This is a genomic window from Mesorhizobium sp. M0960 (assembly GCF_040319055.1).
Lineage (GTDB): Bacteria > Pseudomonadota > Alphaproteobacteria > Rhizobiales > Rhizobiaceae > Mesorhizobium.
The window spans coordinates 54,642-109,279 of record NZ_JAMYNN010000003.1 but is presented as its reverse complement, the minus strand read 5'-3'; the positions used below and the strand labels follow the sequence as shown (position 1 = coordinate 109,279).

General features: G+C 62.7%; 60 protein-coding genes (2 of these 60 cut by a window edge). 31 read left to right on the top strand and 29 right to left on the bottom strand.

Going from position 1 to position 54,638, the window contains the following annotated elements:
• Both NKH63_RS08800 and NKH63_RS08795 read right to left on the bottom strand, forming a co-directional pair.
• Positions 1–84: the start of a M23 family metallopeptidase gene (locus NKH63_RS08800; protein ID WP_352481185.1), read on the bottom strand. The gene continues 1,197 nt to the left of window position 1, outside the view; the window shows 84 of its 1,281 coding nt (coding positions 1–84); the start codon lies at positions 82–84; the stop codon falls past the left edge of the window.
• Between the two features lie 138 nt (positions 85–222).
• Positions 223–690, bottom strand: a complete 468-nt coding sequence (locus tag NKH63_RS08795) for a peroxiredoxin (protein WP_352481184.1) — start codon at positions 688–690, stop codon at positions 223–225.
• Positions 691–786: 96 nt separating this feature from the next.
• On the opposite strand from NKH63_RS08795, the gene NKH63_RS08790 reads away from it, so the two are divergent.
• Entirely contained in the window at positions 787–4,164 is a 3,378-nt protein-coding gene (locus tag NKH63_RS08790; RefSeq protein ID WP_352548179.1) for a hypothetical protein, read from the top strand.
• 247 nt (positions 4,165–4,411) lie between these two features.
• Here the strand turns inward: NKH63_RS08790 and tyrS are convergent, their stop codons facing one another.
• Positions 4,412–5,665, bottom strand: a complete 1,254-nt coding sequence (gene tyrS, locus NKH63_RS08785) for a tyrosine--tRNA ligase (RefSeq protein WP_352481182.1) — start codon at positions 5,663–5,665, stop codon at positions 4,412–4,414.
• Positions 5,666–5,934: 269 nt separating this feature from the next.
• On the opposite strand from tyrS, the gene NKH63_RS08780 reads away from it, so the two are divergent.
• Both NKH63_RS08780 and NKH63_RS08775 read left to right on the top strand, forming a co-directional pair.
• Positions 5,935–6,663, top strand: coding sequence for a glycosyltransferase family 2 protein (locus tag NKH63_RS08780; protein WP_031193510.1), 729 nt, complete (start codon positions 5,935–5,937; stop codon positions 6,661–6,663).
• Positions 6,656–6,988 carry a lipid-A-disaccharide synthase N-terminal domain-containing protein gene (locus NKH63_RS08775; protein ID WP_023717355.1) on the top strand — a complete coding sequence of 111 codons (333 nt, stop codon included), beginning with the start codon at positions 6,656–6,658 and terminating at the stop codon, positions 6,986–6,988. The genes NKH63_RS08780 and NKH63_RS08775 overlap by 8 nt, the downstream gene beginning before the upstream one ends.
• Before the next feature lie 41 nt (positions 6,989–7,029).
• Here the strand turns inward: NKH63_RS08775 and NKH63_RS08770 are convergent, their stop codons facing one another.
• Both NKH63_RS08770 and NKH63_RS08765 read right to left on the bottom strand, forming a co-directional pair.
• Entirely contained in the window at positions 7,030–7,698 is a 669-nt protein-coding gene (locus NKH63_RS08770; protein ID WP_352481181.1) for an FMN-binding negative transcriptional regulator, read from the bottom strand.
• Between the two features lie 12 nt (positions 7,699–7,710).
• Positions 7,711–8,385, bottom strand: a complete 675-nt coding sequence (locus NKH63_RS08765; RefSeq protein WP_023717356.1) for an alpha/beta hydrolase — start codon at positions 8,383–8,385, stop codon at positions 7,711–7,713.
• A gap of 238 nt (positions 8,386–8,623) precedes the next feature.
• Between NKH63_RS08765 and NKH63_RS08760 the strand changes: the two genes are divergently transcribed.
• The 7 genes from NKH63_RS08760 to sufA all read left to right on the top strand — a co-directional run bounded on the left by NKH63_RS08760 (position 8,624) and on the right by sufA (position 15,774).
• On the top strand, positions 8,624–9,787 hold the full coding sequence (locus NKH63_RS08760; RefSeq protein ID WP_352917826.1) for a cysteine desulfurase family protein: 1,164 nt from the start codon (positions 8,624–8,626) through the stop codon (positions 9,785–9,787).
• 187 nt (positions 9,788–9,974) lie between these two features.
• Entirely contained in the window at positions 9,975–11,492 is a 1,518-nt protein-coding gene (gene sufB / locus NKH63_RS08755) for a Fe-S cluster assembly protein SufB (protein ID WP_023717358.1), read from the top strand.
• Between the two features lie 30 nt (positions 11,493–11,522).
• On the top strand, positions 11,523–12,278 hold the full coding sequence (gene sufC, locus NKH63_RS08750; RefSeq protein ID WP_352481179.1) for a Fe-S cluster assembly ATPase SufC: 756 nt from the start codon (positions 11,523–11,525) through the stop codon (positions 12,276–12,278).
• A 43-nt stretch (positions 12,279–12,321) separates the two neighbouring features.
• Positions 12,322–13,590, top strand: coding sequence for a Fe-S cluster assembly protein SufD (sufD, locus tag NKH63_RS08745; protein ID WP_352481178.1), 1,269 nt, complete (start codon positions 12,322–12,324; stop codon positions 13,588–13,590).
• 53 nt (positions 13,591–13,643) lie between these two features.
• Complete coding sequence (locus NKH63_RS08740; RefSeq protein ID WP_352481177.1) at positions 13,644–14,885, top strand: cysteine desulfurase; 1,242 nt, start codon at positions 13,644–13,646, stop codon at positions 14,883–14,885.
• 5 nt (positions 14,886–14,890) lie between these two features.
• Entirely contained in the window at positions 14,891–15,283 is a 393-nt protein-coding gene (locus tag NKH63_RS08735) for an SUF system Fe-S cluster assembly protein (RefSeq protein ID WP_023717362.1), read from the top strand.
• A gap of 110 nt (positions 15,284–15,393) precedes the next feature.
• Entirely contained in the window at positions 15,394–15,774 is a 381-nt protein-coding gene (gene sufA / locus NKH63_RS08730) for a Fe-S cluster assembly scaffold SufA (protein WP_006206001.1), read from the top strand.
• A gap of 229 nt (positions 15,775–16,003) precedes the next feature.
• On the opposite strand, the gene NKH63_RS08725 is transcribed toward sufA, so the two are convergent.
• The gene (locus tag NKH63_RS08725; protein ID WP_023717363.1) at positions 16,004–16,501 is read right to left on the bottom strand and encodes a GFA family protein; all 498 of its coding nucleotides are present in this window, start codon (positions 16,499–16,501) and stop codon (positions 16,004–16,006) included.
• A gap of 90 nt (positions 16,502–16,591) precedes the next feature.
• On the opposite strand from NKH63_RS08725, the gene NKH63_RS08720 reads away from it, so the two are divergent.
• On the top strand, positions 16,592–16,915 hold the full coding sequence (locus NKH63_RS08720; RefSeq protein WP_352481176.1) for a TfoX/Sxy family protein: 324 nt from the start codon (positions 16,592–16,594) through the stop codon (positions 16,913–16,915).
• A 6-nt stretch (positions 16,916–16,921) separates the two neighbouring features.
• Here NKH63_RS08720 and NKH63_RS08715 read toward each other — a convergent pair whose 3' ends face one another.
• A complete protein-coding gene (locus NKH63_RS08715) occupies positions 16,922–17,881 on the bottom strand; it encodes a PfkB family carbohydrate kinase (RefSeq protein WP_352481175.1) in 960 nt (319 codons plus the stop codon).
• A gap of 277 nt (positions 17,882–18,158) precedes the next feature.
• Here NKH63_RS08715 and recA point away from each other — a divergent pair, with 277 nt between their 5' ends.
• From recA to NKH63_RS08700, 3 genes are all read left to right on the top strand, one after another.
• Positions 18,159–19,256 (top strand): recombinase RecA, encoded by a 1,098-nt coding sequence (recA, locus tag NKH63_RS08710; RefSeq protein ID WP_023717366.1) that lies wholly within the window; start codon positions 18,159–18,161, stop codon positions 19,254–19,256.
• Positions 19,257–19,515: 259 nt separating this feature from the next.
• The gene (alaS, locus tag NKH63_RS08705; RefSeq protein ID WP_352917825.1) at positions 19,516–22,182 is read left to right on the top strand and encodes an alanine--tRNA ligase; all 2,667 of its coding nucleotides are present in this window, start codon (positions 19,516–19,518) and stop codon (positions 22,180–22,182) included.
• 66 nt (positions 22,183–22,248) lie between these two features.
• A complete protein-coding gene (locus tag NKH63_RS08700; protein WP_023717368.1) occupies positions 22,249–23,043 on the top strand; it encodes a PhzF family phenazine biosynthesis protein in 795 nt (264 codons plus the stop codon).
• A 277-nt stretch (positions 23,044–23,320) separates the two neighbouring features.
• Here the strand turns inward: NKH63_RS08700 and NKH63_RS08695 are convergent, their stop codons facing one another.
• Positions 23,321–23,947, bottom strand: a complete 627-nt coding sequence (locus NKH63_RS08695) for a glutathione S-transferase family protein (RefSeq protein WP_352917824.1) — start codon at positions 23,945–23,947, stop codon at positions 23,321–23,323.
• Positions 23,948–23,958: 11 nt separating this feature from the next.
• The gene (locus NKH63_RS08690) at positions 23,959–25,170 is read right to left on the bottom strand and encodes an NADP-dependent isocitrate dehydrogenase (RefSeq protein WP_023717370.1); all 1,212 of its coding nucleotides are present in this window, start codon (positions 25,168–25,170) and stop codon (positions 23,959–23,961) included.
• Between the two features lie 205 nt (positions 25,171–25,375).
• Between NKH63_RS08690 and NKH63_RS08685 the strand changes: the two genes are divergently transcribed.
• The 4 genes from NKH63_RS08685 (at position 25,376) to NKH63_RS08670 (ending at position 28,187) form a co-directional block, all read left to right on the top strand.
• Complete coding sequence (locus NKH63_RS08685; protein ID WP_352855832.1) at positions 25,376–26,242, top strand: RNA methyltransferase; 867 nt, start codon at positions 25,376–25,378, stop codon at positions 26,240–26,242.
• A gap of 79 nt (positions 26,243–26,321) precedes the next feature.
• Positions 26,322–26,966 (top strand): DUF805 domain-containing protein, encoded by a 645-nt coding sequence (locus NKH63_RS08680; RefSeq protein ID WP_023717372.1) that lies wholly within the window; start codon positions 26,322–26,324, stop codon positions 26,964–26,966.
• A 140-nt stretch (positions 26,967–27,106) separates the two neighbouring features.
• Positions 27,107–27,919 (top strand): glutamate racemase, encoded by an 813-nt coding sequence (murI, locus tag NKH63_RS08675; protein WP_352481172.1) that lies wholly within the window; start codon positions 27,107–27,109, stop codon positions 27,917–27,919.
• A gap of 79 nt (positions 27,920–27,998) precedes the next feature.
• Positions 27,999–28,187 (top strand): DUF3008 family protein, encoded by a 189-nt coding sequence (locus tag NKH63_RS08670; RefSeq protein ID WP_023717374.1) that lies wholly within the window; start codon positions 27,999–28,001, stop codon positions 28,185–28,187.
• A 90-nt stretch (positions 28,188–28,277) separates the two neighbouring features.
• Here the strand turns inward: NKH63_RS08670 and NKH63_RS08665 are convergent, their stop codons facing one another.
• Complete coding sequence (locus NKH63_RS08665) at positions 28,278–28,490, bottom strand: hypothetical protein (RefSeq protein WP_023674706.1); 213 nt, start codon at positions 28,488–28,490, stop codon at positions 28,278–28,280.
• A gap of 379 nt (positions 28,491–28,869) precedes the next feature.
• Here NKH63_RS08665 and rpsD point away from each other — a divergent pair, with 379 nt between their 5' ends.
• The 3 genes from rpsD (at position 28,870) to NKH63_RS08650 (ending at position 31,352) form a co-directional block, all read left to right on the top strand.
• Complete coding sequence (gene rpsD / locus NKH63_RS08660) at positions 28,870–29,487, top strand: 30S ribosomal protein S4 (protein WP_023717376.1); 618 nt, start codon at positions 28,870–28,872, stop codon at positions 29,485–29,487.
• Between the two features lie 160 nt (positions 29,488–29,647).
• Positions 29,648–30,535, top strand: coding sequence for a tRNA 2-thiocytidine(32) synthetase TtcA (ttcA, locus tag NKH63_RS08655; RefSeq protein ID WP_352481309.1), 888 nt, complete (start codon positions 29,648–29,650; stop codon positions 30,533–30,535).
• Positions 30,525–31,352: an inositol monophosphatase family protein gene (locus tag NKH63_RS08650; RefSeq protein ID WP_352481171.1), complete on the top strand. Its 828-nt coding sequence runs from the start codon at positions 30,525–30,527 to the stop codon at positions 31,350–31,352. The genes ttcA and NKH63_RS08650 overlap by 11 nt, the downstream gene beginning before the upstream one ends.
• 22 nt (positions 31,353–31,374) lie before the next feature.
• On the opposite strand, the gene NKH63_RS08645 is transcribed toward NKH63_RS08650, so the two are convergent.
• Positions 31,375–32,574, bottom strand: coding sequence for a multidrug effflux MFS transporter (locus NKH63_RS08645; protein ID WP_031193515.1), 1,200 nt, complete (start codon positions 32,572–32,574; stop codon positions 31,375–31,377).
• A 206-nt stretch (positions 32,575–32,780) separates the two neighbouring features.
• Positions 32,781–33,116 carry a Grx4 family monothiol glutaredoxin gene (gene grxD, locus NKH63_RS08640; protein ID WP_023674712.1) on the bottom strand — a complete coding sequence of 112 codons (336 nt, stop codon included), beginning with the start codon at positions 33,114–33,116 and terminating at the stop codon, positions 32,781–32,783.
• 162 nt (positions 33,117–33,278) lie between these two features.
• Here grxD and NKH63_RS08635 point away from each other — a divergent pair, with 162 nt between their 5' ends.
• Positions 33,279–34,085, top strand: a complete 807-nt coding sequence (locus tag NKH63_RS08635) for a phosphodiester glycosidase family protein (protein WP_352481170.1) — start codon at positions 33,279–33,281, stop codon at positions 34,083–34,085.
• A 12-nt stretch (positions 34,086–34,097) separates the two neighbouring features.
• Here the strand turns inward: NKH63_RS08635 and NKH63_RS08630 are convergent, their stop codons facing one another.
• The 3 genes from NKH63_RS08630 to NKH63_RS08620 all read right to left on the bottom strand — a co-directional run bounded on the left by NKH63_RS08630 (position 34,098) and on the right by NKH63_RS08620 (position 38,220).
• Positions 34,098–34,331, bottom strand: a complete 234-nt coding sequence (locus NKH63_RS08630) for a BolA/IbaG family iron-sulfur metabolism protein (RefSeq protein WP_023674714.1) — start codon at positions 34,329–34,331, stop codon at positions 34,098–34,100.
• 86 nt (positions 34,332–34,417) lie between these two features.
• Positions 34,418–36,658, bottom strand: coding sequence for a phosphoribosylformylglycinamidine synthase subunit PurL (gene purL, locus NKH63_RS08625; RefSeq protein ID WP_023717381.1), 2,241 nt, complete (start codon positions 36,656–36,658; stop codon positions 34,418–34,420).
• A gap of 149 nt (positions 36,659–36,807) precedes the next feature.
• Positions 36,808–38,220 carry an aminotransferase-like domain-containing protein gene (locus NKH63_RS08620; protein WP_023717382.1) on the bottom strand — a complete coding sequence of 471 codons (1,413 nt, stop codon included), beginning with the start codon at positions 38,218–38,220 and terminating at the stop codon, positions 36,808–36,810.
• A 93-nt stretch (positions 38,221–38,313) separates the two neighbouring features.
• Here NKH63_RS08620 and NKH63_RS08615 point away from each other — a divergent pair, with 93 nt between their 5' ends.
• Positions 38,314–38,565: a DUF1127 domain-containing protein gene (locus NKH63_RS08615; protein ID WP_023717383.1), complete on the top strand. Its 252-nt coding sequence runs from the start codon at positions 38,314–38,316 to the stop codon at positions 38,563–38,565.
• A gap of 18 nt (positions 38,566–38,583) precedes the next feature.
• Here NKH63_RS08615 and NKH63_RS08610 read toward each other — a convergent pair whose 3' ends face one another.
• Genes NKH63_RS08610 through purC form a run of 7 tightly spaced genes read right to left on the bottom strand, consistent with a single transcriptional unit; the run spans position 38,584 to position 42,636 of the window.
• Positions 38,584–39,225 carry a Pr6Pr family membrane protein gene (locus tag NKH63_RS08610; protein ID WP_023717384.1) on the bottom strand — a complete coding sequence of 214 codons (642 nt, stop codon included), beginning with the start codon at positions 39,223–39,225 and terminating at the stop codon, positions 38,584–38,586.
• 4 nt (positions 39,226–39,229) lie between these two features.
• Positions 39,230–39,640, bottom strand: a complete 411-nt coding sequence (locus tag NKH63_RS08605; protein ID WP_023717385.1) for a hypothetical protein — start codon at positions 39,638–39,640, stop codon at positions 39,230–39,232.
• A gap of 2 nt (positions 39,641–39,642) precedes the next feature.
• On the bottom strand, positions 39,643–40,308 hold the full coding sequence (locus tag NKH63_RS08600; RefSeq protein WP_023717386.1) for a glutathione S-transferase family protein: 666 nt from the start codon (positions 40,306–40,308) through the stop codon (positions 39,643–39,645).
• A gap of 31 nt (positions 40,309–40,339) precedes the next feature.
• Positions 40,340–41,008 (bottom strand): phosphoribosylformylglycinamidine synthase subunit PurQ, encoded by a 669-nt coding sequence (gene purQ / locus NKH63_RS08595; RefSeq protein ID WP_352481169.1) that lies wholly within the window; start codon positions 41,006–41,008, stop codon positions 40,340–40,342.
• Positions 41,005–41,562 carry an RNA 2'-phosphotransferase gene (locus NKH63_RS08590; RefSeq protein WP_352481308.1) on the bottom strand — a complete coding sequence of 186 codons (558 nt, stop codon included), beginning with the start codon at positions 41,560–41,562 and terminating at the stop codon, positions 41,005–41,007. The genes purQ and NKH63_RS08590 overlap by 4 nt, the downstream gene beginning before the upstream one ends.
• The gene (gene purS / locus NKH63_RS08585; RefSeq protein ID WP_023717389.1) at positions 41,559–41,801 is read right to left on the bottom strand and encodes a phosphoribosylformylglycinamidine synthase subunit PurS; all 243 of its coding nucleotides are present in this window, start codon (positions 41,799–41,801) and stop codon (positions 41,559–41,561) included. Before purS ends, NKH63_RS08590 begins: the two co-directional genes overlap by 4 nt.
• Positions 41,802–41,841: 40 nt before the next feature.
• A complete protein-coding gene (gene purC / locus NKH63_RS08580; protein ID WP_023674725.1) occupies positions 41,842–42,636 on the bottom strand; it encodes a phosphoribosylaminoimidazolesuccinocarboxamide synthase in 795 nt (264 codons plus the stop codon).
• 270 nt (positions 42,637–42,906) lie between these two features.
• Here purC and NKH63_RS08575 point away from each other — a divergent pair, with 270 nt between their 5' ends.
• Positions 42,907–43,227, top strand: a complete 321-nt coding sequence (locus tag NKH63_RS08575; RefSeq protein ID WP_023717390.1) for a DUF1476 domain-containing protein — start codon at positions 42,907–42,909, stop codon at positions 43,225–43,227.
• 120 nt (positions 43,228–43,347) lie between these two features.
• On the top strand, positions 43,348–44,121 hold the full coding sequence (locus NKH63_RS08570) for an HpcH/HpaI aldolase family protein (RefSeq protein WP_023717391.1): 774 nt from the start codon (positions 43,348–43,350) through the stop codon (positions 44,119–44,121).
• Here the strand turns inward: NKH63_RS08570 and NKH63_RS08565 are convergent.
• Positions 44,118–44,666, bottom strand: coding sequence for an RBBP9/YdeN family alpha/beta hydrolase (locus NKH63_RS08565; RefSeq protein ID WP_023717392.1), 549 nt, complete (start codon positions 44,664–44,666; stop codon positions 44,118–44,120). The genes NKH63_RS08570 and NKH63_RS08565 overlap by 4 nt on opposite strands.
• Positions 44,667–44,937: 271 nt before the next feature.
• Here NKH63_RS08565 and NKH63_RS08560 point away from each other — a divergent pair, with 271 nt between their 5' ends.
• Positions 44,938–45,750 (top strand): VOC family protein, encoded by an 813-nt coding sequence (locus NKH63_RS08560; RefSeq protein ID WP_023717393.1) that lies wholly within the window; start codon positions 44,938–44,940, stop codon positions 45,748–45,750.
• A gap of 1 nt (position 45,751) precedes the next feature.
• Here NKH63_RS08560 and NKH63_RS08555 read toward each other — a convergent pair whose 3' ends face one another.
• From NKH63_RS08555 to NKH63_RS08540, 4 genes are read right to left on the bottom strand one after another with little or no spacing between them, the layout of a single operon-like run.
• The gene (locus NKH63_RS08555; protein WP_023717394.1) at positions 45,752–46,324 is read right to left on the bottom strand and encodes an RBBP9/YdeN family alpha/beta hydrolase; all 573 of its coding nucleotides are present in this window, start codon (positions 46,322–46,324) and stop codon (positions 45,752–45,754) included.
• The gene (gene purB, locus NKH63_RS08550; protein WP_023717395.1) at positions 46,324–47,631 is read right to left on the bottom strand and encodes an adenylosuccinate lyase; all 1,308 of its coding nucleotides are present in this window, start codon (positions 47,629–47,631) and stop codon (positions 46,324–46,326) included. Before purB ends, NKH63_RS08555 begins: the two co-directional genes overlap by 1 nt.
• A gap of 59 nt (positions 47,632–47,690) precedes the next feature.
• Positions 47,691–48,191, bottom strand: coding sequence for a hypothetical protein (locus NKH63_RS08545; protein WP_031193518.1), 501 nt, complete (start codon positions 48,189–48,191; stop codon positions 47,691–47,693).
• A gap of 11 nt (positions 48,192–48,202) precedes the next feature.
• The gene (locus NKH63_RS08540; RefSeq protein WP_352481168.1) at positions 48,203–48,928 is read right to left on the bottom strand and encodes a DUF2259 domain-containing protein; all 726 of its coding nucleotides are present in this window, start codon (positions 48,926–48,928) and stop codon (positions 48,203–48,205) included.
• Positions 48,929–49,176: 248 nt separating this feature from the next.
• Between NKH63_RS08540 and NKH63_RS08535 the strand changes: the two genes are divergently transcribed.
• On the top strand, positions 49,177–49,431 hold the full coding sequence (locus tag NKH63_RS08535; RefSeq protein ID WP_254817658.1) for a DUF2171 domain-containing protein: 255 nt from the start codon (positions 49,177–49,179) through the stop codon (positions 49,429–49,431).
• Between the two features lie 46 nt (positions 49,432–49,477).
• On the opposite strand, the gene NKH63_RS08530 is transcribed toward NKH63_RS08535, so the two are convergent.
• Together NKH63_RS08530 and NKH63_RS08525 are read right to left on the bottom strand one after the other, a co-directional pair.
• Positions 49,478–50,497, bottom strand: coding sequence for a P1 family peptidase (locus NKH63_RS08530; protein WP_352481167.1), 1,020 nt, complete (start codon positions 50,495–50,497; stop codon positions 49,478–49,480).
• Positions 50,497–51,570 carry a branched-chain amino acid ABC transporter substrate-binding protein gene (locus NKH63_RS08525; RefSeq protein WP_023717401.1) on the bottom strand — a complete coding sequence of 358 codons (1,074 nt, stop codon included), beginning with the start codon at positions 51,568–51,570 and terminating at the stop codon, positions 50,497–50,499. Before NKH63_RS08525 ends, NKH63_RS08530 begins: the two co-directional genes overlap by 1 nt.
• 180 nt (positions 51,571–51,750) lie before the next feature.
• On the opposite strand from NKH63_RS08525, the gene NKH63_RS08520 reads away from it, so the two are divergent.
• The 4 genes in view from NKH63_RS08520 to NKH63_RS08505 are tightly spaced (at most 31 nt apart) and all read left to right on the top strand, a layout consistent with a single transcriptional unit that may run on beyond the window.
• The gene (locus NKH63_RS08520) at positions 51,751–52,245 is read left to right on the top strand and encodes a flavin reductase (RefSeq protein WP_352587690.1); all 495 of its coding nucleotides are present in this window, start codon (positions 51,751–51,753) and stop codon (positions 52,243–52,245) included.
• Positions 52,246–52,276: 31 nt separating this feature from the next.
• Positions 52,277–53,206 carry an AAA family ATPase gene (locus NKH63_RS08515; protein ID WP_352481165.1) on the top strand — a complete coding sequence of 310 codons (930 nt, stop codon included), beginning with the start codon at positions 52,277–52,279 and terminating at the stop codon, positions 53,204–53,206.
• A gap of 4 nt (positions 53,207–53,210) precedes the next feature.
• Positions 53,211–54,455, top strand: a complete 1,245-nt coding sequence (locus tag NKH63_RS08510) for a vWA domain-containing protein (RefSeq protein ID WP_352481164.1) — start codon at positions 53,211–53,213, stop codon at positions 54,453–54,455.
• A 25-nt stretch (positions 54,456–54,480) separates the two neighbouring features.
• Positions 54,481–54,638: the beginning of an XdhC family protein gene (locus NKH63_RS08505; RefSeq protein WP_352481163.1), read on the top strand. The gene runs 181 nt beyond the window's last position; 158 of the gene's 339 nt are visible here — the first part of the coding sequence; its start codon is at positions 54,481–54,483; its stop codon lies beyond the right edge, outside the window.

Sequence of the window (54,638 nt, the reverse complement as noted above, 5' to 3'; positions counted from 1 at the left end):
CCTTATCTGGTCGCCCCGGGCGATGATGACGGTGTGGGGCTCTCTGCGTCTGCCGAAGACCGCTGACTGACTGGCTACGTTCACGGGACCAAGCTTTCGTTACGACACCAACGACGAGCCTGATTACACATTATTAGGGTTAACAAAGTTTTGCCGGACCGAACGACGGGCAAAGGTATTCGCGCAAAACGGGCATCGAATTGCAGCGGCGTGCCGCAGCTCTCAAAGGGCGCGAACCGCCTCCAGCACCGCTTCGGCGTGGCCTTTGACGCGGACGTTACGCCAGATCCTGGCGATGCGTCCGTCCCGGCCGACCAGGAACGTCGCCCGCTCGACGCCCATATAAATGCGGCCGTAGAGCTTCTTTTCGACCCACAAATGGTAGGCCTCGATCACCTTGCGCTCTTCGTCGGCGACCAGGTCGATGCTCAGATCGTATTTCGCCTTGAACTTGTCGTGCTTCTTGACGCTGTCCGGCGACAGCCCGATGACGACAGCGCCGGCCTTTTCGAATTCCGGCTTCAACTGCGAAAAGCCGATCGCCTCGCTGGTGCAGCTTGTGGTGTCGTCCTGTGGGTAGAAATAGAGTACGATGGGTTTTCCCAGCAATGCGGCGAGGCTGAGTGAACCGCCGCCGTCGCGCGGAAGATCGAATTGCGGCGCAACATCGCCCACGTTGAGGTCAGCCATACCGATGCCCTTGTTTGAGGTTACGCGCCAGGCTGCATCGATATAATGTCGAGCGGGGATTCGTCCACGATCGAATTCGTTTCAACGGAAGATTGCGTGGATCAGGAGCTACCGCAGCACGAGAAGATCAGGTTCAGGCGTGACGAGATCACCGACCTGGGAACCTTTCCGTCCGCGTGCCGCGTCCCGCCGCTCGGCCAGGCGTCGATCGGTCGCGGCGTTCGTTTGATGGCGCGGCTGTTTGCCGGCCTCGTCGCCCTTGTGCTGCTGGCTGCGGCCGGTGTCTATGCGATCGGCGTGTCCGGTTTCGGCTCGGAGCGGCTTCGCGCGGAAGCCGAGACGGCAATCGAGAAATTGGCCGGCTTCGATGTCGATGTTGCCGTCGGGCCGGCCCGGCTGACGCTTGACGGGTCGAGCTTCATTGCGCTGCAGGTCAGCGACGTCAGCCTCAAGACCGCCGACGGCAAACCGATGGCCGATGCCGGCCGGGTCCGCTTCGGCATCCGGCTCATCCCGCTGCTTTCGGGCGAGGTGCGGCTCACCAGCGCCCGGATTTCCGACGCGCACATCGTCATGGCGGCAATGCCGTCCGGCGGCGACTGGACGGCCGGGCTGCGCAACCAGGACGGTCTCATCGATCCGGAAAAACTTTCCGTCGCCGTCTTCGCCAACGTCAACCGCGCGCTCGATGCGGTGCGCGAGGATTCGGTGCGCCAGATCGATCTGCGCAACGTCGAGCTGGCACTGCCCGAGACCGGATCGGTCAAGTCGGTCACCATCGCCGACGCCTCCGTGTCGCAGTCGGGACCGGGAAGCATGGAGTTTTCATCCGACGCGGATGTCGACGGCAGGGCGCTCACCATCGCCGCTTCCGCCACCCGCGATCCGGCGACGCGACGCATCACCACGCTGGACGCCAGCATCCAGGCGGCCGACGCCGACACTGCGGCTGCAGGTGGCAAATTGGGCGCAATCGCCTTGAAGCTGGCGGGGTCGGAAGCGGCCGGCGACAACGGCTCGCGGCTGACCGCTGCCCTGTCGCTGACCGGATCGGTGCTCGATCTCGGTTCGCGCGGCCTGCTTCCGGCCGACGTCGATCTCGATGCAACGCTCGTCGCCGGTTCGAACAAGATCCAGGTCGACGGATTGCTGGTGAAGACCGGCCGCTCGACCTTCGATTTTGCCGGTTCGATCGGGCCGAAGCCGGCGACCGGCACAGCGGGCGAGGAGCCATCCTATCGCTACGACCTGACCAGCGACGGTTCGACCTTGGCGCCGTCGGATTCGCCGGAACCGGCGCTCAGCTTCATTGCCCGTATTGCCGGCATCTACCAGCCGACGAGCCAAAAGCTGGTCGCCGAGCAGATCGGCGTCCGGTCCGGACCGGGCAGGGAAGTGCTGGGCACGGCTTCGGTTTCATTCGTCGCCAACCAGGCGCCGGGCATTTCGGTGGCGCTCAATGTCCACGACATGCCGGTCTCGCACGTCAAGCAATTATGGCCGTGGTTTTCGGCGCGCAATGCCAGGCTGTGGGTGCTTAAGAACCTGTTCGGCGGCCGCGTCGTCGATGGCAGCCTGCAATTCCAGGTCGTACCCGGACGGCTCGGCAACGGCGTGCCGCTTTCCGCCGATGAAGTCTTCGGCCGATTCCAGGTTGAAGGATCGCGCTTCGACACGGCCGGCCGTATTCCGCCGATCCGCGATGCCGTCGGCGTCGTCGGCTTCCACGGCAACGACGTCGACGTCGCGCTGTCCTCGGGCAGCGTCTATATGCCGAGCGGCCGTACCGTGGCGGCAAGCAACGGCACGCTCACCGTCAAGGCGGCGAACCATCCGCCGGTGATCGGCGCGCTCGACATCGATGTCGCCGGCGAGGCGCCGGCGATCGCCGAACTGGCATCTTATGACCCGATCAACGCCATGCGCCATGTCGGCCTGCTGCCGGACGACCTGTCCGGCACGGTGACCGGCCACGTCAAGGCCGATATTCCGCTGCAGTCCGGCGTCGACTCCTCCAAACTCGATTGGCTGGTGGCGCTGGACTACAAGGACCTGTCGCTGGCCAAGCCGTTCGAGGGCCAGACGGTCAGCCATGCCGACGGCTCGATCACCGTCGCACCCGACCGGGCGGTGATCTCGGCCAAGGCGCTGCTCAACGGCATTCCGGCCGAGCTCGACCTGATCGAGCCGCTCAGGGATGGCGGCCCGCCGCGCAGTCGTAAAGTAGCGCTGGTGCTCGACGACAAGACCCGCGCCACCGCCATGCCTGGCCTGTCGACGCTGCTTTCCGGAACCATCAAGGTGGCGATCGACAAGAGCGGCACCGGCAACCAGAACGTGTCGGCCGACCTGACCAATGCCAGGCTGGACATTCCCTGGGCCGGCTGGAGCAAGGGCCCCGGCATCCCCGCCAAGGTCACCTTCGCCATGGCGAAGACCGGCGACACCACGACGCTGTCCAATTTCGAACTCGACGGCAAGACCTTCTCCATCGACGGCAGCGCGGTGCTGGTCAACGGCGCCTTGTCCTCGGCCCGGTTCAGCAAGGTCACGTTGAACAGGGGCGACGACGTCGCCGTCTCGGTGAAGCGGTCGGGCAAGGCCTATGCGGTCGAGGTTAGCGGCAGCGCGCTGGACGCACGCTCGCTGATCAAGCAATTCACGTCCGACGTCGACACCGCCACCAAGACCACCGGCGTCGATACGATCTCGGTCAGCGCCGACGTCAGTTCCCTGACCGGCTTCCATGACGAGGTGCTATCGAATCTGAAGCTCGACTACAGCGCCGCCGGCTCCAGGGTGAACGGGCTCAAGGTGAGCGCCACGGCAGATTCGGGAGCCGCTATCACCATCAGCAATACGACCGGCGGCGGCCTGCGCGCGCTCAACATGAAGTCGGCCGATGCCGGTGCCATACTGCGCTTCCTCAACATCTACGAGCACATGGAAGGCGGCTCGATCACGCTGGCACTCACCGGGGCCGGCGACGGGCCGATGAAAGGCCAGGTCGACGCCAAGAACTTCTTTATCGTCAACGAGCCGAAGCTCGCCTCGATCGTGTCGACGACGCCGGCTGGCGACAGCCGTAGCCTCAACGAGGCGGTCAAAGGCAATCTCGACACGTCGAGGGTGAAGTTCGAGCGCGGTTTCAGCGAAATCGAGAAGGGCAGCGGCTATCTGAAGCTGCGCAACGGCGTGCTGCGCGGCTCGCGCATCGGCACCACCTTCCAGGGCACGCTCTACGACCAGAACAACAATATGGACATCACCGGCACGTTCATGCCGGCCTACGGCGTAAACCGCATCTTCGGCGAACTGCCGCTGATCGGCGCGCTGCTCGGCAACGGCCGCGACCGCGGCCTGATCGGCGTCACCTACAGGCTCAAGGGCAACGCCAACAAGCCCAACCTGGAGGTAAATCCGCTATCCGTGATCGCGCCCGGGATATTCCGGTCGATCTTCGAGTATCGTTGAGGCGGCCAGGGTAGGCGGGCAGGGTAGGCGGGTGGACACCGACGCTCTGTAGTGATCCTTCGCGCCCCCCTCTGTCCTGCCGGACATCTCCCCCACAAGTGGGGAGATTGGCAGCTTCCACGCTGCGCTCTTCCTGCAACGTTGTAGATTGGCGAAAGCCGGCGCGAAAGCCGATCTCCCCCCTTGTGGGGGAGATGTCCGGCAGGACAGAGGGGGGCGCTGTCCCGCCGGCACCAACGGTTGCGCGTCAAACCGGCCGCACCAGAACGTGCTTCTTCTTGCCGAGCGACAGCTTTGCGACATTTTCCAGGCCCATATCCTGCAGCGTCACCATCCTGCGATCGTCGGCAACGAGCTGGTCGTTGAGGCGCACGGCGCCGCCCTGGATATGCCGCCGTGCCTCGCCGTTGGACGCAGCCAGCCCGGCGGTGACGAACAGCGACAATATGCCGACGCCGGCTTCAAGATCGGCCCTGCCCACCTCGACTGTTGGCAGTGTTTCGGCGAGCGCCCCTTCTTCGAACGTCTTACGCGCCGTTTCGCTGGCCTCCTCTGCCGCCCCGCGGCCATGCAGCATGGCGGTGATTTCGGTGGCGAGGATCTTCTTGGCTTCGTTGATCGCCGAGCCGCCGAGCCGTTCGAGGCGCGCGACCTCGGCGAGCGGCAAGGTCGTGTAGAGCTTGAGGAAACGGCCGACATCGGCATCCTCGGTGTTGCGCCAATATTGCCAGAACGCGTAGGGGCTCAACATCTCCGCATCGAGCCAGACCGCGCCCGAGGCCGACTTGCCCATCTTGGCGCCGGACGAGGTGGTGAGCAGCGGCGTCGTCAGCGCATAAAGCTGCGCGCCTTCCATGCGATGGCCGAGATCGATGCCGTTGACGATGTTGCCCCACTGGTCGGAGCCGCCCATCTGCAGCCGGCAGCCGAGACGCTTGTAGAGCTCGACGAAGTCATAGGCCTGCAGGATCATGTAGTTGAATTCGAGGAACGACAGCGACTGCTCGCGGTCCAGCCGGAGCTTGACCGAATCGAAGGCCAGCATGCGGTTGACCGAAAAATGCCGGCCGACATCGCGCAGGAAATTGACGTAGTTGATGTCCATCAGCCAGTCGGCATTGTTGATCATGACGGCGTCGTTGGGGCCGCTGCCGAATTTGAGGTAGGGCGTGAAGTTGCGGCGGATGCCGGCGAGATTGTCCTCGATGTCCTGCGGCGTCAAAAGCTTGCGCGCCTCGTCCTTGAACGACGGATCGCCGATCATCGAGGTGCCGCCGCCCATCAGCGCGATCGGCCGGTGGCCGGTCTGCTGCAGCCAGTAAAGCATCATGATCTGGATCAGCGACCCGGCATGCAGGCTCCTGGCGGTTGCGTCGAAGCCGATATAGGCGCTCACCGTCTCCGTGGCGAAAAGCTGGTCGAGGGCGGCATCATCCGAGGTCTGGTGGATGAAACCGCGCTCGCTCATCGTGCGCAGGAAATCGGATTTGAAGGCGGACATTTTTCTTTCCTGAAAGGCTTCCGGCCGAACGTGGCTCGGCTATGCATGAAGGCGGGCGTTTAGCACTCAAGCGCGATCAGCAAAAGTGGAATCCGGTTATAGCGCGCCCTCTTCCCTTCTCGCCAAGCTGGAGCACCCCTCATCCTTCACTTCCGGCGCGCCTGCTTGCGTCCTCGTTTCGGCTGGCGTAATGAGGCGCCGCACCAGCGGGCCTCATCCGCTGGACCGCGCGGCATCGATCGAATGCCATATCCTGTGACAGAGTCGAGATGCCGGAGATATCCATCGTCATTCCTTGCCGGAACGAGGCGGCGAACCTGCCGCTTCTGCTCGACGAGATCGGCGCTGCCATGGCTGGGCGCGACTTCGAGGTCATCGTCGTCGACGATGGCTCGACCGACGACACGCCTTCGGTCCTTGCCGCTCAGGCAGCGCTTCGCGCGTTTCCGCTGCGCCACCTCAGGCATGCGAAATCCGCCGGCCAGTCGCTCTCGGTACGCTCGGGCGCCTGGGCAGCGCGCGGCGATATCGTCGCCACCATCGACGGCGACGGCCAGAACGACCCCGGCTATATCCCAGTGTTGATCGACGCGCTCCGGCAGGCTGGTCCCGACGTCGGAGCTGCGCAGGGACAGCGTCTGAAGCGCCGCGACAGTAAGATCAAGCAGCTGGCGTCGCGTTTCGCCAACGGGCTGAGAAAGGCCATCCTGCACGATGAGACGCGGGATACCGGCTGCGGCCTCAAGGCGATCCACACCGACATTTTGAGGAAATTGCCGTTCTTCGACGGCACCCACCGCTTTGTTCCGGCGCTGGTCATCCAGGAGGGCTACCGCGTCGTTCATTGCGACGTCGTCGACCGCTCCCGCCGTCACGGCAAATCGAACTACGGCATCTTCGATCGCGGCCTGCAGGGCGTGCTCGATCTTGCCGGTGTCTGGTGGCTGCGCCGCAGGCGCCGCAGAATGCCCAAAGTAGAGGAAATCACGCATGGGTAACGTGCTTCAGGAATTGGCGACCTGGCTTCACGATGTTTTCGTCAAGCAATTCGATGCCTGGGTACTGCTCGGCTTCGTCGCCCAGTTCTTCTTCACCATGCGGTTTCTGGTGCAGTGGGTGGCGTCGGAAAAGGCGAAGCGCAGTGTCGTGCCGATCGCCTTCTGGTTCTTTTCGCTGTTCGGCGGCGGCCTGCTGCTGGTCTATGCCATCCAGCGTCAGGATCCGGTGTTCATCGCCGGCCAGGCCATGGGCCTGTTGATCTATATCCGCAATCTCTGGCTGATCGCCAACGAGCGCAAGGCGGCGATGACGAAGGTCGATTGAGCCCGCTTCCGGCCCTAAACCGGTCGAGCAAGCAATCCAGATTACTTGCTGTCCAGCCCGCCGTAGGATCTTACCAGCCGGACCATGTCGGCCGAACTGGCAGCTTCGCTCTCGAGCCCCTCGGCGACACCGATGCGGTCGGCGGCCGGCCGGTTCTGGCTGACTTTCCATTTGCCGTTGATTTCGGTGATCGCGATTTCCAGGCCGACAATGCCCTTGATCTGCGACTGGATGAAGGGTGCTGGCGCGTCGGTCACCGCCCACGGCGTCGCGCGATCGCCCTCCTGCGACATTGTCAGATCGGAAATCTGCTCAGCCAGCCAATCCTGGTCCTCGACCACCGTAACGATGCCGCGCACCTGGACGATGGCGTAGTTCCAGGTCGGTACCACCTTGCCGGTTTCGCGCTTGGTCTCGTACCAGGACGGCGTCACATAGGCGTCCGCGCCCTGGAAGACGACCAGCACGGGCGACAGGGGATTGTCGGCCAAAAGCCGCCATTGCGGATTGGCCCTGGCTAGATGGGCGCGTAGCCTGCCGTTCGGCGGCACTTCCTCGTTGAGCAGGGAGGGGGCGTCGAGCAGGAAGGGAATCGCGTTGGCGACCGGCCCCTCGGCGCCATTCGAGACCAGCAGGCCAAGCGGATGCGCCCGGATTAGCCCGTGCAGGACATCCTGCCGGGTTTCCTGGAAATGAGGCGGCTGGTACATCGTCGTTCCCGATTATCTCAGCCGCTTCGGCCGTGGGTCGGACAGTTCCCCGGCCAGCCGGCGATCGAGATAGTCCGCGCATTCCTCGATCAGAAGCTCGGCATGGTTGGCAAAGAAATGGTTGGCGCCGGGCAAGGTCTTCTGGGTGATGGTGATGCCCTTTTGCGTGTGCAGTTTGTCGACCAGGCCCTGTACGTCCTTGGGCGGCGCGACCTTGTCGGCGTCGCCATGGATGATCAGGCCGGACGACGGGCATGGCGCCAGGAACGAGAAATCATAGGTATTGGGCTGCGGCGCGATCGAGATGAAGCCTTCGATCTCGGGCCGGCGCATCAAGAGCTGCATGCCGATCCACGAGCCGAACGAATAGCCGGCGACCCAGCAGCTCTTGGAATCTGGATGCAGCGACTGCACCCAGTCGAGCGCCGCGGCGGCGTCAGACAACTCGCCGGTGCCGTGGTCGAATTCGCCCTGACTGCGGCCGATACCGCGAAAATTGAAGCGCAGCGTGGTGAAATTGCGCTTCTGGAACATGTAGAAGAGGTCGTAGACGATCTTGTTGTTCATCGTGCCGCCGAACTGGGGGTGCGGGTGCAGGACGATGGCAATCGGCGCGCTCTTTTCCTTCGAGGGCTGATAACGACCCTCCAGGCGGCCGGCCGGACCGGTGAAAATGACCTCAGGCATGAAATACTCCACTTGGCATAAATTGCGCGGCGCCCGGAACAACTTTTCCTCTGGCCTTGACGCAGGGCGAGCGTCTTTCTAGAAGCTAGTTTAGAATTGTTCAAAACTGGGCGGCCAAAAACTGTGGCTCGGCCACCCGCGCCGCAAGCCGCGTAAATAGGACGTCTTGCCTTGCAATTTCAAGGAAATAACGCGCTATCTTCGCGAAACGGCTTTTGAAGGGACCAGTTGGACGGAAATGGCCGGAGCACGCGCATATCTCGACTACAACGCCAGCGCGCCGCTGCTTGCCTCGGCGCGCGCGGCCGTGGTCGCTGCGCTCGACGTCGCCGCCAACCCGTCCTCGGTCCATGCCGAGGGCCGCGCTGCACGGCGGCTGATCGAGGATGCTAGGCGCGACCTGGCACGACTGGTCAGCGCCAAAACAGAGCATGTCGTGTTCACCTCCGGCGCTACGGAAGCGGCCTCGACGCTGCTGACGCCGGACTGGCATATGGGGCGCGGCGCCATCCGCATGAGCCGGCTTTACGTGTCCGAGGCCGATCATCCTTGCCTGCTGAATGGCGGGCGCTTCCCGGCCGCGCAGCTGACGCGGATCGGCGTCGACGCCGATGGCATCGTCAGGTTCGACGCCTTGGCGGCAGCGCTCGGTGCGCATGACAAGGCCGACGGCTTGCCGCTGGTAGCCATCCACGCCGCCAACAACGAGACCGGCGTGATCCAGCCAGTTGGCCGCATTGCTGAAATCGTCAAGGCGGCGGGTGGCATCCTGGTGGTCGATGCCGTGCAGGCGGCCGGCCGCATTCCGGTCGATATGTCAACGGGTTACGCCGATTATCTGATTCTCTCCTCGCACAAGATCGGCGGCCCCAAGGGCGTCGGCGCCATTGTCGCGGCGTCGGACTTGATGATGCCGAAGCCGCTGGTCAGCGGCGGCGGCCAGGAAAAGGGCCATCGCGGCGGCACCGAAAACCTGGCGGCGATTGCCGGGTTTGGCGCGGCGGCGCGTGAGGCGCTTGCCGGCTTGCAAACGATCGATGCGGTGCGGCAACGTCGCGACGAAATCGAGGCGATCGTGAAAACGCTGGTTCCGGATGCCGAATTCTTCGGGACCGGCGCGCCAAGGCTTGCCAACACCACATTCTTCGCTATTGCCGGCATCAAGGCCGAGACGGCGCAGATCGCCTTCGACTTGGCCGGTGTGGCGCTGTCGGCCGGATCGGCCTGTTCATCGGGCAAGGTCGGGCCTAGTCACGTGCTGAAGGCCATGGGTTATGGCGACAGCCTTGGCGCGTTGCGCGTGTCGATCGGTCACGCGACCGGCGCTGAAGACATCGAGCTGTTCCGTTCGGCGCTGGCGACGATCGTCGCGCGGCGGGCAAACAGGGAAAAGGCCGCCTGAGCGCGGCAACGTGACATTTGGGCCTTACGGCCTGGTAGAGCCGTGCGTTCGCATTTGGCCGGGTGAATTTCCGGCATGAACGCACTATATGAAACTTACGCCACTTCGGGTGCCCAGGGGTGCTCGCTTGCGGTGCCATAGTTTGAAAACTGCCGGGCCTTGACCCCGGCGTGGATGGAGAACGCTGATGCCTGCTGTGCAGGAGACGATCGATCGAGTTCGAAAGATCGATGTCGACCAGTATAAATACGGATTCCAGACCGAAATCGCGATGGACAAGGCCCCCAAGGGCCTGAGCGAAGACATTATCCGCTTCATTTCGGCGAAGAAGGACGAGCCGTCCTGGATGCTGGAATGGCGCCTGGAAGCCTATCGCCGCTGGCTGACGCTGGACGAGCCGAAATGGGCGCGCGTCCACTATCCCAAGATCGATTTTCAGGACCTCTACTATTACGCGGCGCCCAAGAGCACGCCCGGACCGACCTCGCTCAGCGACGTCGATCCCGAACTGCTGAAGGTCTACGAGAAGCTCGGCATTCCGCTCAGGGAACAGGAGATCCTCGCCGGCGTGCAGAAGACCGATGCCTCGGAGCTCGAAGAAGCCAGCGACAATGTCTACAAGTCGGGCCGTGTCGCTGTCGACGCGGTGTTCGATTCGGTCTCCGTCGTCACCACCTTCAAGAAGGAGCTGGCGCAGGCCGGCGTCATCTTCTGCTCGATCTCGGAAGCGATCCGCGAGCATCCGGAGCTGGTGAAGAAATATCTCGGCTCGGTCGTGCCGACCTCCGACAATTTCTACGCAACGTTGAATTCGGCGGTGTTCACCGACGGCTCCTTCGTCTTCGTCCCCAAGGGCGTGCGCTGCCCGATGGAACTGTCGACCTATTTCCGCATGAACGAGAAGAACACCGGCCAGTTCGAGCGCACGCTGATCATCGCCGAGGAGGGGGCTTACGTCTCCTATCTCGAAGGCTGCACAGCGCCGCAGCGCGACGAGAACCAGCTTCACGCCGCTGTGGTCGAGCTGATCGCACTCGACGATGCCGAGATCAAATATTCGACGGTGCAGAACTGGTATCCCGGCGACGCCGAGGGCAAGGGCGGCATCTACAATTTCGTCACCAAGCGCGGCGACTGCCGCGGCCATCGCTCGAAGATTTCGTGGACGCAGGTCGAGACCGGCTCCGCCATCACCTGGAAATATCCGAGCTGCATCCTGCGCGGCGACGATTCCAGCGGCGAGTTCTATTCGATCGCGGTCTCCAACGGCTATCAGCAGGTCGACAGCGGCACCAAGATGATCCATCTCGGCAAGAACACGTCCAGCCGCATCATCTCCAAGGGCATTGCCGCCGGCTTTTCGCAGAACACCTATCGCGGCCAGGTCTCGGCCCACCGCAAGGCGACCAACGCCCGCAACTTCACCAATTGCGATTCCCTGCTGATCGGCGACCAGTGCGGCGCGCACACCGTGCCCTACATGGAAGCCAAGAATTCGACGGCGCAGTTCGAGCATGAGGCGACCACCTCGAAGATTTCCGACGACCAGAAGTTCTACGTCATGCAGCGCGGCATCCCGGAAGAAGAGGCGATCGCGCTGATCGTCAACGGCTTCGTCAAGGACGTCATCCAGCAGCTGCCGATGGAATTCGCGGTCGAGGCGCAGAAGCTGATCGGCATCAGCCTCGAGGGCTCGGTCGGCTGACCGGATAAGAATTTTCAGGAAAAAGAAAAAATGCTTGAGATAAAAAACCTGCACGCCCGCATCGTCGATGACGGCACCGAGATCATCCGCGGCCTGAACCTGACGGTCAGGGCCGGCGAGGTTGCCGCTATCATGGGTCCCAACGGCTCGGGAAAGTCAACGCTGTCCTACATCCTCGCCGGCCGCGAGGACTATGAGGTCACCGAAGGCGACATCCTCTACAACGGCCAGTCGATCCTCGAAATGGATCCGGCCGAGCGCGCAACCGCCGGCATCTTCCTCGCCTTCCAGTATCCAATGGAGATACCGGGCGTGGCGACCATGGAATTCCTGAAAGTGGCGATGAACGAGCAGCGCAAGGCGCGCGGCGAGGAACCGCTGAAGATCCCGGAATTCCTCAAGCGCGTGAAGGAAGCGGCCGCCTCGCTCAACATGGATATGGCGATGCTGAAGCGGCCGCTCAATGTCGGTTTTTCCGGCGGCGAGAAGAAGCGCGCCGAGATCCTGCAGATGAAGCTGCTCGAGCCGAAACTGTGCGTCCTCGACGAGACCGATTCCGGCCTCGACATCGATGCGCTGAAGATCGTCGCGGACGGCGTCAACACGCTGCGCTCGCCGGACCGGGCCATCGTTGTCATCACCCACTACCAGCGCCTGCTCCAATACATCGTGCCGGATACGGTGCACGTGCTCTACAGAGGCCAGGTGATCAAGTCGGGCGACAAGTCGCTGGCGCTCGACCTCGAGGCCAATGGCTATGCCGGCGTGATCGGGCAAGCCGCGTGAGATGCCAGCAGGCCCGGAAGGCAAGCCAAACAAGGCGATACTGATGAACATGCACACGACACCCCAGCGAACATTGGCCGAAACGGCGCTGATCGACGCCTTTGGCGAGCGGCTGTCGCTGCTGCCCGGCGACGGCGCGGTGATGCTGAAGCGCGACGACGCCATCGAGGCGATCAAGGGCGGCCTGCCGACGCGGCGCATCGAATCCTGGCATTATACGGACCTGCGCCGGCTGCTGACCTCGGTGCCGGACTTCGATCCGGCAGCGGTCGCGAAAGCCATTGCGCCGATCGTCGAAGACTCCTCGGTTTTGCCGGTCCTGAACGGGGTTTCGAGCGCGAAACTGCCCGATATCGAAGGCGTCGCCGTACAGCGCCTGTCGGAGAAGCTGACCGACGGCAGCATCGCGCCGGGGTTGGATCCCTATGGCACCGATGACGCGATCGGCGCGCTGAACACCGCCTTTGTCGCCGACGGCTATTTCGTCGACATCGCCGACGGTGCCGAACTGGAAAAGCCGCTTGAGCTGCAGAATTTGCAGGCCGGTGGACAGACGCATGTACGCCTGGCCGTCCGCGTCGGTGCCGGCGCCAAGGCTGTCATCGTCGAGCGCCAGGCGGGCGAGGGGGCGGCGCTGGTCAGCTCGGTCAGCCAGCTTGTGCTTGGCGAGGGCGCCGAAGTGACATGGCTCATCGTGCAGGAGCAGCCGGATACGGCAACACATCTCGCCCAGTTCAAGGCGCATCTCGGCAAGAATTCGAAACTGACGCTGTTCGTCATGAATGCCGGCGGCAAGCTGGTGCGCCAGGAGGTCGTCGTGAGGACGACCGGCGAGGGCGCCGACTTCACGCTGCGCGGCATCAATCTTTTGGCCGGCGACACCCATACCGACGTCACCATGGTGCTCGACCATGCCGTGCCGCACACCGCCTCGACCGAAGTCATCCGCAACGTGGTGACCGGCAAGGCGCGCGGCGTCTTCCAGGGTCGTATCAACGTCCACCAATATGCGCAGAAGACCAACGCCAAGATGGCCTGCAACACGCTGCTGTTGTCGGACGACGGTGAGTTTTCGACCAAGCCGGAGCTTGAAATCTTCGCCGACGACGTCGTTTGCGGCCATGGCGCGACCGTCACCGAGATCGACCACAGCCATCTGTTCTACCTGATGGCGCGCGGCATCGACGAGAAGACCGCGCGCGGCCTGCTGGTCAAGGCCTTCGTCGCCGAAGTGATCGAGGAACTGGACGACGAGGCCATCGTCGAGGCGCTGGAACGACGGCTCGACGATTGGTTTTTGACGCACGGGTAGAATTGGCCGAGGGGTGCTGGACGGAATGAGGCGATGCCTCGAGAGAGCTTGTGATGGACCAGAAAGTCGAAAACATTCCCTACGACGTCGAGGCGATCCGCCGCGACTTCCCGATCCTGTCGCGGCAAGTCTACGGCAAACCGCTGGTCTATCTCGACAATGGCGCCTCGGCGCAGAAGCCGCAGGCTGTGCTCGACGCCATCCAGCACGCCTATTCCCAGGAATACGCCAACGTCCATCGCGGCCTGCATTTCCTGTCGAACGCCGCGACCGACGCCTATGAGAACGCGCGCAAGATAGTACAGAGATTTCTCAACGCGCCGAGCACCGACAACATCGTCTTCACCTCGAACACCACGGCGGCGATCAACACCGTCGCCTATGGCTTCGGCATGCCCAATATCGGCGAAGGCGACGAGATCGTGCTGTCGATCATGGAGCACCACTCCAACATCGTGCCGTGGCATTTCATCCGCGAGCGGCAGGGCGCAAAACTGGTTTGGGTGCCGGTCGACGATCTCGGCGTCTTCCACATCGAGGAATTCGAAAAACGGCTGACCGACCGCACCAAGCTGGTTGCCATTACCCATATGTCAAATGCGCTGGGCACGGTCACGCCGATCAAGGAGATCGTGCGCATTGCGCACGCCCGCGGCATTCCGGTGCTGGTCGACGGCAGCCAGAGCGCCGTGCATATGCCGATCGACGTGCAGGATCTCGACTGCGATTTCTTCGTCTTCACCGGCCACAAGGTCTATGGCCCGTCGGGCATCGGCGTGCTCTACGGCAAGAAGGATATTCTGGAGCGGATGCGCCCGTTCATCGGCGGCGGCGAAATGATCGAGGAGGTGACGCAAGACATCGTCACCTACAACGACCCGCCGCACCGTTTCGAGGCCGGCACGCCGCCGATCGTCCAGGCGATCGGGCTGGGTGCGGCGCTGGAATACATGGAAAAGATCGGACGCGAGCGCATCGCCGCCCATGAGGCCGATCTGAAGGACTATGCGCATGAAAAACTGCGCGCCATCAACTCGCTGCGCATCTTCGGCGATGCGCCTGGCAAGGGCGCCATCATCTCGTTCGAGCTGCAGGGCATCCACGCGCATGATGTGTCGATGGTCATCGACCGGCAGGGCGTGGCGGTGCGCGCCGGCACGCATTGTGCCCAGCCGCTGTTGAAACGCTTCGGCGTAACATCCACATGCAGGGCGTCGTTCGGCATGTACAATACCAGGGCCGAAGTCGATGCTTTGGCCGATGCGCTGGAAAAGGCGCGAAAGTTCTTCGGGTGACGACCATGGATGATGCCAGCCACACCGCCGAGACCAATTCGGAAACGACGACCAATGCGGCGGTTTCCGGATCGACAATCCCCGCCGACGAATTGGCGCGGCTGACAGACGACATCGTCTCGGCGCTGAAGACGGTCTATGACCCCGAAATCCCGGCCGACATCTACGAGCTCGGCCTCGTCTACAAGATCGACATCGAGGACGACCGCTCGGTCAAGATCGACATGACGCTGACCGCGCCGGGCTGCCCGGTGGCCGGTGAAATGCCGGGCTGGGTCGAAAACGCCGTCGGCGCCGTCGAAGGCGTTTCCGGCGTCGAGGTCAACATGACCTTCGACCCGCCTTGGTCGCCCGACCGCATGTCGGAAGAGGCACAGGTAGCGGTGGGGTGGTACTAGCATCCGACCAGCCAAAGGCTGGCGCACTTGCGCCGGGTACAAAACTTCACCATTTTAGGTGAGGAATCATTCGGCAGACCTTGAACCTGCGCGCAATGGAGAAGGAAAGAATGGGACGCTTTGCCGTCATCACGATGACCGAAAAGGCTGCCGACCGGGTGCGCGAGATCGTCGCGACCCGTGAGAATGCGCATGGCATTCGCCTCGGCATCAAGAAGGGCGGCTGCGCCGGCATGGAATATACGGTCGACCTGGTGACCGAGCCCAACACCAAGGACGATCATATCGAGCGCGACGGCGCCCACGTCTATGTCGCGCCTGAGGCAGCGCTTTTCCTGTTCGGCACCGAGATGGATTTCGAGCAGACGACGCTGCGCACCGGCTTCACCTTCCGCAACCCGAACCAGAGCTCGGCCTGCGGCTGCGGCGAATCGGTCGAATTGAAGCCCGCCGATCTGAAGGCACTGGCCGAGGCGCGCGCTTCGGCCTAAGGCTTTTCCTTCGCCGTTCCCGGCGGCAATCGCATACGGGGAGTCCCCCTCATCCGGCCCTTCGGGCCACCTTCTCCCCGATGGGGAGAAGAGGCTGGCGCCAGCGCTGGCGACTTCCTCTCCCCTCGGGGAGAGGTCGGATTTCCCCCCATTTGCCGTAGCAAATGGGGTGGCAATCCCGGTTAGGGGGCGCTTGCCCATACGCGATAGCGAACGGGGAGAAGAAACGCTAATCCACCCACATCCCGGTTCGTTTGTGCCAGTCGGCGATCGACTCTTCCGGGTAGACATCGAAGACCTTGTCGCCCTTGCCGATATCGGGCTCGACCCAGTTCGCCTTGTATTTCAGCATCAGATGCACCTTCTCCGGCGGCTTCGGCAGGTTTGTGTCGATTGCCGAGGCAAACGGATGCACCAGCTCCGGCCAGGTTGGATCGTAGAGCCAGAGTGCCGTCCCGCATTTCGTGCAGAAGTTCCGTTCGCCCGTCGAGATCTCGCGTTGCGGGTGCTCGTCGTCCTCGATCTCGGCCCGGTAGACGCCGAGATGGCGCTTGCCCTCGATTTTCAGCGTCTCGTAATCGGCGCCGAGATTGATGGCGAAACCGCCGCCGCCCTGCTGCTTGCGGCAGATCGAGCAGTAGCACAGCATGAACGGCACCGGCGTGTGGCTTTCCACCTCGAAACGCACGGCATTGCACCGGCAGGACCCTTTGAGCAGAAGCGGCATGAAAAACTCCGATGAAACTGATTCTGAACTTGTCAGGATGGTGCCGGTAGCGGCGATGACAAGGGGAAATCCCGGTGACATGATCGCGCCATGGACAACGAGCGCATAGAAGAGCTTTTCGAAGTGCTCGGCCCGGTCAGCATCCGCAAGCTGTTCGGCGGCAAGGGCATCTATTTCGATGGCGTCATCGTCGCCATTGTCATCCGTGGCGAATTGATGCTGAAGGCCGACGCCGAAAGCGCCCCGGATTTCGAAGCGGCCGGCTGCCGGCAATGGACCTATACCGGCTCGCGCCACGGAAAGCTGGTGTCGATGCCCTATTGGAGCGTTCCCGACAGCGCTTTCGACGACCCCGACGAGATGGCGATCTGGGCGCGCCGCGCCTACGAGGCAGGACGGCGCGCCGGCAAATAGGCTGCGTCATGCTTCGGCAATTCTGGGCCGCATTTCACGCCAGGTCCCGCGCCTGGGCACGAGCGCCAGCGCCTCGGCAAAGCCGGCGCTGGTGAAGGCGGCGCTCTCGACGGTGAGCATAGCTGCGGCAACGCCTTCGCACAGTGCCGCGCGCAGCGTCAGGCCGCGCAGCAGGGCGGCGATCGTCGCGCCGGCCAATGCGTCGCCGGCGCCGGCAGCATCGGTCCGCTTTTGGAGCGGCGGTGGCAGGATCGAGAACGCGCCCAATTTGTCGAAACCGAGCACCGGTCCGTCGCCAGCGGTGATCACGCCGCTTTTCAGGCCCGCGCGTCTCAGGCCGTCGACGATGCCTTGGTCGTCAGCATCGATGTCGACGCCGGCGAGCACGCCAGCCTCGTGCCGGTTCATGAAGGCGAGTGCCAGAAGATCAAGCACCGGCGTCAGCCGCGCCGCTTTGCTGGGCGAGACGGCAAGCGCAAACACCGGCTTGCCGGCGGCGAGTGCCGCCAGCCGCGCCACTGCGGAAGACGGCAGGTTGGCGTCGCACAGCACCCCGTCGGCCGAACCGATCGCGTCTCGCACCTTGGCGCGGCGGATCTGCTTGGGAAGCGCCAGCTCGTAGAGCACCATGTCGGCAAGGCCGGCGATCAGCCCGCCGTCGCTATCGACCAGCATCGTATGGCTTGGCGTCGCGCGGTCGAGGAACACCGCCGACAAATCGGCAATGCCGGCGTCGGTGACGGCGCGTAAAACCGTGTCGCCCAGGGCATCGCCGCCGCGCACCGAAAGCAGCGAGGCCGAGACGCCGCGCCGCACCGCACAGCGCAAGGCGTTGAAGGCGGCGCCGCCGACATGCTCGCGCATCGTGCCGGGGTTGGAAGCGGCCGGCACGAAGGCGCCGGCAACCCGGCCGCGCCGCTCGATATAGGCGCCACCCACGGCCAGGATCGTCGGGGATTTCATCATGCCGGCAAAATGCCCTTTGCTGTTGCCCGGGAGGAGACTAGGTCGCCGGGCGGAACCCTGCAATCGCGGGTGCGATTCGGATGGTGACGGCAACGGCGCCGCATGCGAGGCGGGATACGTCCGGAAGCAAAATTGTGAAACAAAAATAGAACAAATATGGATATCCGTTATTTTTCAAACCCTTGGGGCTCATTGACAAATGAGAACAAACGAGGTACATTCTTTTAAGGATTGCGGGATTGTCCGGCCTCCATTGACGACCACGGGGTGATGTATCATGGCTCAGAATTCTTTGCGGCTTGTAGAGGACAAAGCGGTGGACAAATCAAAGGCTCTGGATGCGGCGCTGTCGCAAATCGAGCGTGCCTTCGGCAAGGGTTCGATCATGCGGCTCGGCGCGAACGAGCAGGTCGTCGAGATCGAAACGGTGCCGACCGGCTCGCTTGGGTTGGACATCGCGCTTGGCGTCGGCGGCCTGCCGCGCGGCCGCATCGTCGAGATCTACGGACCGGAAAGCTCGGGCAAGACGACGCTGGCGCTGCACACGGTGGCCGAAGCCCAGAAGAAGGGCGGCATCTGCGCCTTTGTCGATGCCGAGCATGCGCTCGATCCGGTCTATGCCCGCAAGCTCGGCGTCGATCTCGAAAACCTGCTGATCTCGCAGCCCGATACCGGCGAACAGGCGCTGGAGATCTGCGACACGCTGGTGCGCTCCGGCGCCATCGACGTGCTGGTGGTCGATTCGGTGGCGGCGCTGACGCCGCGGGCCGAAATCGAAGGCGAGATGGGCGATTCGCTGCCCGGCCTGCAGGCCCGCCTGATGAGCCAGGCACTGCGCAAGCTCACCGCCTCGATCTCGCGCTCCAACACCATGGTCATCTTCATCAACCAGATCCGCATGAAGATCGGCGTGATGTTTGGTTCGCCCGAGACGACGACCGGCGGCAACGCGCTGAAATTCTATGCCTCGGTCCGCCTCGACATCCGCCGCATCGGCTCGGTCAAGGATCGCGACGAGGTCGTCGGCAACCAGACCCGCGTCAAGGTCGTCAAGAACAAGCTGGCGCCGCCCTTCAAGGTGGTCGAGTTCGACATCATGTATGGCGAGGGCGTCTCCAAGACCGGCGAGCTGGTCGATCTCGGCGTCAAGGCTGGCGTGGTCGAAAAGTCGGGCGCCTGGTTCTCCTATAATTCGCAGCGTCTCGGCCAGGGCCGCGAAAACGCAAAACTGTTCCTGCGCGACAATCCCGACACGGCGCGCGAGATCGAATTGGCGCTGAGGCAGAATGCCGGATTGATCGCCGAGAAATTCCTTGAGAACGGCGGCTCCGAAAGCAGCGACGACGGTTTCGAGGACGACGCCGGGGCGATGTAGGAAAAGCGACGCCTCCCGGAGCGTCAGCCAGGTTTGGATTTGATGTTTTGATTTTGAGTTTGCGTAATCGGTACATTTTGAACCGCCGGCCCCGTGCCGGCGGTTGGCGTTTGACGGCGAGTCAGACGCATTTCAAAGCGCCGGTGAAAGCCGGGATTTGAGCCCATTTGGTGTTTCTGGACAGGCTGCGGTGCGACCGCTAAAAGGCCATGTCTATTTTCCGCCGGCAGCCGGCGGTTCTCTCGAAAAGGCAGTATTCATGAGTGGCGTCAACGAGATCCGGTCGGCATTTCTCGACTATTTTCGCAAGGAAGGTCACGAGGTCGTCGCGTCGAGCCCGCTGGTGCCGCGCAACGACCCGACGCTGATGTTCACCAATGCCGGCATGGTGCAGTTCAAGAACGTTTTCACCGGTCTGGAGAAGCGGCCCTATTCGCGTGCGACGACTGCCCAGAAGAGTGTTCGTGCCGGCGGCAAGCACAACGACCTCGACAATGTCGGCTACACCGCGCGACACCTGACTTTCTTCGAGATGCTCGGCAATTTCTCCTTCGGCGATTATTTCAAGGAGCGCGCCATAGAGCTTGCCTGGAACCTGATCACCAGGGAGTTCGGGCTGAAGAAGGACAAGCTGCTGGTCACCGTCTACCACACCGACGACGAGGCCGCCTCCTACTGGAAGAAGATCGCCGGTCTTTCCGACGATCGCATCATTCGCATCGCGACCTCGGACAATTTCTGGGCAATGGGCGACACCGGACCGTGCGGGCCGTGTTCAGAGATATTCATCGACCGTGGCGAGCACATCTGGGGTGGCCCTCCCGGCAGTCCCGAGGAGGATGGCGACCGTTTCCTCGAATTCTGGAACCTGGTGTTCATGCAGTATGAACAGGTGACGAAGGACGAGCGCGTCGACCTGCCGCGTCCGTCGATCGACACGGGCATGGGCCTCGAGCGCATGGCCTCCATCCTGCAAGGAGTTGATAGCGTCTTCGAAACTGACCTGTTCCGCCACCTGATCGACGCTGCGTCGTCGGCGCTTGGCCGCGGTCCGGATGCGGACACCGTCGCATCGTTCCGCGTCATCGCCGACCACTTGCGTTCGTCCTGCTTCCTGGTCGCCGACGGCGTGCTGCCGTCCAACGAAGGGCGGGGCTACGTGCTTCGTCGCATCATGCGCCGCGCCATGCGCCACGCGCAGTTGCTCGGCTCGAATGAGCCGCTGATGTGGAAGCTGGTGCCGGCGCTGGTCCGCGAGATGAGCCAAGCCTACCCGGAACTGGTGCGCGGCGAGCAGATGATCACCGAGACGCTGAAGCTTGAGGAAACTCGTTTCCGCAAGACGCTGGTGCGAGGCTTGGGCTTGCTTTCGGAGGCGACGGAAAAGTTGGTCTCCGGCGACATGCTGGATGGCGAGACAGCGTTCAAGCTCTACGACACCTATGGCTTTCCGCTCGATCTGACGCAGGACGCGCTGCGCCAGCGCAACATCTCGGTCAACCTTGCCGGCTTCACCGAGGCGATGGAGCGGCAGAAGGCGGAGGCGCGCAAAAGCTGGGCTGGTTCCGGTGAGGCCGCAACCGAAACGGTATGGTTCGCGGTGCGTGAGGAGAACGGCGCCACCGAATTCCTGGGCTATGAGACCGAGCAGGCGGAAGGCCTCGTCCAGGCGCTGGTCAGGGACGGCAAGACCGTCGACAGTGCCGGCAAAGGCGACGCCGTTGCCGTGGTTGTCAACCAGACGCCGTTCTATGGCGAGTCCGGTGGCCAGATGGGCGATACCGGCGTCATTTCAGGCGACGGGTTCTCGATCGAGATATCCGATACGCAGAAGAAGGCCGATGGGCTTTTCGTCCATGTCGGCAAGGTGGCCAACGGTACGGTCAAGACGGGCGCGACCGTCGAGCTGAGGGTGGACCACGCGCGCCGCTCCAGGCTGCGCGCGAACCATTCCGCCACGCATCTGATCCATGAGGCGCTGCGCGAGGTGCTGGGTACCCATGTGGCGCAGAAGGGCTCACTGGTCGCGCCCGAGCGTCTGCGCTTCGACATCTCCCACAACAAGCCGATCTCGCCGGACGAGCTCGAAGAGGTCGAGCGCATGGCAAACGAAATCGTCGTTCAGAATAGCCCTGTAACCGCGCGCCTGATGTCGGTCGACGACGCCATTGCCGAAGGCGCCATGGCGCTGTTTGGCGAGAAATATGGCGATGAAGTGCGCGTCGTTTCGATGGGCACGGGCCTGCATGGCGCCAAGGCCAACCGGCCCTATTCGGTCGAGCTATGCGGCGGCACCCATGTCAGGGCGACCGGCGATATCGGCCTGGTGCGCATCGTGTCCGACAGCGCGGTCGCTGCCGGCGTGCGCCGCATCGAGGCGTTGACCGGCGAGGCGGCCAGAAAGCATCTCGACGAGCAGGACAAGCGGCTGAAGGCGGCCGCCGCCGCGCTGAAGATTTCGCCGGCCGATGTGCCGGCCCGCGTCGAGGCACTGCTCGACGAGCGCAAGAAGCTCGAAAAGGAGCTGACCGAGGCGCGCAAGAAACTGGCGCTCGGCGATCGCTCGCCAGCCGGTGTGCCTGCGGAAAACGAAACGATTGCCGGTGTCGGTTTTCTCGGCAAGGCGGTATCGGGCGTCTCGCCAAAGGATTTGAAGCCGCTGGCCGATGCCGGCAAGAAGTCGCTCGGCTCCGGCGTCGTCGTCTTTGTCGGCGCCGGCGAGGACAACAAGGCGAGCGTCGTCGTCGCGGTCACCGATGATCTGACCGGCCGCTTCAGCGCAATCGATCTGGTGCGCGTCGCGTCCGCGGCATTGGGCGGGCAGGGCGGCGGCGGTCGACCCGATATGGCCCAGGCCGGCGGCCCGGACGGCTCGAAGGCCGAAGACGCGATCGCTGCGGTGAAAGCGGCTCTCGAGACGGCGTGAACCTGCACCGGGGGCGGGCACGGCCGAAATGGCGCGCCGCCCAGCGGACATCCTTGAGGGCCTGATATGCCGACGCTGACGATGTATCAGGTCGACGCCTTTGCCGAACAGGCCTTCCAGGGCAACCCTGCCGCCGTTCTCCTTTTGGAGGAGTGGCTGCCGGAGCAGGTAATGCAGGCCATCGCCAACGAAAACAATCTTGCCGAAACGGCGTTTGTGCGGGCGAATGGCAAAGGTTGGGATTTGCGCTGGTTCACGCCGGTCCATGAAGTCGACTTCTGCGGCCATGCCACTCTTGCGGCCGCCCATGTGCTGACCACGGAATACAGTGGTCAGGGCGAAATGGCCTTCGCCACCCGGGTGGGCGAGTTGCGGGTTTCCCAGCGGGAAGGGGCCTATCAGCTCGATCTGCCGTGTTTTCCGCCGCAGCCCGTCGAGGAAGAGCTGAAGTCGGCGCTGCAAGCGATATTGTCTCAGCGGACGGTTGCGGGCTTCCGCAATTTCGAGAACCTGTTTGTCGAGCTTGCCGACGAGACAAGCGTGCGATCTTTCGTTCCCGATCTGCTCAGGATCGGACGTTTTCATCCTCTCGGCTTGGTCATTACCGCGCCTGGGCAGGCCCATGATTTCGTCTCGCGTTATTTCGTGCCCGGAGCAGGCATTCCCGAGGATCCGGTAACCGGCTCCATTCATGCGACGCTGGTGCCTTACTGGGCTGAAAAACTCGGCAAGACGCATCTGTCGGCATTCCAATACTCGCAACGCGGCGGGCACTTGCTATGCGAGCTGGCCGGAGATCGCGTGCTGATCACAGGCCGTGCGAAGACCTTTATGAAGGCGGAGATCTACCTTCCCGATTGAGCGGTATTTCGCAGTGGGTCGCCTTCGGCGAAGCTGCCGATCTCCCCCTTTGCGGGGGAGATGCCCGGCAGGGCAGAGGGGGGTGCTGTCCCTCCGACTGTCAGCCCAATCGGAGCCACGTTCTCAGGCCGTTCCCAATTGGAAAGGATCAGTCGAAGGTTAGCGATCCTTCACACCCCCCTCTGTCCTGCCGGACATCTCCCCCGCAAGGGGGAGATTGGATGTCACTTCGGCTTTCGCTAATCACCAGAAGGCCTATTGCCGAATGCTTGTCTCCTCACTCTGCCTTTTCGGTCTTCGCAAAACCCGCACGCGCCGCGATGCGCACATACCAATCCTGGATATCGGCAAACTCCGCCAGCAGTTTTCGCCCCTCGGCGACCTTGACGAAATAGCCGATGATCGGTGCGGCGTGCAGGTCGGCCAGCGTCAGTTCCGTCCCCAACAGCCAAGGCCCTTCGGCTTTCAGCGAAGACAGCGCCTGCAATGCCGTTCTCGCCTGCCTCAACCCGTTGGCGATCACGGCTTCGTCGGGCGGCGTTTTTTCCAGCCGCTCGACGGCGACATCCCAGACCATGGCCCTGTAGGCGTAGGCGTCGAGCAGGCCGGTGATCTGGTTCATGCGTGATCGAGGCCGGGCTTCGAGCGGTTGCAGCGCCGGGCCGTCAAAGGCTTCGTCGACATAACGGGCAATCGCGCCGGTCTCGTAAAGGCGAAAGCCGTCATGCTCGAAGGCTGGGATGCGGCCGAACGGCTGGTGCTCGAAGTACCAGCCGGGAATGCCGTCCGCCGCAAAGATGTCGACGGGCACCAGCTCGTAGCCGACGCCCTTTTCCTCGAGCACCAGCCGCACGATGCGCACATAGACGCTGTAGTCCGCGCCGTAGACGACGGGCTTGTCCATGTCGGAGGAGCTCAGGCCATCGCCTTCTGCAAATTCTCGTCGATCTTGTCGAGGAAGCCGGTGGTCGAAAGCCATGGCTGGTCGGGACCGATCAGCAGCGACAGGTCCTTGGTCATGAAGCCGGACTCGACCGTCTGGATGCAGACCCGTTCCAGCGTCTCGGCAAAACGCTTCAGTTCGGCATTGTCGTCGAGCTTGGCGCGGTGGGCGAGGCCGCGCGTCCAGGCAAAGATCGAGGCGATCGAATTGGTCGAGGTCTCCTCGCCCTTCTGGTGCTGGCGATAGTGGCGGGTGACGGTGCCGTGTGCGGCCTCCGCCTCGACGGTCTTGCCGTCCGGCGTCATCAGCACCGAGGTCATCAGGCCGAGCGAGCCGAAGCCTTGCGCCACCGTGTCCGACTGCACGTCGCCATCATAATTCTTGCAAGCCCAGACATAGCCGCCCGACCATTTCAGGCTGGAGGCCACCATGTCGTCGATCAGCCGGTGCTCGTACCAGAGTTTCTTGGCCTTGAACTCGGCTTCGAACTCCGCCTCGTAGACCTCCTGGAAGATATCCTTGAAGCGGCCGTCATAGGCCTTGAGGATGGTGTTCTTGGTCGACAGGTAGACGGGGTAATTGCGCAGCAGGCCGTAATTCAGCGAGGCGCGGGCGAATTCGCGGATCGACTCGTCGAGATTGTACATGGCCATGGCGACACCGGCGCCGGGTGCGTCGAAGACGTCGTGCTCGATCACCTGGCCGTCCTCGCCGACGAACTTGATCGTCAGCTTGCCCTTACCGGGAAAGCGGAAGTCGGTGGCGCGGTACTGGTCGCCGAAGGCGTGGCGGCCGACGATGATCGGCTTGGTCCAGCCGGGCACTAGCCGCGGCACGTTCTTCATAATGATCGGCTCGCGAAAGATGGTGCCGCCGAGGATGTTGCGGATGGTGCCGTTCGGCGACTTCCACATCTTCTTCAGCTTGAATTCCTCGACGCGCTGCTCGTCGGGCGTGATCGTCGCGCATTTCACGCCGACGCCGTATTTCTTGATGGCATTGGCCGAATCGATGGTCACCTGGTCGTTGGTGGCGTCGCGGTGCTCGATACCGAGATCGTAATATTCGAGCTTGAGGTCGAGATAAGGGTGGATCAGCTTGTCCTTGATGAACTGCCAGATGATGCGGGTCATCTCGTCGCCGTCGAGTTCGACGACCGGGTTCGCCACCTTGATCTTCGCCATGGAAAGAATGCCTCGCTTTTGGGAACGGAACGGCCTTGCCCGCACGGCTGCCGGCCCTGGGATGCGGCCCGTATATCAAAGGCTTTTTGGCCGCGCAAACGGCGAACCGCGCCGTAGTGCCGGCATTCTTTGCGAAAGCTTCATTTTCGCCGCCAAATGTGGCAGGGGACTGCGAAATGCCGCAAACAGCAGTTCATTGACAACCATGACCGCCACCCAGGATCCCGACAACCCTCTTGCCTCCGGAACGCCTGCGTCCGGACCGGCGATCATCCTGGTCGAGCCACAGCTCGGCGAGAACATCGGCATGGTTGCACGCGCCATGGCCAATTTCGGCCTTGCCGAACTGCGCCTCGTCAATCCGCGTGACGGCTGGCCGAGCGAGAAGGCGCGTGCCGCGGCAAGCCGCGCCGACCATGTCATCGATGCCGTCGAGGTGTTCGACGACCTGGGCTCGGCAGTCGCCGACTTGAACTTCGTCTTCGCCACCACGGCGCGCGCGCGCGACAATTTCAAACCGGTGCGCGGCCCGGTCGAGGCGGGCAGGGCGCTGCGCGCGCGGCAGCGGGCCGGCCAGCGCACCGGCATCCTGTTCGGCCGCGAGCGCTTCGGCCTCTATAATGACGAGGTCGGCCTTGCCGACGAGATCGTCACCTTCCCCGTCGATCCAGCCTTCTCCTCGCTCAACATCGCCCAGGCGGCCCTGCTGATGTCCTATGAATGGATGAAGTCCGGCCTGGAAGACGAGACCAGGACCAACTTCTCCGGTCCCGAAATGCCGCCAGCTGCCAAGGAAGAATTGCACGCCCTGTTTGCGTATCTGGAAGGTGCACTGGAGGCGCGCGGCTATTTCCGCCCGGCACCGAAGAAGCCGAAGATGGTCGACAATTTGCGCGCAGTGCTGACCCGCCCCGGTTTTGCCGAGCCGGAGCTCAAGGTGCTACGCGGTATTATATCATCGCTGGACAGGTTCTCGCCGGCCATGCCGCGCGGCGACGGATCGCCCGGCGACGATCCAAGGCGGCTCCCGGCGGCCGCGGCACGCGCCGGCAAGGCGAAGGACAAAGACTAGCCTTCGAGTTGCCCATATCTCACCAGTAACCGAATGTTATTTGATGTGATCCATTGTCTGGAAAACGATGGATCCTCGGATGTTTAGCTCGGATATCGGTCGTCCTCGCTTTTTCTTCTATTCGGCGGCCTTGCTGGTTGCGGAAATCGTGACCTTTGTGCTGTGCGTCGTGCTGACCATCGGCATCGAGGGTTTGGCCAATTCGAAGCCCGGACCTTCCAGGGAAGGGCTGGCCGCGGCCGTTCTCGTCGCCTCGCTGGTGATTGTTCTGTTCCGCGCGAATTTCGCCTGGCGTCGAAGCCGCGATGCACAAGGGTCCGGTTGGATCCTTTGGTCGTATATCGTGTTCTCGACCCTGTTTGCGATTCTGCAGGCCGGCACTGTTCTTGTCGTAAAGTTCGACGGCGACGAGTCGCATTCCGGCCTTAACCTGCTGGGATTAGCTCTCGTCGGGCTGTGGGCGGTCATCTTGGCGGCCAAGCCGGCGGGCGGTAGCTCTTCGGATATGGCGTCATCCCTGAGTTTCGACGATTTCGACCCGCCCGGGCCGCTGCGCGGCGCCGCGGCGCCCCATTCAGAGTCGGCCGCCGGCGTGGCGGCCCTGGCTCCGGCCTATGCCATGCGGGCCGCACCGGTGCCGTCGAACCACCCTGCATCTCACCCTGCATCTCCGGCGAACGGCCGGCCGCGGGCCGGCGGCTTCGGCAAGCGGGGCCTTGTGTGACCGTCTCGCCGCATCAAGGCCATGATGGTTCCAGATAGAAGCGGCCGGGATAAAGCATCATTGGCCAAAGCAAAAAGCATGGGCCGAGCCTTCTCTCGTGATCTCGTTTGTGATTCCCAGCCCTTAGTGACTCAATGATAATGACCAGTCCATCGAGCGCCCGTCCGATCCTGATGTTCGATTCCGGCATTGGCGGCCTCACCGTGCTGCGTGAGGCGCGCGTCCTGATGCCTGACCGCCGCTTCATCTATGTCGCCGACGACGCGGCGTTCCCCTTCGGCGCCTGGGAGGAGCCGGCGCTGAGAACACACATCCTAGAGTTGTTCGCCAGGCTGCTCGAACGGTTTTCGCCGGCCATTTCGGTCATCGCCTGCAACACCGCCTCGACGCTGGTCATCGAAGCGTTGCGCGAGAGGTTTCCCGGCCACCCTTTCGTCGGCACCGTGCCGGCCGTCAAGCCGGCGGCGGAACGCACGCGCTCAGGCCTGGTTTCGGTGCTGGCGACGCCCGGCACCGTCAAGCGCCAGTACACGCGTGACCTGATCAGCAAATGGGCGCAGAAATGCCATGTCCGCCTGGTCGGCAGCGACAGGCTGGCTGGATTGGCCGAAGCCTATATGCGCGACGGTTTTGTCGACGAGGACGCCGTGCGCGCCGAGATCGCGCCGTGCTTCGTCGAGCATGACGGGCTGCGCACCGACATCGTCGTGCTTGCCTGCACCCATTATCCCTTTTTGGCCAACCGCATGCGCAAGACAGCACCTTGGCCGGTCGACTGGCTCGACCCGGCCGAGGCGATCGCACGCCGCGCGCTGTCGCTGCTCGCCGATACCGAGGCCCGTTATCGCAGAGAGGTACTGCCGGAAGGCGCCGATTTTGCCGTCTTCACCTCGAACGAGGCCGATTTTCCGACGCGCCGGCTGATGCAGGGATTTGGCCTGGCGGTATCCTGACCCCAGGCACTTTGGTGCTCCGGGAACATCAGCCCAGGGCGATGCGTTCTTTTCTCATTGAGGAACAGGAGAAACGATCATGCCAGCCACCTCGAAAGCCCAGCAGAAAGCCGCCGGTGCTGCACTGTCCGCCAAGCGTGGCGAGACCAAGAAGAGCGAGCTCAAAGGCGCGTCGAAGGGAATGTATAAATCCATGAGCGAAAAACAGCTCGAGGAATTCGCCGAGACCAAGCGCAAGGGCCTGCCGGAAAAGAAATCGAAACACTGATCGACTGACCATTCTGGCGGCGGATGCCGGTCGATAAAAAGCCCGCGGCTGAGCCGCGGGCCCTGAAGTCTCAACGGGCGAGGGCGAAAATTACCAGTTCCATCCCCAACCGCAGCGCCGCACTTTGTAGCGGATGACCTTGCGATGACCGTGCCGCCACACCACCTTCTTCTTGACCACGATGCGGCAGACCTGGTGATGCCTGTGGCCGTGCCAATGCCGGGCCTGCGCCGGCTCGGGCGCGACCGCCATCGTGCCGGCCATCACCGCGGCTCCTACCAACGTAAGGAAGAACTTCTTCATGCGAATTCCAGCTCCTCTGACTTCAGTCCCTTCCTGATGCCGCTGGCGCAACCTCCCGCCACATCCGGCACGTTCTACAACCGCAACACTATCCGGTTCGGCGATTCGCGCCAGCCGGAAGCTTGACAGCGGTTAAATCTCCGTTTAACCAGCCCACCAACACCGGGCCGCAATGCTCGGTGGTTTTCTTTATGTGTGCAAGACGTTTGGAAGCCGGTTTTAATTTCCTGATGTCCTGTTTGAAATGACGTGTCCCGTGGGTTTTCCGTCGCGTTGCGTGGAAAACCCTGTCAGGTCTCGAAAACGGGGGCCAGAGGAGGGCGCGTTTCCTTCACCCGGACCATGAGGTTCCGGGTGTGTTGTTTTGAAAGGGAATGCGATGAGCAAGCGCGAATCCGCGAAGTACAAGATCGACCGCCGTCTTGGCGAAAACATCTGGGGCCGCCCGAAGTCCCCGGTCAACAAGCGTGAATACGGCCCCGGCCAGCATGGCCAGCGCCGCAAGGGCAAGCTTTCCGATTTCGGCCTGCAGCTGCGCGCCAAGCAGAAGCTGAAGGGCCACTATGGCGACGTTTCGGAAAAGCAGTTCCGCAAGGTCTATGAAGAGGCGGACCGCCGCAAGGGCGACACCTCGGAGAACCTGATCGGCCTGCTCGAATCGCGCCTCGACGCAGTCGTCTACCGCGCCAAGTTCGTACCGACCATCTTTGCGGCGCGCCAGTTCGTCAATCACGGCCACGTCAACGTCAACGGCAAGCGCGTCAACATCGGCTCGTACCGCTGCAAGCCGGGCGACGTCATCGAAGTGCGCGAGAAGTCGAAGCAGCTGGTCATCGTGCTGGAATCGGTGGGCCTGGCCGAGCGCGACGTGCCCGATTACATCGAGGCCGACCACAACAAGATGACCGCCGCCTTCACGCGCATCCCCGGCCTGGCCGACGTTCCGTTTGCCGTGCAGATGGAACCGAATCTGGTCGTCGAATTCTATTCGCGCTGATCGGCGCGTTCGTACGCGATACAAGCGAAGGCCGCCCTATCGGGGCGGCCTTTTCTTTTTCGTTCCTTTTTCGCGGCGTGATTCCGAAATCGATTTCGATTTTCAGTTCGATGCGCTACTGCGGGCGGCAACAGGACTTTAGGGCCGACGCGCCGTGAACATGCAGCCAGACGCCGAAACGCTCGAACCGGTCGCCTACGCCGAAGGCGGCTTTCATCCGCTGTTTGCCGATGTGCCGTCCTCCGTCGAGTTCAACAAGCTGCGCAAGCGGCTGCTGCGGCTTGCCCGCCAGGCGATCGACGATTTCTCAATGGTGAGGCCCGGCGACCGCTGGCTGGTCGCTCTGTCGGGCGGCAAGGATTCCTACGGCCTGCTTGCCGTGCTGCTCGATCTCAAATGGCGCGGGCTGCTGCCGATCGAGCTGTTGGCCTGCAATCTCGACCAGGGCCAGCCGAACTTTCCCAAGCACATATTGCCCGACTATCTCGACAGCCATGCCATTCCGCATCGCATCGAATATCAGGACACCTATTCTGTGGTCATCGACAAGCTGGCCGAGGGCAGCACCTATTGCTCGCTGTGTTCGCGGCTGCGGCGCGGCCATCTCTATCGCATTGCCCGCGAGGAGGGCTGCTCGGCGCTGGTGCTCGGCCATCACCGCGAAGACATTCTGGAAACCTTCTTCATGAACCTGTTCCATGGCGGACGCCTCGCCGCCATGCCGCCGAAGCTGCTCAACGACGAAGGCGACGTCATGGTGCTGCGGCCGCTCGCCTATTGTGCGGAAGCCGATCTCGAGAAATTCGCCGGCGCCATGAAATTCCCGATAATTCCGTGCGATCTGTGCGGTAGCCAGGAAGGCCTGCAGCGCAACGCCATGAAAGCGATGCTCGACGACATCGAGAAGCGCATGCCCGGCCGCAAGGACACCATGATCCGTGCCATGGCCAATGTGCGGCGCTCGCATCTGCTCGACAGGACGCTGTTCGATTTCGCCGCCCTCAACGATGCTCTTAACGCAAAGCAAGACGGTCCCCATGACATTTGACGACAGCGCGATCGACTGGCTTGCCGACCTTCTGTCGGACGCTGCCGTCGCCGAGATCATGCCGCGCTTTCGCCGGTTGAGTGAGGGCGACGTGCGTCGCAAGACCTCGGCCGCCGATCTTGTGACCGAGGCCGACGTGAATGCCGAGCGGCTCATCGCCGCCAGGCTGCTTCAGCGGTATCCCAAGGCGATGATCGTCGGCGAGGAGGCCTGCTCCGACGACCCGACGCTGCTCGACGGTCTCGGCGATGCCGAACTCGCCTTCGTCGTAGACCCGGTCGACGGCACCTTCAACTTCGCCTCCGGCGTGCCGCTGTTCGGCGTCATGCTTGGCGTCGTGGTCAAGGGCGAGACGGTCGCCGGCATCATCCACGATCCCGTCGGCAAGGACTGGCTGGTCGGCGTCAGTGGCGCCGGCAGTCATATTCGGCACGCGCATGGCAATTTCGAAAAAGTCCATGTCGCCAAACCGGCGCCGATATCGGAAATGACTGGAGCGGTCTCGTGGCACTATCTACCCGAGCCGGACCGCTCACGCCTGGCGCGCAATCAGACCAAGTCGCTGTCGCAGTTCAACTATCGCTGCGCAGCCCACGAATACCGCCTGCTGGCCAGCGGCCACGGCCATTTCGTCGTCTATAACAAGCTGATGCCGTGGGACCATCTGGCCGGCGTACTGATCCATGCCGAGGCCGGCGGTTATGCCGCGCGCTTCGACGGCAGCGCCTATCTGCCGTCACATGTCGGAGGTGGCCTGCTGGTCGCGCCGGACAGGGAAAGCTGGCGGGAGCTGCGCCGCGAGCTTTGGGCGGAATAGTTTTATCCGCCAGCGCGTAAAACTAGACCGGCGGGTTTTGCGGCTGGAACAGCCTGCCGCGCTCGGCGATGAGAATCATCAGCAGCGCCGCCACCGACACGCTGCAGAACCCGGCGGCCAGCGGCGTTACCGTACCGTTGAAGGCCTGGCCGATCAGCGTGCCGAGGATGCCGCCAAGAAATGTCTGCATGAACCCGAGAATCGACGAGGCGGTGCCGGCCAGGTGACCGAGCGGCTCCATGGCGAGCGCGTTGAAGTTCGCGCCGAGCGCGCCGAACGGTACCATGGCGCAGGCAAAGAAAGTAATGAAGAGCCAGAGCGGCATCTTCATTTCGATGGAAACGACCAGCCAGGCAAGGCTGATGGCCAGAAACAGCAGCAGCGCGCTTTGCGACAGACGGCGCATGCCGATGCGGCCGACGAGGCGCGAGTTGAGGTAGTTCGAAAAAGCAAGCACGCCGGCAACCCCCGCGAAGATGACCGGGAACATCTCGCCGACATCGAACACGCTGACATAGATCTGCTGGGCCGAGGCGATGAAGCCGAACATGGCGCCGAAGATGAAGGTGCTGGCGAAGGCGTAGCAGAGCGCGATGCGGTTGGTGAGAACGATGCGGAAGCCGCCGATGATGGAGGACAGCGTCAGCGGCCGGCGATATTCTGGATGTAGTGTCTCGGGCAGGCGCAACAGCGACCAGGCGGACACGATCAGCGCGCCGGCCGCCATGGTGACGAAGATCACGTGCCAGGTCGCAAACAGCATGATGAATTGGCCGATACCGGGTGCCACCACCGGAATTGCCATGAACACCATGAAGATCAAGGACATGACTTCGGCCATGCGCCTTCCGTCGAACGTATCGCGCACGATCGAGACGGCAATGACGCGCGTCGCCGCCGCGCCGATGCCTTGCACGGCCCGGCATAGCAGAAGCGTGGCGAATGACGGGGCGACTGCAGCAGCGCCCGCCGCCGCAACATAGATCACCAGCCCGGCAACCAGCGGAGCGCGGCGCCCGAAGCGGTCCGAGACGGGCCCGAAGAACAGTTGCCCACCGCCGAAGCCCAGTATGTAGGCGGTGATCACATATTGCCGGTGGTTTTCATTTTCGACGCCGAGCGAGGCGCCGATCTGCTGCAGCGCCGGCAACATGATGTCGATGGCCAGCGAATTGAGCGCCATCAGCGCCGCGCATAGCGCGATGAATTCCCAGCGCGGAATAGGCAAGGTGCTTGCCTTTTGCTGCGCTTGTGCTTGCTGATCCACGGCCAGTCCGATCTTCAAACGAAAATGCGCCGGCGTGCCGACGCATCCATTCGTTCATTGCCCCGATAGCGGGCACAACTTTTTGCCAAGGTGCCCCGGCGCTAAGCGCATGACCCCGACAATCGCAGTCGATCTTCGGAGAGCCATACGCAAAACAGAAGTCAGGCGGCGCCTTTGACGCTGACGCCCTTTTCGACGAGGAAGGTCTGCAATTCGCCCGCCTGGAACATCTCGCGGATGATGTCGCAGCCGCCGACGAATTCGCCCTTGACGTAGAGCTGCGGGATGGTCGGCCAGTTGGAATAGTCCTTGATGCCTTGCCGTAGCTCGGCCGACGTCAGCACGTCGACACCCTTATAGTCGGCGCCGATATAGTCGAGGATCTGCACGACCTGACCGGAAAATCCGCATTGCGGGAAGCCGGGCGTGCCTTTCATGAAGAGAACAACGTCGTTGCCCTTCACTTCATTATCGATGTAGTCGTTGATGCCGCTCATGGAATACCCTTTCATGCCTGTGGGAGTCAGGCTCGAACATTACCCTTCAAATAAACCCATGGGTTGCGCGAAACAAGATGTTTGCCGCCTTGCCATGCAAATGGCGCAAAGGAACGTCTGATCTTGTGCCAAGCCGTTGGCCACCATCTTTCCCGAGGCGCGATGAAAAGACGATATCTCGCCGGGTTCCTCCTCGCCGTTCTGCTCGCCGCACTGGCCTTGATTTGGTGGGCCAGGTCGCCGAGACAGCCACCCCTCGTCGTCGGCGGTGAATTGCCGGCGCCGTGCCGCGACGCGAGCTTCGAGGCGGCCGCCTACGTCGTCTGCGAAATCGATCTGCGCCGCTATGACATCGGTGTGTTCCACGTAGGCCTCGACGGCAAGGCCTTCGGTTCCCTGGACCAATTCGACAAGGCGATGGCGGATCAGGGCCGGCCGGTGCTGCTCGCCATGAACGCCGGCATGTATCACCAAGATCTGACCCCAGTCGGCCTTCTCGTCGAAGACGGCCGGGAGAAGGCGCCGCTCAACGTCGCCGACAGCGAAGGCAATTTCTTCCTGAAACCGAATGGCGTATTCGTGGTCCGCAAGGACGGCAAGGCGGCGGTCATGGAGACAAGTGCCTATGCCGCGGCCGGGCCGGACGTGATGGTCGCCACGCAATCCGGCCCGATGCTGGTGATCGACGGCCGGCTTCATCCCCGTTTCGAGCAGGACGGCACATCGCGCTATATCCGCAACGGCGTCGGCGTGCTTGACGAAAACACCGTCGTGCTGGCGATCTCGCGCTCTCAAGTCAGCCTCGGCAGCTTCGCACGGCTGTTTCGAGATGCGCTCAATTGCCCCAATGCGCTTTTCTTCGACGGGGTCGTGTCGGCGCTGTCGAATGGCGAGCGGATGATTGTTGGTGGAAACTATCCGGCCGGGCCGATCATTGCCGTGACCGGCAAGGCGCTTGCGAGCCGGTAACTGGACGGGAGTTTAGTCCGGCACGCTGGTCTGCAGGGCAAGCGCGTGCAGCACGCCGCCCATGTTGCCCTTCAGCGCGTCATAGACCATCTGGTGCTGCTGGACGCGGCTTTTGCCGCGAAAGCTTTCGGCCACCACCTCCGCCGCATAATGGTCGCCATCGCCGGCCAGGTCGCGAATCGTCACCTTGGCGTCCGGAATGCCTTCCTTGATCAGCCGTTCGATGTCGTGGGCGTCCATTGCCATGCGAGGATTCCTTGTTCAGGTCGTGAACTCATAGATATGGTCGAAACGGCGGATGAACCACAGTGAAACGGCTCCACTCGATCACATCACGGGTCCACGACCTCATTTGCCATGAAGCGAGGGAACCAGGATTCGTGGGCAGCGGTCAATTCACTGACCGGTATCGCACGTGCCTCGCCCAGCTTCAGTTCGCTGCCGCCGGTCGAGCCGATCCACGGTGCAAAAATGCCGAGCTTGCTTTGCTGTTCGCGAATGGCATCCCACGCCTCGCTCTGCGGGTCGATCGACAGCGTCAGCAGATAGCGGCCCTGATCCTCGCCGAACCAGACCGGGATCGGATCGGTGCCGATCAGGCCGGGGATGGTCGCGCCGATGCCGGAGGCCATCGCCATCTCGGCCAACGCCACCGCGATGCCGCCATCGGAAACGTCATGCGCCGCGGTAACGACGCCCGACGCAATCAGCGCCCGCACATGGTCACCGACGCGCTTTTCGTGATCGAGATCGACGGGCGGCGGCGGGCCGTCGGCACGGCCATGGATGTCGCGCATATAGACCGATTGGCCAAGATGCGTGCCCCACATGGTCGGTGCGCCGACCAGCACGATCATCTGGCCTTCGGCGGCAAAGCCGATCCGCACCATTTTCGACCAATCGGCAATCAGCCCGACGCCGCCGATGGTTGGTGTCGGCAGTATGCCTTGGCCGTTGGTCTCATTGTAGAGCGAGACGTTGCCGGAGACGATCGGGAAGCCCAGCGCCCTGCAGGCATCGCCAATACCTTTCACCGCGCCGACCAACTGACCCATGATCTCCGGCCGTTCCGGATTGCCGAAATTAAGGTTGTCGGTGGCCGCGAGCGGCAAGGCACCGGTGGCGGTAAGATTGCGCCAGCATTCGGCCACCGCCTGCTTGCCTCCCTCGTAGGGGTCGGCCTCGCAATAGCGCGGCGTCACGTCGGAGGAGAAGGCGAGCGCCTTGGTCGGATGACCGTCGATCCGCACGACGCCGGCATCGCCGCCGGGAAGCTGCAACGAATTGCCTTGGATCAGCGTGTCGTACTGCTCCCACACCCAGCGGCGCGAGGACAGGTCCGGCCCGCCAAGCAGCTTCAGCAAAGCCTCGGCCACATCGGTTTGCGGTGCATCGCCGGCGCCCAGCGGCGCCGGCTTCTTCGGCTCGACCCAGGGACGGTCATATTCCGGCGCCTGGTCGCCGAGATCCTTGATCGGCAGGTTGGCGACCTCGTCGCCCTGGTGCAGCACGCGGAAGCGCAGATCGTCGGTGGTCTTGCCGACGATGGCAAAGTCGAGGCCCCATTTGTGGAAGATCGCCTCGGCCTGTTTTTCCTTTTCGGGGCGCAGCACCATCAGCATGCGCTCCTGGCTCTCCGAAAGCATCATCTCATAAGCGCTCATGCGCTCTTCACGCACCGGCACCTTGTCGAGATCGAGCTCAATGCCGAGGTCGCCCTTGGCGCCCATTTCGACCGCCGAGCAGGTGAGGCCAGCGGCACCCATGTCCTGGATGGCGATAACGGCGCCGGACGCCATCAGTTCGAGGCAGGCTTCGAGCAGGCATTTTTCGGTGAAGGGATCGCCAACCTGGACCGTGGGCCGCTTCTCGTCGATCTTGTCGTCGAATTCGGCCGAGGCCATGGTGGCGCCGCCGACGCCGTCGCGCCCGGTCTTGGCGCCGAGATAGACGACCGGCAGGCCGACCCCCTTGGCTTCCGACAGGAAGATCGCATCGGTTTTCGCGAGGCCCGCGGCAAACGCATTGACCAGGATATTGCCATTGTAGCGGGCGTCGAAATTGACCTCGCCGCCGACCGTCGGCACGCCGAAGGAATTGCCATAGCCACCGACGCCGGAAACGACGCCGGCAACGAGGTGCCTGGTTTTGGGATGATCCGGCGCACCGAAGCGCAGCGCGTTCATCGCCGCGATCGGCCGCGCGCCCATGGTGAAGACATCGCGCAGGATGCCGCCGACGCCGGTCGCCGCTCCCTGATAAGGCTCGATATAGGAGGGATGGTTATGGCTCTCCATCTTGAAGACGACGCAGTCGCCGTCGCCGATGTCGACCACGCCGGCATTCTCGCCCGGGCCCTGGATGACTTGCGGCCCGGTGGTCGGCAGCGTACGAAGCCATTTTTTCGAGGATTTGTAGGAACAATGCTCGTTCCACATCGCGGAAAAAATACCGAGTTCGGTAAAGCTCGGCTCGCGCCCGACCAGGTCGAGGATGCGTTGGTACTCGTCGGGCTTCAGCCCGTGCGCGGCAATGAGTTCCGGAGTGATCGGCACGGAATTGGAAATGGTCATGATCGGCAATTTGTGTCCTTGGGATCGAGTCCCGTCTTATCGCAAGCTTTGCAGCCGATACACCCCGTCGGATGACTAAAACGACGGAAAGCAACAGCTTGCCGCAAGTAGCGGAAGATCGCCACTCGACCCGCCGGTTTCAAGCCGGTTCAGGAAAAGCTGTCGTAGCCGGCGCGGCCTTCGTCCAGAAGCCGCCGGATCACAGCGACGCCGTGCGCAATATCGTCCCGCTGTCGCGGCTGCGAGATGCCAAACCGCACGCCGTGAAAGGCCTGTTCGGAACGCCCCGCCTTGAACTCGTCCTCGTCGTCGATGAGCACGCCATGTTCGAGGCAAGCCTGTTTGAAAGTGCCGGAAAGCCATGGGTCCGGCAAAGTGAGCCAGACGAACGGCACATTATCCAGCGCCTTGAAGTCGAAGCCGTCGAGTGTCTCGCGCACGATCGCGATGCGCGCACCGATCTCGGCAATGCTGCGCTTGCGCATCTCGGCGGCCTGACCGGACAACACCAGCCGGCTGCCCACCTCCGCCAGCAGAAAGGGCAGGCCGCCCGTCATCATCTTATGGGCAACCCGGATGCGGTGACGATAGGCCGGCGGGCAAGCGAGCCAACCGCCGCGAACACCCGCCGCGACCGATTTCGACAGGCCGCCGGCAACGATGGTCCGTTCGGGAGCATATTCGGCCAGTAAAGGCGTCGGGTCGTCGGTCAGTCCGCCATAGAGATCGTCCTCGATCAAGACGACGTTATATTGACGGGCGACATGCGCGATTGCCTCGCGGCGCGATGCCGACAGCGTTGTCAGCGTCGGGTTCTTGGCCGTCGGCATCAAAAACATCATCTTCGGGTGCTTTTGTGCGCAGACGCGCTCGAAATCCTGGGGATCGATGCCCTCGTCGTCAGCCGCCACCAGTGCGGTCCGGCGACCGATCAGGCCGGCGCTGCGGGAGATCTGCGAATAGGTGAGGTGCTCGAAGACGACATAGTCGCCGGGGGCGGTGAGCCCCGCAATTGTTGCCATCACCGCGGCGTGGGTGCCGAGCGTGGGGACAATGGCATCCGCCGCCGGGCGATAGGAATTGCGCGACAGCCAGCGCCTGCCGGCCTCGAACCAGCGGTCCGGGAAATCACGCGTGTAGCTTGAAATCTCATGCGGATGGTCTTGCGCCGTGCGTGTCAACACATCGGCGACGATGGCACCCTGGCCGACATCCGGTGCGGCGGTGCTATCGAAGCGCATCTTGTCGCCGGGCGCATCCATATAGCGCGTGCCTTGTTCGACCGGCTCCAGGAAATCCGGCTTTGCGCTTTCCGACTGCTGAGCGAGAACATAGGTTCCGCGGCCCACCTCGCCGCTGACCAATCCCCGCTCGCGCAGCAATTGATAGGCCCTGCCGACGGTGCCGACGGTCGTGCCGATGTCGTATGCCAGATCGCGCTGCGGCGGCAGCTTTGCCCCTGCACCGATCAGGCCGCGGTCGATGTCCGTCTCGATGGAATCGGCAAGCCGCTGATAGAGCGGGCCGGTACCCGCGGTAAGATCTGGAAGCCAAGTTGTCATGGTGACAATTTTTTACATTGCACCAGGATGTGAGTCAATACATATCAGATCGGCGGCGAGAAGGGTACAATCCGAAGTTTTGGCAGAAAGAAAATGGCTACAATAGAGACAATCCGCCCCGTTAGGGCTGAATTGCAGATGCAGGTGGCGCCTCCGTTAGGCCGGCCAACCTATGTTAGTCGGCTGGTGCGTACGCTCGGATCCTTCGCGAGATGGATTGGCAGGCTAATGGATCGTCGGCGCAGCCGGCTGGTCCTGCTCGAGATGACCGACGACCAGCTCAAGGACATAGGCATTACGCGTTGTGATGCCCATCGTGAGGGCCTCAGGCCGTTCTGGGACTGAGGGTTGAGGCACCGCACTTTAGCGGACGCCCGCCGCCCTGAGCCTCGATACGCCGTGGTCCACAAGCACGGCCACGATACACAGAACCAGAAAAAGCCCGGTGATGGCCAGAGCCGAGACGGCGACGCTGGCCGCCCCGTGTTTGGAGACGTCGAGGAATGGATAGGGTACTTCGCCGACGATCGGCGCCCGCAGCAGCGCGTAGGCCAGATAGGCGATCGGATAGATCATCCACCACGAGATGTCACGCCATCGCGTCGAGCCGTCGGCGCCCGCCACAAGCCACCACAGCACGAACACCACCGGCGTCACATAGTGCAGGAGCACGTCGCAGAGCAGGAACAGCCCTTGCGGCTGCCAAAGCTGCGCCAGGACCGTGGCGTAGATAATGAGGACCAGGCTTATGGCGACGGCTACGCCCGCCCCTATCCGTGGCCCGGCAAAGGCCGGAAACCAGGCATAACCCGTCGACGACAGCAACGAGGCATGGACGAGCACCGCGCCGATGTTGGTCAGGATGGTGAAGAAGCTGAAATAGAAGACCAGCGAGCCGACAAAGCCGCGGCCGGCTTCCATTGATGCCGGGACGGTGATGCAGAGCTGCAGGACGAGCCCGGCCAGGCCGACGACCAGACCGGTGATCTGCAGCAAGCGACCCATTGGGCTAGGCAGCAGCGCCACAGGCCGGATTGCCGGCCTGCCAGCGGGCAATGTCCGAGCCGATGCGGCCGCCGAGCGGTTCCGCCATCAATGGGCCGAACACGTCGACGCGGCTCGAATTGCCTTGCGCCTGCACGACCAGCAACGGCTTTCCGCCATAATGTTTGGCCGGCACCAGCAGGAAGCGCGGCGTGCCGCTGAACGAATTCAGCTCGTTGGCCATCTGATAGGATTTGAAGGCAGGGTCCTTGCTGGCGATCCAGCATTTGTGGGCAGCTATTGCCACCTGCTCCATGGCAAGCAGTGACGCGCTCTTGCCCGCCGGCGCCGGCGTGCTCTTCGGGCTTGACTGGCATGAGGCGAGTACAAGCCCGGCGGCAGTAGCGACGGCGAGGCGGGCGAGTGTCAATCGCATGGTCAAGCGGCGCCCATCTCGAGTTCGGACAGAAAGATCTTCAGACCGTCTGTCATCTCACCCCAGACGCGCGACAGCGCCGGATGCTGCAAGGCGATTTGCTCATAGGCATCGAATTTCGGATAGGCGTCAAGCAGGTCGGGGCGGCCGATCGTCGCCCTGAAATTGTTGAAGACGAAGCGGGTCGGCGTCAGCCACGCATCGGCGAAGGAGATGTCGTCGCCGAGCGCGAACGGGCCATGCGCCATGCGGGCCTCGATTGCCGCAAGCCCGTGATGCAATCGGGCGAACTGTGCCTTGATGTCCGCCTCGTTGCGCTGCGGCACGAAATAGAGCTCGAACAGCTTCATCGTTGGGGCGAGCACGTCAAGGTCGGTGATGCGGGCGAACATGCGCACCAACGCCCGGTCTTTCGAATCCTTGGGCAGCAGCGCTGGCTCGGGAAAGCGCTCCTCCAGATATTCGGCAATGACCACGGATTCGACGATCGTTTCGCCCGAGCCGGTGATCAGCACTGGAATCCGGTTGAGCGGGGAGATGGCACGGAATGCCTCGGGAATGGGAAACCCAGGCGGCGGTGCAATGACCTTGAGCGGCACGTTCTTGATGTAGGCCAGCGCCCGCACGATCGACGAATAGGGCGACAGCGGTCGCGAATAGAGTTTCATGACCGTCGCTCCAGGAGGAAGATTGAATGCATCAAGCGGCGATGCCCAGCGCGCTTTCGAACAGCGCCCGGCCGTCGCTGCCGCCATGCGCCGCTTCAATCAGGTTCTCGGGATGCGGCATCAGGCCGAGCACATTGCCACGGCCGTTGACAATGCCGGCAATGTCGTTGATCGAGCCGTTGGGATTGGTGCCTTCGGCATATCGGAACACCACCTGGCCTTCGCCTTCGAGGCGGGCCAGCGTTTCGGCATCAGCAAAATAATTGCCGTCATGATGCGCCACCGGCGCGCGGATGACCTGGCCCGGCTGATAGCGGCGGGTGAACATCGTGTTGGCATTGGCGATCTGCAGCTTGACTTGCCGGCAGACGAATTTCAGCGAGGTGTTGCGCATCAATGCACCCGGCAACAGGCCGGCCTCGACCAGGATCTGGAAGCCGTTGCAGACGCCGATGACCGTGACGCCCTTGGCCGCCTTTTCGGCCACAGCCCGCATCACCGGCATGCGCGCGGCAATAGCGCCGCAGCGCAGATAATCGCCAAAGGAAAAGCCGCCGGGAATGGCGATCAGGTCGACATCGGGAATTTCAGTGTCGGTCTGCCAGACGGTGACCGGCGGCGTGCCGGAAATCTTGGTCAGCGCCGCGATCATGTCACGGTCGCGATTAAGGCCGGGGAGCAGGACGACGGCTGATTTCATGAGAATTCATGCTCGTTGAGTTGGAACAGATATCGCGGCAAAACATGGCTGGTCAGCCAGACGCCATTTTCGGAAAGAAAAAATAAGGCGCCGTTTTTGGCCATGTTTTCCGAGTCGATCCGCAGGATAACACTTCTCCCCTTGCGGCGCTGTGCGACGATCACAGCTGTTTCAATGTCTTTTGACAAATGAACGTGCTGCCGAGACTGGCTGATCAAGCCTTCTCGTAAGATGCTGGGGAGAAACTCTTCCTTGGTGCCGTGATATAAGACTGTTGGAGGAATTGATGGCGACAGGCCGAGATCAATCTCGACACTGTGGCCTTGAACCGCACGGACACGATCACCGTCGATTGCAAAGCGCTTTTTCGGGTTCTCGTCGATGATCCGAACAACCTCGGCGGCGGATGTGCCGAACTTCGCCTGAATCGCCGCGCAAAGTTTGTTGAAATCAGTCCAACCGTTCTCATCCAAAGTCAGCCCCGCTTCATGGGGAGCATGGCGTAAAACAAGACTCATGAACTTCGATATCTGGATGTCTTTCGACAAGCTCAGCCGATCTCCACCGCGTAATTCTCAATCACCGTATTCGCCAGAAGCTTGTCGCACATAGCTTTCAGATCGGCCTCGGCCTTGGCCTTGTCGCCCTCGGCAAGCTCGATATCGAAAACCTTGCCTTGCCGCACCTGGCCGACGCCGCCGAAACCCATTCCGGAAAGCGCATGCTCGATTGCCTTGCCTTGTGGGTCGAGCACGCCGTTCTTGAGGGTTACGGTAATGCGGGCCTTGATCACGCTGGACATGCTCCTGTTCACCTGTTGAGCGGGCAAGCCGTCAGTGCGGCTTGCCTTTGACACCGTCGGTCGATGCGACGAGCACCGGTCCGGCAGGGCGCGGCGGTTCGTTCTCGTTCATGATGCCGAGGCGGCGGGCAACTTCCTGATAGGCTTCGACGAGCCCGCCCATGTCGCGGCGGAAGCGGTCCTTGTCGAGCTTGTCCTGGGTCGCCACGTCCCACAGCCGGCAGGAATCCGGCGAGATCTCGTCGGCGACGACGATGCGCATCATATCGCCTTCGAACAGGCGGCCGCATTCGATTTTGAAATCGACGAGCTGGATCCCGACGCCCATGAACAGGCCGGAAAGGAAGTCGTTGACGCGAATGGCCAGCGCCATGACGTCGTCGATCTCCTGCGGGCTCGCCCAGCCGAAGGCGGTGATGTGCTCTTCCGATACCATCGGATCGTCGAGCGCATCGGCCTTGTAATAGAATTCGATGATCGAGCGCGGCAGCACGGTGCCTTCCTCGATGCCCAAGCGCTTGGCCAGCGAGCCGGCGGCGACGTTGCGCACCACCACTTCGAGCGGGATGATCTCGACTTCCTTGATCAACTGCTCGCGCATGTTGAGCCGGCGGATGAAGTGGGTCGGAATGCCCATCCGGTTGAGATGATTGAAGATGTGCTCGGAAATGCGGTTGTTGAGCACGCCTTTGCCATCGACGATTTCATGCTTCTTCTTGTTGAAAGCGGTGGCGTCGTCCTTGAAGAACTGGATCAGCGTGCCAGGCTCCGGTCCCTCATAAAGGATCTTGGCCTTGCCTTCATAAATGCGGCGGCGATTTTTCATCTGATTTTTCTCTGGATTTGCGGGCAGGCGGCAAGCGACCAGTTCCTGTCCGTCTGCCTAAAATAAGATGGCGACGGTGGGGTTCAATGCCGGTGTCTATCCCAATCGCACTGTTTGCTCAATCGGCAAATCCTTTCAATCAACCGCTTTCGGGGACCGAAATGCCGCAGCGCAGCAGGCAATGTAGCATATTGACCGGCCGGCGCCCTTTTGGTTTGTGCTCCGGCAACACATATTGGCACAACGAATCGGATTTCACGGAGGGATGCCATGAGCAGCATGAAAGACCGCGAAGAGGGCTTTGAGCGCAAATTCGCATTCGACGAGGAACTTCGATTCAAGGCTGCGGCACGCCGCAACAGAGCGCTCGGCCTGTGGGCTGCCGAAAAGCTCGGCAAGTCAGGCGCCGAGGCCGACGCCTATGCCAGGGAAGTGGTCGTCAGCGACATCGAGGAAGCCGGCGATCACGACGTTTTCCGCAAGATACGCAAGGATTTCGATGCAGCCGGCATCGACCAGTCGGACCATCAGATCCGCCGCACCATGGATGAATTGATGGCGCAGGCGATTGAGCAGATCAAGAACACCTGATCCTTCCACCGACATCGATCGAATGCTGGACCAATCGACCGCCCGGCCTAACCGGGCGGTTTTTCTTTGCCTTTGCGGTCATTTCCGGCTGAATTGCTGCAAGCAAAGAGGAAATCACCAATGTCCCTGAAGTCACGCCTGGCGGCCGACGAGACGCTGTTCACCGCATGGTCCGGCGTGCCGGATGCCCTGACTGTCGAGATATTGGCCAGACAAGGGTTCGACGCGGTTACGCTCGACATGCAGCATGGTGGCCATCACGAGGACAGCGTGCTGCGCGGGCTTGTGCCGGTGCTGGCGGCCAACAAGCCGGCGCTGGTGCGCATCCCGGTCGGCCGCTTCGACATGGCCAGCCGCGCGCTCGACTTCGGCGCCGAGGCTGTGATCGCCCCGATGGTGAATTCGGTGGCGGACGCAAAGCTGTTTGCCGCCGCCATGAAATACCCGCCACTCGGCGAGCGCTCCTGGGGGCCGACCTATGCCTTTCCGCGCCATGGCAAGGGCGATTATGCCGACTGGCTGCGCGACAGTAACCAGCGCACCATGGCGTTCGCCATGGTCGAAACGCGCGCCGCGCTTGATGCACTCGACGGCATTCTCGACACGCCGGGTATCGACGGGATCTTCCTCGGCCCGTCGGATTTCTCGATCGCCTGGTCGAAGGGAACCACCGTCAGTTCGACGCTGGAGAGCATGATGGAGACCGTCGCCTCGATCGCCGAGCGCACCCGCAAAGCCGGCAAGCATGCGGCGATCTATGTGATGGAACCGGCCATCGCCGGTCGCGTGGTGTCGATGGGTTACCGGCTGCTGGCGATGGGTTCCGAGCATTCGCTGATTTCGCTTGGGGCAAAGACCCTGCTGAGCAGCGTCAGGGGTTCAATCGCTTCCTAGAGATCCGTCAGGAATTTCGCGAACGTCATCGACCCTTCGGGCCAGGGGCCAAAGCCGGAATCCGCGTTGAGATGGCCGGCATCGCCGGCGTCGATGAACAGCGAGCCCCAAGCCGCGGCAATGTCCTCGGCGACGCCGAAGGCGCAGAACGGGTCGTTGCGGCTGGCGATCACCACCGACGGAAACGGCAGCGGGTCACGCGGATAGGGACCGAAGGTCATCAGGTGCCTCGGCTTTATCTTTGGATTGGCGACATCGGGCGGCGCCACGAAAAAAGCGCCGGCGACCGGCCGCTCGAACCGAGACAAGGCCTGGATGACCGCGGCGACGCCAAGCGAATGGGCGACGATGACGACCGGCCGCTCGGCCTCGTTAACCGCCTTGGCGACACCGGCCGTCCAATCCTCGCGCACCGGCTTCGACCATTCCGCCTGTTCGACGCGGCGCGCTGTCGATAGTTTCGACTGCCAGCGGCTCTGCCAATGATCGGGGCCGGAATTGGTGTAGCCCGGCACGATGAGAATATCTGCTTCCCTGACTTTCATGGCGCGCATGTAGCGAGAGGCGCTGTCGGGTGCAACCGGGTATAAACTCAACAGCGACACGCAAACGGCCTCTCACGAGCCCGGTTCTGCTCGCTATTGTGAACACCATGTTCGCTTCTTGCGCTCTTGTGTGAACGATCGCGATCGACGATCTGTCGCCAGGAAAGAATGGCTGTTCCGAGATTTTGGCACGGACACGGCGTAGAATGATTGATGGCGCCGGGTTCCTCTGTTGGAAGCTTGTCGAGCGCCGCCTGAACGGAGCACTTTGATGAGCGAACTGCCTTTTGCCGCGACGACCCCGGTCAGCGTTGCCCGCGTCGGCTTGCGGGCGCGCCATGCAGAAAATCTCGCTGCCTACTATCGCAAAGTCGTCGGTTTGCAGGAACTGAGCCGCTCCGGCGGCACGATCACGCTCGGCGCAGTCAATCGTCCTTTGCTCGACATCGAAGCGGATCCGGCTGCGAAACCGGATGACCCGCGCAGCGCCGGTCTTTTCCACACCGCCTTCCTACTACCCAGTCGGGCCGATCTCGGCCGCTGGATCAATCACGCCATCGCCGGCAAGATTGGCATCGAGGGCGCGTCCGATCATCTGGTCAGCGAGGCGCTTTATCTGACCGACCCGGAAGGCAACGGCATCGAGATCTATGCCGACCGCCGTCCGCAGGACTGGAAATGGAACGGCGACAAGATCGCGATGGCGACGGAGCGGCTGAACATCCCTTCGGTGGTTGCCGAAGTGCCGGCCGGCGACACCGGCTGGCAGGGCGCGCCGGAAAACAGCATTATCGGCCACGTCCATTTGCGGGTCGGCAGGCCGGAAGAAGCCGAAGCATGGTGGCACCAGGAGTTCGGTTTCGACACGGTGGCAAAATATGGTGGCGCGGCGGTGTTCCTGTCGTCCGGCGGCTATCATCACCACATTGGCGCAAATGCGTGGCAGAGCCCGGGTGCCGGTCGCCGAGATCCCTCCCGCTCCGGCCTGGCCTGGGTCGAGATGCGTTCGGACAATGCCGCGAGCGACACTACCCGCGAGGATCCGTGGGGCACAGTGATAAGGACGGTTCCCGGTAAGGCGTAGGCTAGAGGTTAGCCTTCTCGAGTAAGCGTCCTAGCATCAGCAGGCCCGCTGGCCATACGCCCAGGCGGGCCTCGTTTCCCATATGGCCGAGATCGCCGGCATCGGCGATATCCGCGCCCCAGGCTGCGGCAAAAGCGGTCGCCTTGTCGAAGGTGACGCGCGGGTCGCTGCGGCTGGCCACCACCAATGCCGGGAAGGGCAGGCGCTTCAGCGGCATCGGCGCGAACGGGCGCACCGCGTCGAATGAGGGATCGGTATCCTCGACATTGGTCGCGGCGACCAGGAACGCCGCCGCGACCTTGTCGAGCTGGCTTTGACTGGCCCCGGAAGCCCACTTCACCGCCGTCGCCACTGCCAGCGAATGTGCAAGCAGCACGATGCGGCGCGGTGCGGCGGCCACCGCAGCATCCACCTGGCCGATCCAGTCTTCAGGCTTCGGCCGGTCCCACTCTGCCTGCAGCACGCGGCTCGAATTGGGGAGCACCCTGCACCAATGCGACATCCAATGATCCGGTCCGGAATTGCCGCGGCCGGGCAGGGCAAGAAAATCGAAATCTCCGGCCGCCGAAATCATCAGGCTTCTCCGAACACTCGGCTGAAGATCGTGTCGACATGCTTGGTATGATAGCCCAAGTCGAATTTCTCGCGGATCTCGGCCTCAGGCAGGGCTGCAACAACGTCCTTGTCGGCCAAAAGTTCCTCAAGGAAATCAGCGCCTTGCTCCCACACCTTCATGGCATTGCGCTGCACCAGCCGGTAGGCTTCCTCACGCGAAATGCCGGCTTGCGTCAGCGCCAGCAGCACGCGCTGCGAATGCACGAGGCCGCGGAACTTGTTCATGTTCTTCAGCATGTTGTCGGGGTAGACCAGCAGTTTGTCGATGACGCTGGTCAGCCGTGACAGCGCGAAATCGAGCGTCACCGTCGCGTCGGGCCCGATCATGCGCTCGACCGACGAGTGCGAGATGTCGCGCTCGTGCCACAGCGCCACATTCTCCATTGCCGGCAGCGCGAAGGAGCGCACCATGCGAGCAAGGCCGGTGAGGTTCTCGGTCAGCACCGGGTTGCGCTTGTGCGGCATCGCCGACGAGCCCTTTTGTCCGGGCGAAAAATACTCCTCCGCCTCCAGTACCTCGGTGCGCTGCAGATGGCGCATCTCGATCGCCAGCCGCTCGATCGACGAGGCGATGACGCCGAGCGTGGCGAAGAACATCGCATGGCGGTCGCGCGGGATCACCTGCGTCGACACCGGCTCGGGCTTCAGCCCAAGTTTCTTGGCCACGTACTCTTCGACATAGGGGTCGATATTGGCGAAGGTGCCGACCGCACCCGAGATGGCGCAGGTGGCGATGTCCTCGCGTGCGTGCACCAGCCTCTCGCGGCAGCGCGAGAATTCGGCATAGGCCTGCGCCAGCTTGACGCCGAAAGTGGTCGGCTCGGCATGGATGCCGTGGCTGCGGCCGATGGTAATCGTATCCTTGTGCTCGAAGGCGCGGCGCTTGAGCGCCGCAAGCAGCCCGTCAATGTCGGCCAGGAGGATGTCGCTGGCCCGGGTGAGCTGCACGGCAAAACAGGTGTCGAGAACGTCGGAGGATGTCATGCCCTGATGGATGAAGCGGGCATCCGGCCCGACGAATTCGGCAAGATGGGTGAGAAAGGCGATGACGTCGTGCTTGGTGACGCGTTCGATCTCGTCGATGGCTTCGACATCGAATTTCGCCGCCCCGCCTTTCTCCCAAATGGTCTTGGCGGCCTCCTTCGGGATGACGCCGAGCTCGGCCAATGCGTCGCAGGCGTAGGCCTCGATCTCGAACCAGATGCGGAACCGGGTTTCGGGCGACCAGATGGCCACCATTTCCGGCCGGGAGTAGCGAGGGATCATCAGTCGGTCCTGACTTGCAAGAGCATTTGCCCGCGTCCTAACAGAGGCAAGCAAAATGCTCAACGTTGCTGGCGCGCAAACCAGACACTGGCGACAGCCAGCGCAATGAAACCGAGCGGAAAATACAGCCGGATGCCGAGGACGACGAACTGGTAGAGCGCCGTCAACATCGTGAACACGAACTGGAAAACCCAGGTGATGGTGAGCGCGGGCGCATGCCATTGGACATAGTAGGAGCGGTATTGCAGCCCAAAGAGGCCGCCGGTGAAGGCGATAGTCACGGTGAGAAGGCAGACGAAGGCGGCAGCGAGGGCGATCTCCCAGTTGCGTCCGAGGGAGACGAGTCGCGCCAGAAACAGCCCAACCGGGAAGGCCAGCGCGCCGCCGGCAGCATAAAGCAGCGAGACGAAGCGGACCTTCGCCGGGGTCTCCCAATCGTACAGCTGCAGATTGAGCAGCGCGCTGGCGCCCATCGCCATGGCCCACAACAAGGCACCGACAAAAGCGGTGCGCAGCGGCGGCAAGGAGCGGCGGAGACGGCGCAGAGCGCGATAGCGCATGGCGGGGAACGTCACAGGCGACCGGTTACCGCGATCCAGCGATAGTCCGGCCCTTCGAAGCCGTATTGGCGCACCGCGATCAGCACGGCATAGGCGCTGAGGCTATCCAGTGAAAATGTCTGGACCGCGCCGATCTGGTGCCCATTCGGACAGCCGCGGCTTTGCGGGATTGATTTGTCCTCGTGAATAATCCTCGTCTGGCCGCCGTCCTTCGCCTCGATGCGCAGCAGGCGAAAGCCGTTGATCTCGCCCTGGCTCTGGCAGCGTTCGGTGTCATTCATGCCGATCTGGTCGAGCCGGAACTCGAGCGGATCGTCGACCGGCGAAAAGATCGGGCGCGGATTGACCACCATGCGGAAGGGATCGGCAGAAAGCTCGGTCACCGGGTTGAAGCCGGCGGTGATGCCGCGATTTGCCGTGAGTTCCGCCTGACTGACGATCGCTTCGCCCTTTTGCCGAGCCTGCAGCCGCGCTGCGTCCACCATGGCATTCTCGTCTTCGAGCCGGACTCGGATCGGCGATCCCTTGAGAAAACTGTCGTCGGCCGTGTCGATGTAATAGCGGTTGGCATACGGGAATCCCGATCCGTCCTGGACGCCATATTCTTCGAAGGCGAAGATGCCGCGGTCACGGCTGAAGCCGAGGATCTCAAGCTCGGCGACATCGCCTGCGTAGGCAGCGACCGAAGTTGCAAGCTGGGCGAACAGGCAGACGGCAAACAGGGCAAGATTTCGCATGGGGCTTTCCGTTCAGGCAGTCGACGTCGTTAAATTCCCTATCACGATGCTGTCAAAAGATCGTGCTAACTGAAACACGAAGTCGATGCATCCAATCCGGCTGTCGTTTGTTATTGTCGGCAGCTTCACCGCATCGTGCCTTCCGAAAATCAGAATCGATTTTCGGAAGGGCACGATGCATTGATTCAAAATGTTTAGAGCATCCTTTGCGCGTCCAAAGGACGCGCGGCGCCCTAAGGGAGACCCCCATGACCGATGCAGCCAAGATCCGCGAACGTATGGAAGTGATCGGCGCCGACGGCGTCCATGTCGGCACCGTCGACAAGGTCGACGGGGATCGCATCAAGCTGACCAAGCGCGACAGCGGCGAGGGCGCTCACAGGGGCCATCACCACTTCATTCCTCTCAGCCTCGTCGCCGAGGTCGAGGGCCAGAAGGTGCGCCTGTCGGCAAACTCGGATGTTGCGGTCACGTTCGAGGAAGAAAAATCCGACCCCACCTGATCATAGTCCAGTCTGACTACTGCTCACCGAATGAGCGTCGGCGCGTTCAGCGCGACGACCAGACCGGGAAGAGATCGCCCTCGGCCGGCGTCGCGGCAAAGACGCCGCGGCTGATGGCGCGCGCCATCGTCGCGCCGGCAGCTGCGTAGAGATCGATTGCATCGTTGGGCCCGAGCTCGATGCCGCTCTTGCCCGTTGCCAGCGCGAAGACCAGATCGCCGTCGGCGGGCGTGTGCGTCGGCCAAATGGCACGGACAAAGCCGTCATGCGCTGATATCGCCAGGCGTTTGGCGGCGGCCTTGGTGAGGACCGCATCAGTGGCGATCACGGCGATGGTCGTGTTGGCGCCGGTTTCCGCCTGCTCTGCGGCATGCTTGTCACGGAACTTCAGCAGGATCTTTCTGGCACCGTCAGGCATCGGGTGGGGATAGCCTAAGCCGCCGAACTCGTCGCCGATCTCGAACGGTGCCGCCCAGAAATGGCGGGTCCCGGCGACCGTCACCGAGCCGGTCGGGTTGACGGCGGCGAGCGCGCCGATGGTGACGCCGCTGTCCAGCATTGTCGAGGCCGAGCCGAGCCCGCCCTTCAGACCGGAGCTCAGCGCGCCGGCACCCGCGCCGGCGGTGCCGAGCGCAAAGTCTATCGCGGCGGCTTGCGCGGCTTCGTAGCCGAGGTCGCGGTAAGGCGGATACCGGCCCCAATCCTTGTCGCCGCCATTGCGCAGGTCGAACAGGATCGCCGCCGGCACGATCGGCACGCGAAAGCCGCCGACCTCGACGCCGATGCCTCTTTCGCGCAATGCCGCCTGTACCCCCGACGCGGCGTCGAGGCCAAAGGCCGAACCGCCCGAAAGCACCACGGCGTGGATGGCATGGATTGAATTGTGCGGCTCGAGCAGGTCGGTTTCGCGGGTGCCCGGCGCACCGCCCAGGATTTGCACGCCGGCCACGGCCGGTTCGTCGCAGATGACAGTGGTCACACCGGATTTCAGCTTGGCATTCGCCGCATTGCCAACCCGCAAGCCGGCAACGTCGGTGATGAGATTGCGCGGACCGGTATGGAACATTATTGGCTCTCCGCCCGCACGAAACGGCCGCCGTCGAAACGGTAGGCGCGATAAGGATTTTGCGTCAGGTCGCCTTTCTCGTCAAAGCGGATCGGCCCGATCGCCGTAGTGAAGTCATGTCCAGTAAGCAGGTCAGCCAGGCTTTTGCCGGAGGTTTCGGAAGCCGCAAAGGCCTCGCGGGCGATCTCGACCGCGGCATAGGCGGGAAGCGTATAACCATCCGGCACGATGTTTTGTGCGACAAAGCTTTGCAGCACCTTGGGGTCGGCGACGTCAACCCATTCGGGCGGCGCGATCATTAGCGTGCCGACGGCGTAAGGCACGTCGCCGAGCGGCGCGCGCAGCGCTTCACCGCCGGCAAACACCATGCCGGTATCGAGCTGGCCGGCGTCGCGGCCCATAATGGCGACATCATCGCCGTCACCACCGGCAAAGACATGCGTTGCGCCGGCTTTCTTCAGTCGGCCGATCAGGCCGATCTGGTTGTCGAGCTGCGGCCGGAACGTGTCGACGAACACTGGCTTCAATGCCGCCTGCTCGGCGGCAGACCGAAACGTCTCGGCCATTTCGCGGCCATAGATCGTGCCATCGTCGACGATAGCGAACAGCTCGTTCTGCCATAGGCGGGTGAGGGTGGCGGCGACGGCATTGCGCTCGTCGTCGCCGCGCGGCCCGAGACGATAGATCGGCCATCCCGTCTTGGCGCGCCGGTCGGTCAGGCTTTCCGTGCGCACGCCGACGGTGATCACCGGGATGTCGGCATCCTTGAGGATCGGCAGAGCCGCCTCGATTGCGTCGGTGCACAGAAAACCGATGACGACCTTGACCTTGGCCGCGGCGAATTCCCGCGCGGCGGCAACGCCGCCAGCGGCCGTGCAGGCGTCATCGATCGTCCTGATCTCGGTATCACTCGCTTCAGCCGCCATTGTCGCGCCTGCCTCGATCTGTTTGCCGAGGATCGCCGACGGCCCCGACAAAGGCGCCGCGACGCCGATCAGCAGCGTCTCGGCACTCGCACTACCGGCGAGCGAGAGCCAGGCCAGCACCGCTATCGTGGTTGTCCAAGGTCGCATGCGAGCGAAGAATTCCTCCGCGCCGATCGCGTGTTTTGCCGGCGCCAATGCCGTCAAGACCTAAAGGCTGGCCAGCTTTGGCGCAACACGCGAATTCGGGATATAGCTCAAGCACTTCGCTTGTGGCATGCAATATGCGGTCATATATAACGGCTGGTTCTGACTAACGGAAAATCATCGGTGCTGAAGAAGAATGAAATCGGGCCGCAGGCCTACCGCGACGCTATGGCCCATTTTGCCGGCCATGTGCATGTGGTCACCACTGATGGCCCGGCCGGCAAGCGTGGCGCGACGGTGATCGCGGCCTGCTCGGTGTCGGACACACCGCCGACCATCCTGGTCTGCCTCAATCGTGAAAATCCCAAGAACGAGCCGTTTGTGAAAAACGGCAAATTTGCCCTGAACACGCTGGCTTCGGATCAGGAGCCGCTGTCGATCGGCTTTTCCGGCATCACCGGCCTGCCGGTCGAGGAGCGTTTCGCATTGGCCGAATGGGACGTCATCTCGACCGGTGCGCCGACGTTGAAGGGCGCGCTCGCCGTCTTCGACTGCGAGCTGATCGACACCAAGGATCTGGCCACACATCGTGTGCTTTTTGGCAAGGTGACAGGCCTGCGCATCGGCGATAATTTGCGGCCGCTGATCTATCACGACCGCAGCTACCACGCTCTGTAGAGGCTTTGATGGCCGCGTCCATGGAGATCAAATGACCGAGCTGAAATCGCGCCCCGTGCCGCGGACCATCGACGAGACGCTCGATCTGTTGACCGGTGCGGATTATGTGGCGGACCGGTCGCTGGCGACTGTGCTGTTTTTGTCGCTGCGCATGAAGCGTCCGCTGTTCCTTGAGGGTGAGGCCGGCGTCGGCAAGACCGAGATCGCCAAGGTGCTGGCCGAGGCCCTTGGCCGTAGGCTGATCCGCCTGCAATGCTATGAAGGGCTCGATGTCTCGTCTGCCGTCTACGAGTGGAACTACGCCGCGCAGATGATCGAAATCCGCATGGAGGAGGCGGCCGGCAAGGTCGACCGCTCCGACATGGAACGCAACGTCTTTTCCGAAAAGTATCTGATCCGCCGCCCGGTGCTCGATGCGCTGACTGGCAAGGCGGGCGCCGCACCGGTGTTCCTGATCGACGAACTCGACCGCACCGACGAGGCCTTCGAGGCATTCCTGCTCGAAATCCTTTCCGATTTCCAGGTGACGGTGCCCGAACTCGGCACCATCAAGGCGGAGGAGCCGCCGATCGTCGTCATCACCACCAACCGCACGCGCGAAATCCACGACGCGCTGAAGCGGCGCTGCCTTTATCACTGGGTCGATTATCCCAATGCCGAGCGCGAGCTTGAGATCGTCCGCCGAAAGGTGCCGCAGGCCAACAGCCGGCTTTCGGCCGAGGTCGTTTCATTCATCCAGAAGCTGCGTCAGATCGAGCTGTTCAAGGTGCCCGGCGTCGCCGAGACCATCGACTGGGCCGGCGCGCTGACCGAACTCGACAAGGTGGCGTTGGACCCTGAGACGGTTTCCGACACGATTGGCGTGCTGCTGAAATACCAGGACGATATTGCCCGCATCGGTGAGGGCGAAGGCCGGCGCATCCTCAACGAGGTCAAGGCCGAGCTGTCGGCGGCGGAGTAGGGCGATGCCGCGTGCGGAACCCAAAGAGGCAACGGCGGACGGGCGGATCGCCGACAACGTCGTCTATTTCTCCCGCACCTTGCGCAAGGCCGGTATGCGTGTCGGACCGGCCTCGGTCAAAGACGCCATCGAGGCAGTGCTCGCTGCCGGCATCGGCTCGCGTGACGATTTCTACTGGACGCTGCACGCCGTGCTGGTCTCGAGGCACGAAGATCACGCCACCTTCGACGAGACCTTCCGGCTGTTCTGGAAGTCGCACGAGCTGATCGAAAAGATGCTGGCGATCTTTTCGCCGATCGCTCCCGACAACAAAGGGAAGCAAAAACCCCGCGCGGCCGAGAACCGCGTCAGCCAGGCGATGTTCGAGGGTCACCAGAAGAACCAGCCGGCGCAGGAAGTTCCCGAGATCGAGGTCGACGCGCGCTTCACCTTCTCCGGCAACGAGGTGCTGAGAGGCAAGGATTTTGCCCAGATGAACGCCGCCGAGATGGCCGACGCCAAGATAGCGATCGCCCAGTTGCGGCTGCCCTTCGACATGGTTCGGACGCGGCGTTTCAAAGCCGATGCGCATGGCCGCCGTATTGATCCGCGCGCCATGATGCGCTCGGCTGCGCGCACCGGCGGCGAGTTGATCCTGCCTAAATTCCGCTCGCCCCGCGAAGTCCATCCGCCGCTGGTGGTGCTTGCCGACATTTCCGGTTCTATGAGCCAGTACACGCGGATCTTCCTGCATTTCCTGCATGCGCTGACGGAAAAGCGCCGGCGCGTGCACGCCTTCGTCTTCGGCACCAGGCTTACCAATCTGACCCGTCAGATGCGGCATCGCGATCCCGATGCCGCACTCGCCGACTGTTCTGCCGCGGTAAAGGACTGGTCGGGCGGCACGCGCATCGGCGATACGCTGGCAGAATTCAACCGTTTTTGGTCGCGCCGCGTGCTGGGGCAAGGCGCGGTGGTACTGCTGATCACCGATGGGCTGGAGCGCGACGAGGTCGCCGGCCTGTCGGAGGAAATGGAACGGCTGCATAAATCCTGCCGGCGGCTGATCTGGCTGAACCCGCTGCTGCGCTTCGACGGCTTCGAGGCGCGCGCCCGCGGCGTCAGGGCGATGCTGCCGCATGTCGACGAATTCCGTTCGGTGCACAATCTCGACGCGCTCGCCGATCTCTGTGCGTCGCTGGACAAGAATTCGGTGCGTTCGGTCGACCCGCGCCGGTGGATCCAGGCTGGCGCGAAGCGCGTCGCATAACCACATGTCTCCCAGGGAGAAAATCATGGAACACAGTGTCTATCTCGATGAAGCCCGCGACCCGCTGATCATCGCGGAGGGCTGGATAAAGGACGGCAAGGACGTCGCCATTGCCACCGTGGTCGAAACCTGGGGTTCGGCACCGCGGCCGGTCGGTAGCCATCTGGTCATCGACACCGAAGG

Coding starts and splice junctions, on each gene's coding strand:
- NKH63_RS08770 (WP_352481181.1), bottom strand. CDS start 7,698: ATGTACCAGCCGCCTCATTTCCAGGAAACCCGGCAGGATGTCCTGCAC.
- NKH63_RS08510 (WP_352481164.1), top strand. CDS start 53,211: ATGCCGCGTGCGGAACCCAAAGAGGCAACGGCGGACGGGCGGATCGCC.
- purB (WP_023717395.1), bottom strand. CDS start 47,631: ATGATCCCTCGCTACTCCCGGCCGGAAATGGTGGCCATCTGGTCGCCC.
- NKH63_RS08775 (WP_023717355.1), top strand. CDS start 6,656: ATGGGTAACGTGCTTCAGGAATTGGCGACCTGGCTTCACGATGTTTTC.
- NKH63_RS08760 (WP_352917826.1), top strand. CDS start 8,624: ATGGCCGGAGCACGCGCATATCTCGACTACAACGCCAGCGCGCCGCTG.
- NKH63_RS08650 (WP_352481171.1), top strand. CDS start 30,525: ATGACATTTGACGACAGCGCGATCGACTGGCTTGCCGACCTTCTGTCG.
- NKH63_RS08670 (WP_023717374.1), top strand. CDS start 27,999: ATGCCAGCCACCTCGAAAGCCCAGCAGAAAGCCGCCGGTGCTGCACTG.
- murI (WP_352481172.1), top strand. CDS start 27,107: ATGACCAGTCCATCGAGCGCCCGTCCGATCCTGATGTTCGATTCCGGC.
- NKH63_RS08795 (WP_352481184.1), bottom strand. CDS start 690: ATGGCTGACCTCAACGTGGGCGATGTTGCGCCGCAATTCGATCTTCCG.
- NKH63_RS08635 (WP_352481170.1), top strand. CDS start 33,279: ATGAAAAGACGATATCTCGCCGGGTTCCTCCTCGCCGTTCTGCTCGCC.
- recA (WP_023717366.1), top strand. CDS start 18,159: ATGGCTCAGAATTCTTTGCGGCTTGTAGAGGACAAAGCGGTGGACAAA.
- ttcA (WP_352481309.1), top strand. CDS start 29,648: ATGCAGCCAGACGCCGAAACGCTCGAACCGGTCGCCTACGCCGAAGGC.
- NKH63_RS08525 (WP_023717401.1), bottom strand. CDS start 51,570: ATGCGACCTTGGACAACCACGATAGCGGTGCTGGCCTGGCTCTCGCTC.
- NKH63_RS08695 (WP_352917824.1), bottom strand. CDS start 23,947: ATGGACAAGCCCGTCGTCTACGGCGCGGACTACAGCGTCTATGTGCGC.
- NKH63_RS08720 (WP_352481176.1), top strand. CDS start 16,592: ATGGACAACGAGCGCATAGAAGAGCTTTTCGAAGTGCTCGGCCCGGTC.
- NKH63_RS08600 (WP_023717386.1), bottom strand. CDS start 40,308: ATGAAACTCTATTCGCGACCGCTGTCGCCCTATTCGTCGATCGTGCGG.
- NKH63_RS08630 (WP_023674714.1), bottom strand. CDS start 34,331: ATGGCAATGGACGCCCACGACATCGAACGGCTGATCAAGGAAGGCATT.
- NKH63_RS08680 (WP_023717372.1), top strand. CDS start 26,322: ATGTTTAGCTCGGATATCGGTCGTCCTCGCTTTTTCTTCTATTCGGCG.
- NKH63_RS08735 (WP_023717362.1), top strand. CDS start 14,891: ATGGATGATGCCAGCCACACCGCCGAGACCAATTCGGAAACGACGACC.
- NKH63_RS08780 (WP_031193510.1), top strand. CDS start 5,935: ATGCCGGAGATATCCATCGTCATTCCTTGCCGGAACGAGGCGGCGAAC.
- sufD (WP_352481178.1), top strand. CDS start 12,322: ATGAACATGCACACGACACCCCAGCGAACATTGGCCGAAACGGCGCTG.
- NKH63_RS08605 (WP_023717385.1), bottom strand. CDS start 39,640: ATGCGATTGACACTCGCCCGCCTCGCCGTCGCTACTGCCGCCGGGCTT.
- NKH63_RS08620 (WP_023717382.1), bottom strand. CDS start 38,220: ATGACAACTTGGCTTCCAGATCTTACCGCGGGTACCGGCCCGCTCTAT.
- purL (WP_023717381.1), bottom strand. CDS start 36,658: ATGACCATTTCCAATTCCGTGCCGATCACTCCGGAACTCATTGCCGCG.
- NKH63_RS08725 (WP_023717363.1), bottom strand. CDS start 16,501: ATGCCGCTTCTGCTCAAAGGGTCCTGCCGGTGCAATGCCGTGCGTTTC.
- NKH63_RS08665 (WP_023674706.1), bottom strand. CDS start 28,490: ATGAAGAAGTTCTTCCTTACGTTGGTAGGAGCCGCGGTGATGGCCGGC.
- NKH63_RS08685 (WP_352855832.1), top strand. CDS start 25,376: ATGACCGCCACCCAGGATCCCGACAACCCTCTTGCCTCCGGAACGCCT.
- NKH63_RS08610 (WP_023717384.1), bottom strand. CDS start 39,225: ATGGGTCGCTTGCTGCAGATCACCGGTCTGGTCGTCGGCCTGGCCGGG.
- NKH63_RS08690 (WP_023717370.1), bottom strand. CDS start 25,170: ATGGCGAAGATCAAGGTGGCGAACCCGGTCGTCGAACTCGACGGCGAC.
- alaS (WP_352917825.1), top strand. CDS start 19,516: ATGAGTGGCGTCAACGAGATCCGGTCGGCATTTCTCGACTATTTTCGC.
- NKH63_RS08555 (WP_023717394.1), bottom strand. CDS start 46,324: ATGATTTCGGCGGCCGGAGATTTCGATTTTCTTGCCCTGCCCGGCCGC.
- NKH63_RS08740 (WP_352481177.1), top strand. CDS start 13,644: ATGGACCAGAAAGTCGAAAACATTCCCTACGACGTCGAGGCGATCCGC.
- NKH63_RS08575 (WP_023717390.1), top strand. CDS start 42,907: ATGAGCAGCATGAAAGACCGCGAAGAGGGCTTTGAGCGCAAATTCGCA.
- NKH63_RS08515 (WP_352481165.1), top strand. CDS start 52,277: ATGACCGAGCTGAAATCGCGCCCCGTGCCGCGGACCATCGACGAGACG.
- NKH63_RS08615 (WP_023717383.1), top strand. CDS start 38,314: ATGGCTACAATAGAGACAATCCGCCCCGTTAGGGCTGAATTGCAGATG.
- NKH63_RS08535 (WP_254817658.1), top strand. CDS start 49,177: ATGACCGATGCAGCCAAGATCCGCGAACGTATGGAAGTGATCGGCGCC.
- sufC (WP_352481179.1), top strand. CDS start 11,523: ATGCTTGAGATAAAAAACCTGCACGCCCGCATCGTCGATGACGGCACC.
- sufB (WP_023717358.1), top strand. CDS start 9,975: ATGCCTGCTGTGCAGGAGACGATCGATCGAGTTCGAAAGATCGATGTC.
- rpsD (WP_023717376.1), top strand. CDS start 28,870: ATGAGCAAGCGCGAATCCGCGAAGTACAAGATCGACCGCCGTCTTGGC.
- NKH63_RS08540 (WP_352481168.1), bottom strand. CDS start 48,928: ATGCGAAATCTTGCCCTGTTTGCCGTCTGCCTGTTCGCCCAGCTTGCA.
- NKH63_RS08565 (WP_023717392.1), bottom strand. CDS start 44,666: ATGAAAGTCAGGGAAGCAGATATTCTCATCGTGCCGGGCTACACCAAT.
- NKH63_RS08560 (WP_023717393.1), top strand. CDS start 44,938: ATGAGCGAACTGCCTTTTGCCGCGACGACCCCGGTCAGCGTTGCCCGC.
- NKH63_RS08530 (WP_352481167.1), bottom strand. CDS start 50,497: ATGTTCCATACCGGTCCGCGCAATCTCATCACCGACGTTGCCGGCTTG.
- NKH63_RS08570 (WP_023717391.1), top strand. CDS start 43,348: ATGTCCCTGAAGTCACGCCTGGCGGCCGACGAGACGCTGTTCACCGCA.
- purC (WP_023674725.1), bottom strand. CDS start 42,636: ATGAAAAATCGCCGCCGCATTTATGAAGGCAAGGCCAAGATCCTTTAT.
- NKH63_RS08700 (WP_023717368.1), top strand. CDS start 22,249: ATGCCGACGCTGACGATGTATCAGGTCGACGCCTTTGCCGAACAGGCC.
- tyrS (WP_352481182.1), bottom strand. CDS start 5,665: ATGTCCGCCTTCAAATCCGATTTCCTGCGCACGATGAGCGAGCGCGGT.
- grxD (WP_023674712.1), bottom strand. CDS start 33,116: ATGAGCGGCATCAACGACTACATCGATAATGAAGTGAAGGGCAACGAC.
- NKH63_RS08715 (WP_352481175.1), bottom strand. CDS start 17,881: ATGATGAAATCCCCGACGATCCTGGCCGTGGGTGGCGCCTATATCGAG.
- NKH63_RS08545 (WP_031193518.1), bottom strand. CDS start 48,191: ATGCGCTATCGCGCTCTGCGCCGTCTCCGCCGCTCCTTGCCGCCGCTG.
- NKH63_RS08765 (WP_023717356.1), bottom strand. CDS start 8,385: ATGCCTGAGGTCATTTTCACCGGTCCGGCCGGCCGCCTGGAGGGTCGT.
- sufA (WP_006206001.1), top strand. CDS start 15,394: ATGGGACGCTTTGCCGTCATCACGATGACCGAAAAGGCTGCCGACCGG.
- purQ (WP_352481169.1), bottom strand. CDS start 41,008: ATGAAATCAGCCGTCGTCCTGCTCCCCGGCCTTAATCGCGACCGTGAC.